Below are 57,671 nucleotides of genomic sequence, written 5' to 3'. Positions count from 1 at the left end.
CGTCGAGAGCGGCCCAGATGATCTTCAGCGGCAAGCCGCCGTAGTCACCGAAGTGCAGCGGCCGCGATACCTGCAACGCGGTGAGGTACCAGGCGAGCTCGGGCACGACCATCTTGCTGCTGTCCTGGGCGTCGACCAGGACCGGCTTGAACATGCGCGCGGTGAACGGCGTGCGGCCCTTGGTCCAGATCATCAGGTGCTGCGGGCTGCCGAACCGCGTCGTCGTCGGCAGGGTGATGGACGTCACCAGCCGGTCCGGGAATGCGGTGCGGACGGCGCCGACGGCGGCCTCGATCGACTTTGCTTCCGCCAGCGGCTTGCCCTGATAGGGCGCGAGCAGCGCCGGCATGGTCTTTGCGCGCCAGAGGTCGAACAGCGGCACCGCCAGCGTGTTGATGGTGCCGGTCAGACCGACCGCGAGCGCCCAGCTCACCGTGACGATGCCGAGCAGATTGTGCAGGTCGAGCCATTTCAGCCGCGCCGAGCGATCCCGCACCGTGCCGAACTGCAGGCGCCGCATGAAGGGCCAGTAGACGACGACGCCCGAGACGATGGACGCCGCGAACACCAGTCCCATCAGTCCGAGAAAGAGCTCGCCCGGCAGGCCGGTGAACATGTCGCGGTGGATGCGCAGGATCACGTCCATGACGTCCTGATGCGGCGCCTCCTCGCCGAGCACGACGCCGGTGCGCGCATCAACGGTGAGCCGATGAAACTGCCCGGGCACCGGAATGGCGGTCGGCGACATCGCAACCACGATCAGCGGCTCCGCCTGCTTCAGGCTCACGAACAGCGCATGCTGCTGCGGCAACTGCTGCTTGGCCGCCGCGATCAGGCGGTCGAGCGGCAGCAGCGGCGTGTCGGCCGGCATCGCCGGCGCGGCGATCTCGTCCTCGAACAGATGATCGATTTCCTCATGGAAGATCAGCGGAAGCCCGGTCAGGCACAGCATCAGCAGGAAGATCATGCTGATCAGCGACGTCCACGTATGAACCTGAACCCACAGCCGCATGCGCTCGAACCCACCCTTCGTCATCGACGTTGCACGTGTTGAGCCGAACGTCCGGCAAGAGAAGGGCCGCAGCAAACTGAATCGATCTAAAGCCGTTGGAATTTCTTTAAAGTAGCGCGCCTGTCTGCCGCAACCAGCGGGGCTACAACGTGAATTTCGATCGTACCTCGCACCATCGATGCCCGGCGGGGGCGCGTCTCACCGCCGCGACGTCGCGCGCCGACGTCGCTGCTGCCGATGTCTCGGACACAGTTCGAATCGTTTCCGCGCATGGCCGCGCGGAATGCAACCGGCTCCGGCTGCATCCAACGATGCGCCAGAGCCGGGCCACGGATGAGTTCCCGCCTCAGAATGGGTAGTGCCGCTCGCCGGTCTGCACCGTGATCCAGCGCAGCTCGGTGAACTCGTCGATCGCGGCCTTGCCGCCGAAGCGGCCATAGCCGGAGGCCTTGACGCCGCCGAACGGCATCTGCGGCTCGTCATGCACCGTCGGCGCGTTGACGTGGCAGATGCCGGATTCGATCCGCTTGGCGACAGCGATCGCGCGAGCGATGTCGCGGCCGAACACCGCCGACGACAGGCCATATTCGGTGTCGTTGGCGACGCGCACGGCCTCGTCGACGCCGCTGACGCGCACGACGGTGACGACGGGACCAAAACTCTCCTCGCCATAGATGCGCATCGCCGGCGTGACGTGATCGACGATGGTCGCGGGCATGATCGTGCCGCTGCCGCGGCCGCCGGCCGCCAGCACCGCGCCCTTGGCCACCGCGTCCTCGATCAGGCCGCCGACACGGTCGCAGGCGGCGGCGCTGACCAGCGAGCCCAGCACCACGTCGCCCTTGCGCGGATCTCCGTAAGGCAGGCTGTTGGCCTTGGCGGCGAACTTCGCGACGAATGCATCCGCCACCTTGTCGTCGACCACGATGCGCTCGGTCGACATGCAGATCTGGCCCTGGTTCATGAAGGCGCCGAACGCGGCGGCATTCACCGCGGCGTCGAGATCGGCGTCGTCGAGAATGACCAGCGGCGCCTTGCCGCCGAGCTCGAGCAGCGCGCGCTTCAATTGCCTGGCACAGGCCATGGCGATGAGACGGCCGACGCGGGTCGAGCCGGTGAAGTTGACGCGGCGGATCGCGGGATGGGCGATCAGCGCCTCGACCACGGCCTGCGCATCCTCGGGCGCGTTGGTCACGACGTTGACGACGCCGTCGCCGAGACCACCTTCGGCCAGGCACGCGCCGATCAGCCGATGCACGCCCGGGCTCATCTCCGAGGCCTTCAGCACCACGGTGTTGCCGCAGGCGAGCGGCATCGCCACCGAGCGGACACCGAGGATGACCGGCGCATTCCACGGCGCGATGCCGAGCACGACGCCGACCGGCTGGCGATGCGCCAGCGCGATGTTGTCGGGCACGTCGGTCGGAATCACCTCGCCCGCGATCTGCGTCGTCATCGCCGCGGCCTCGCGCAGCATGCCCTCGGCGAGATGCACGTTGAAGCCGGCCCAGCCCGCGGTGGCGCCGGTCTCGGCCATCATCAGCGCGACGAACTCCGGTGCATTGCGCGCCAGCGCATCGGCTGCCGCATTGAGCCGCTTGCGGCGTTCGCCAGGGCCGAGCCGGGACCACGCCGGAAACGCCGCCGCGGCGGCATCGGCGGCGCGCAGCGCGTCGTCGATCGACGCCGCCGCGACGATGGTTGCGATCTCGCCGCTGATCGGATTGAGGCGCTGGAAGGTGCGCTGATTGGTGGCGGACTGATCCTTGCCGCCAATCAGGAGATTGATCGCGTTCATGGAAGACTCCCGGATTCGCTGGAGGTTGCTGGAGATTTCGGCGCGCGCGACTGGCCGAGATAGGCGCGCTGGATGTCGGGATTGTTCTTCATCTCGGACGCCGCGCCTTCGCCGGCATTGCGCCCCTGCTCGATCAGGTAGACGCGGTCGGCGATGTCCAGGCTGGCGCGCGCGTTCTGCTCGACCATCAGGATGCCGACGCCGTCGCCGCGGATCGTCTTGAGCGCCCGGAACACCTCGCGGCTCAAGAGCGGCGACAGTCCGAGCGACGGCTCGTCGAGCAGCAGCAGCTCGGGCCGCGACATCAGCGCGCGGCCGATCGCGACCATCTGCTGCTCGCCGCCGCTCATGGTCCTCACGGCCTGGCTCATGCGCTCGGTAAGGCGCGGAAACAGTTGCAGCACGTGCGCGAGCCGCGCGGCCTCGCCGTCGCGGGCGCGCGCCGGATAGGCGCCGAGCTGGAGGTTCTCGGCGACGGTGAGATCGCCGAAGACGCCGCGGCCTTCCGGCACCAGCGCGATGCCGCGCTCGACGATCAGATGCGGCGCGAGCGAGGCGATGTCCGTCCCGCCGAGCCGGATCACGGCCCCGGGCGACGGCCGGATCAGTCCCGCGATCGCCTTCAGCAGGGTCGACTTGCCGGCGCCATTGGCGCCGAGGATGGCGACGATCTCGCCGCGCGCGACCTCGAGCGCGACGTCGGTGAGCGCCTGGTGCTTGCCATAGGCATGCGACAGCCGCGCGATCTCAAGCATCGGGCTCTCCGAGATAGGCCGTGATCACGGTGGGATCGGCGAGCACCTCGCCCGGCGTGCCGCGCGCGATCACGACGCCCGCGCTCATGACCACGCAGCGGTCGCACAGCGCGCGGATCGCATCCATCACGTGCTCGACCATCACGATGGTGATGCCGCGGTCGCGCAGGGAGGCGATCAGCCCGATGCCGGTCTCGAGCTCGGTCGGATTGAGCCCGGCCAGCCATTCGTCGAGCAGCACAACACGCGGATGCAACGCCAGCGCGCGGGCGAGCTCCAGCCGCTTCTGGTCGATGTAAGTGAGATCGCCCGCCAGCATCTCCGCCACGCCGCCGAGGCCGACCAGGGCGAGCAGCTCATGGATCGATTCCGCGGCCGCACCGGTCTGGCGCGTGCGGAACACCGCCGCCGCCGCGACATTCTCGGCGACCGTCAGGTCCGGCATCACCCGCACCAACTGGAAGGTGCGGGCAAGCCCGAGCCGCGCGATCCGGTGGGCGGCCATGCCGTTGATGACGGTGCCGTCGAAGCGGATGGTGCCGTCCGACGGCACCAGCGCGCCGGAGAGCATGTTGAGCAGCGTCGTCTTGCCGGAGCCGTTGGGACCGATGACGCCGAGGATCTCGCCGGCGCGGACGTCGAGACTGACCTTGTCGACGGCGCGCAGGCCGCCGAAGGATTTGCCGACGGTCTCGGCGATGAGCAGCGTTCCGCCCTGCTCCGGCTTGGCGCCGGCGACCTTGGGCTCGCGCCGCCAGACCCGATCGACCACCCCGATCACGCCCTTCGGCAGCGCCATCACGATGCCGATGAAGATGAGGCCGAGCACGATGCTGAAATGGTTCGGCAGCGCGGCTGTCAGCACCTCGAACAGCAGCACCAGCGGGATGACGCCGAGCACCGGGCCGATCAGCGAGCCGGCGCCGCCGAGCAGCGCCATGATCACGACCTGGAATGAGATCATCGGATTGAACGCGATCGCCGGATCGATATAGGTCCAGCGCGGCGCCATGATCGCGCCGGTCACCGACATGAACATCGCGCTGAGGATGAAGACCCCGAGCTTCACCGCCGTCGCATCGATGCCGGAATGGCGCGCGGCGGTCTCGTCGGCGCCGATCGCGCGCAGCGCGAGGCCATAGCGCGAGCGCGTCAGCAGAAAGCCCGTGAGGAAGACCAGCGCCGTCAGCGCGCAGAGCTGCCAGTACAGCATCTCCTGGGTGATGTCGCTGAACAAATAGCGGCCGACCGATTTGTGGATGTTGACCTCGTACCAGATCACGAGCTGGCGGATCAGCTCGGCCAGGCCGAACGAGAAGATGATGAAGTAGATGCCGGACAGCCGCAGCGTCGACAGGCCGGTGATGGCCGCGACGACGGCGCCGACACCCGCAGCGGTCATCAGTTGCAGCGGCCAGCTCAGCGTCTCGCCCGTCGCCGCCGCCGTATAGGCGCCGATGCCGAAGAACGCAGCCGTCGCCAGCGAGACGTAGCGGGTCGGTCCGGAGAACATTGCCCAGGCGGTTGCCAGCACGGTGAAATAGAGAATGCTGATGCCGAGCGCGAGATAGTAGCCGTTGGCATAGAGCGGCAGCGTGACCGCCGCGGCAACGCCGACGAGCCCGATGCACCAGGCGAGAATCTTGCCGGGGCTGATCACGACGCCGCCTTTCCGAACAGTCCGGTCGGCCGGATCAGCAGCACGGCGAGGAACATCGCGAACGTCGCGGCCAAGGTCAGCCCGGGATCGACCAGCCGCGCCACCGCGGTCTCGACGACGCCGAGCAGCAGCCCTGCGGCCAACGCGCCCATGACATTGCCGACGCCCCCCATGATCACGACCACCAGCGCCTTCATCGTGAAGACGACGCCCATCGAGGCGTTGAAGGTGAGGAACATGCTGACGAGCACCCCGCCGGCGGCGACCAGTCCACCACCGAACGCAAACGCCAGTCCTGCGAGCCAAGCGACATCGATGCCGACGAGCCGCGCGGCATTGGCATCGACCGCGACGGCACGCACGGCCGTACCGATCCTCGTCCGCGTCAGCGCGAGATAGACGCCGGTGCCGATCAGCGCGGCGAAACCGAGCGCCACCAGCCGGTTCACCGCGAGCGTCGAGCCGAGCACCGTCACGGGAATGGAGAGATAGCTGTAGCTGTAATACTGCCCGCCAAAAGCGACCAGCATGATGCCCTGGATCACGAACAGCACGCCGAAGGTGACGAGGATGCTGTCAACCTCCTGGGCACCGGCGTCCTTGCCGCGGCGGATCAGGCGCTGCAGCAACAGCCTGTAGAGCAGCCAGTTCAGCAGTCCCGCGGCGGGCATCGCGAGCAGCAGCGCCAGCAGCGGACTCAGTTGCAGGCCGGAATAGAGCGACAGCGTGCCGAACGCGGCCGCGACCAGCGACTCGCCATAGGACAGGTTCATGATGCGCGCCACGCCATATTGCAGCGTCAGGCCGAGCGCGATCAGGGCATACATGCCCCCCAGCACCAGACCGGGCAGCAGGATGTCGAACAGCAGCATGGGATGGTGCCTCTTGCGCGAGGCCCGCGGACGCGCGCATTGACGCGCGTCCGCAAGCTCACGACCTCGTTCCGGCTATTTCCACTCGGGCTTCGGCACGACCGCGGCGCGTGCGCCGGGCAGCGAGGCCGGCGCCAGGGCGTAGAACTCGCCGTTCTGCCACTGGCCGACGCTCCAGACCTCCTGCAGCAGGCCGTCCTTCAGCTTCACCTTGCCGATGATGGTGTCGAAAGAGCCCTCGCGGATCTCCTTGGCGACCGCGGTACGGTCGACCTTGCCGACCTTCTCGATCGCCTGCTGCAGCACCTGCAGGCTGGCATAGGTGATCGGGCTCGCCCAGCGATCCGGCTCCTGCCCGGTCGCCGCCTTGTGGCGGGCGAGATAGTCCTTGAGCGCGGGCGCGTCGGCATTCCAGCCGCCGATGCCCATCACGCCGTCGCTGCCCGCGCCGAACTTGCCCTTGAACAGCGGGAACGCCGTGCCGACGCCGACATAGAAGACCTTCGGATTGTACTTGAGCAGTTGCGCCTGCTCGGTCAGCCCGATCGTATCCGGCGGATAGCTGAAGGCGACGAAGGCATCGGCTTTGCTCGCGATCGCATCCTTGAGCAGCGGCTGCAGATCCTGCGAGCCCATCGGATAGGTCTTGTCGTAGGCGACGGTCAGTCCGGCCTTCTTGAAGGCCTCGCGCCCGGCGGCGGCCAGCTCGACGCCGAACTGATCGGCGACGCTGACCATCGCGACGGTGCCGCCGATCTTGCCCTCGCTCTTCAGCTTGCCGAGCAGCTCGGCGAGCCCGTTGGAGATCTGCGCCGACGTGCCGAGCCAGAAGGTGGCATTGGCCCAGCGCTTGGCGAGCTCTGGCGCCTTGTCGGTCACCGACGTCACCGCGAGATGCGGATAGCCGAGCCGGTTCAAGGTCGGACCGACCGCAAGGTTGAGACCGGTGCCCCAGGGCGGCAGGATGAAGTCGACCTTGTCCTGGTTGGCGAGGCGCTCGATCGCCTTCACCGCCTCTTCCGACGAGCTGCGGTCGTCATATTCGACGATCTCGACCGGCAGCCGCTTGTCGCCGAGCTTGATGCCGCCGGCCGCGTTCACGTCCTTCACCCAGAGCTGATAGTTCGGCAGCGTGGTGATGCCGGCGCCGCCGGCATAGGGGCCGGTCTTCGAGATCGCATAGCCGATGCGGATCTTGTCCTGTGTCTGGGCCTGCGCGGCCGATACGGCAAAGCCGGCTGCGATCGCCGCCGCTCCCGCGATCCGTAGCACCTGACGACGGTTGGTCGAAGTCATGTCCTTGTCCTCCTCCCATGTTCACGCGCGCGGACCGCGCGGGTGAATCGGTGACGTTCCTCTGCCCCGGCGTCGTCCGCGGTTTTTTGTTTGCGGTCGTCGGGACTTGACGAGGGAAACACCGCAGGCTTGGGTGGCGCAATGGACAGTTCCGGCAAAAGAGTGCACTTTTCTGGGGCGACGACTGCGCGTAATGCCGCGCCTCGGACGCTGCCGCCGGTGGCTCGCGGCACCCCGGCAGCGCTCGGCGCCGAAGCCATTCCCACGCATTTCGAGGCACGGCGCTGGGCCCTGCGGTCGGATGCCGCGCGGCCGTTCGTCCACCTGCTCTGCCTCTCCGCCGGGGCTGCCTCGGCGCGCTTCGCCGATGACGAAATCCAGACCTGGTCCGGTCCGGCGCTGGTCTGGCTGCCGGCGGGAGAGGCCGAGCATCTCGACGTCGCGGCCGGCTCGGCCGGCCATCTCCTGCGGCTGCGCTCCGGGCTCTGGCACCGCCACCTGCCCTCCTCCGCCGAGCCCGCCTATCTCGACCTCGCAGGCACCGAGGCCGTCCTGGCCTTCTCGGTCACGGCCGAGTTCGCCGCGGTCATCGCGCGCTCGATGGCGGCGATCGCAGCCGAGATCGAAAATCCGTCACGGCGCGGCGCGGCCTCGATCACGTCATCGGAGCTGACCCTGTGCGTGCTGCGCTTCTGGCGGCTGTTTGCCGACGACAGCGCCGGCGAGGCGCAGGGCTCCAGCGCCGAGATCCTGAGCCGCTTTCGCCGGCTCGTCGAGGAACGCTTTCATCAGCAACTGCGGGTCGCCGACTACGCTGCGTTGCTCGGCGTGACGCCGGATCGCCTGCACGCGCTGTGCACCCGGGTGCTGCAGCGGTCACCGAGCGCGCTGATTCAGCAACGCGTCATTCAGGAGGCGGCGACCCGGCTCGAAACCACCACCGCGACGATCAAGCAGATCGCCTTCGCGCTCGGCTTCAAGGACAGCGCCTATTTCAACCGCTTCTTCGTCAGGCACACCGGCCAATCACCGGGCGCGTGGCGCAAGGGCGTTTCGTCGCAGCGGACCAAAGGCCAGTCGCGGGCCATCCTCAACTTCGCCGACTGGCCGTGACGGAGCGGCGCAGCCAGGCGCCTCGGTCGTCCTCCTTGTCGGTCCAGGACGACGCGTCAGCGTCGGACCAGAAAATCCCGAGGTTCGGACGGGCGGCGCAATCGTTGGATGCTCGATGCGCCGAGAAACTGATTTCCGCTGCGCGATCAAGCTGATTTGGCCTGTCCAGTCCCCGCGCCAAAAATATTCCTCTTTCGTTTTTCCGAAAATCATGGTTCTATTCCTACATCCCGTCTCGAGCTGAGGGGCGTATCGCGGTCGTCACGACATGCGAGGCGGGGAGCGGTGGGCGTGGTGGATTGCAGCGCGGGTTGCTCGCGCCGACGAACAGTTCGCCACGCACGGTCAAGTCGCGCGGTCCTGATATCCCGATGCTGATATCAACTCACGTCGAGGCCCTGGCTTCGCGTGGGGATGGTGGCCAGAAAGCCCGGCGCACCAGGGAGAACGCGAAGCAGCCGTTCAACCATCGCGCAGGGAGGGCCGGGTTTCCGGCTGACCTGTGGTACCTGCCGCCTGCATTTTTTTCGCAGGCGGGCCACGGGCCTCAGTCGAGGTCCGGCCTTCCCTGCGCCCTCACGCTTTCCGAGGGCCTCACGACGCATCACCCGGACGGGCCATCCGCCGCGGGATCGCGCGATCATGCGCGCCTTTCCGCAAGCGAGGCGGCCTGATGCTTCCACATTGATGTCAAATCGTCGCAGGCTTGAACGGTCCCGCCGGCATCGAGGACACCCGAGGGAGCCGTCCGACATCGTTCCCCCCTCCCCGGAGCGACCGCGAGCAATCCGGCACCGTTGCTACTCTGCCACGAATGCGCTATGAGTTGAACATGATCAGCCGGTCCTGGTCGCACTCGAAATGCCAGTACCGCAAACCGATGCTTCGCGCTCGGCGCGCGACGTCGGTCGATACGGGCGCCGCGATCGCGCCCTCATCGCAAGCTCCGCGCTTCGCGCTCATTCGCATTCCGTAGTCGTGTCCGGGAGCCCGAACGCAGATGGATTGTGAAACCTGTGGTCGGCCCAATCCACCGGGCTCGGACGTCTGCGGCGGGTGTGGCGGGGCGTTGCGACAGCCGTCATCCGATACGACGACGAGCTCGCGCCTGCTCGGCATGCATCGCGCCGAGCGGCGGCAGGTCACGGCGCTGATCTGCGATCTCGTCGGCTCCGTCTCGCTCACGGTCAGGCTCGATCCGGAAGATATGACCAGCGTCATCGACGCCTTCCTGACGACCTGCGAAAACGTCATCGGCCACCATGGCGGCGCCATCACGCAATATGCCGGCGACGGCGTGCTCGCCTATTTCGGCTATCCGCGCGCGGGGGAAGACGATGCAGCCACCGCGATCCGCGCCGCCATCGCGCTGCGCGACGCCGTCGGCCGGCTCGAGGCCCCGCATGGACAGAAGCTGCGTCTGCGCATCGGCATCGCCACCGGCCTCGTCGTGGTCAGCGACCTCATGCCCCGCGCCGACGGCCGCCCGGTCGACATCGTCGGCGAGACGCCGAATCTGGCGGCGCGGCTGCAATCGATCGCCGCCCCCGACAGCATCGTCGTGGCCCGGACCACCGAGCGCATCGCGCGCGGCATGTTCGACTTCCGCGATCTCGGCACGTTCGCGCTGAAGGGATTCGCCGCACCGGTCGAGGCGTTCGAGGTGCTGGAGGAAGCCGCCGTCGCGAGCCGTTTCCACGCCCGCATTCGCGGCGAAAGCTCCCCTCTGGTCGGGCGCGACCAGGAGCTGGCGCGTCTATTCGATTGCTGGGCGGCGGCGCGGTTCGGCAGCGGACAGGTGGTGCTGCTCCATGGCGAGCCGGGCATCGGCAAGTCGCGGCTGGTCGAGGAGCTGCGTCGGCGCGTGGCCGACGTCTCCCAGCTCCAGATGATCTGGCACTGCAGCCCCACCCGTTGTGACAGCGTGCTGTATCCGATCTCGGAGCAGCTCGCGCTCATCGCCGGCTTCGACCGCTCCGACGGCGCAGCGACGCGTCGCGACAAGCTCGATCGCTTCATGAACGCGCACGGCGTCGGCGACGCCACGGCGCGCGCCGTGCTCGCCGATATCCTGGGCGTCGCTCCCGAGCCGGACAGTCCGTTGCAGACGATGACCGTCGAGAAGCGCTCGGAGGTCACGCGGGAGACGCTGCTCCGGCTGATCGACATGATGGTGCCGACCGGGCCCGCGCTGCTGGTGCTGGAAGACGCGCATTGGAGCGACACGACCACGCTCGAGCTGCTCGATCGGGCGATCCGGCGCGCCGCACAACGCCGCTGGCTGATCGTGGTCACGGCCCGGCTCGAATATGAGCCGCCCTGGGCCGGGAGCCCGCAGGTCACGCGGCTCCCGCTCGGGCGATTGAGTCACGGCGACGCCGAGCGGATCTGCACCCATGTGGCCGCTTCGGCCGCGCTGCCGGCAGCGACGCTGCGCCAGATCGTCAGCCGTGGCGAAGGCATTCCGCTATTCCTGGAAGAGCTGGCGAAGTACGTCGTCGAAGCCTCCGCGGCGCCCGCACGGGACGGCCATGCGAGCGTGGCCATTCCTGCCTCGCTGCAGGACTCCCTGGTTGCGCGGCTCGACCGATTGGGGCCGGCGCGCCGGATTGCCAATCTCGGCGCCGCCATCGGTCGCCGCTTCAGCTACGATCTGTTGTCGGCCATCGTGGCGGAGCCCGAAGCCAGGCTCGGCGAGAGCCTGGATCAGCTCGTCAAGTCCGGCCTCGTGGAGAGCAGCGGCGCGCCGCCCGACGGCCTCTACACGTTCAAGCACGCGTTGATCCGCGACGCCGCCTACGAGTCCCTGCTCCGGCGCGAACGCCAGACATTGCATGGCAGGATCGCCGCGGTGCTGCGCGATCGCTTTCCCGAGACGCGGGACACCGAGCCGGAGTTGCTGGCCTACCATTTCACCGAGAGCGGCGCGATCGCCGAAGCCATCCCGCTATGGGCGGCCGCGGGCCGGCGCGCCGCCTCGCGCGCCGCGCATGTCGAAGCGGCGCGACATCTGCAAACGGCGCTCGACCTGCTGCGTCATCAATCCGCCGACGGCGAGCGCGCCGACTTGGAGCTCGAGCTCCTGATCGGGCTTGCCGTCAGCCTCGCCGCCTCGCGCGGCTACACCGTGCCCGAGGTCGGCAAGGCGCTGTCCGAGGCACGGGCGATCTGCGACGCACTCGGCAACACCGCCGGCCTGTTCGCCGTGCTGCGCGGCATCTGCAGTTTCCTGATCATCGCGGGCGATCTCGACGGTGCCGAGGAGATGGCGCATCTGTGCCTGGGAATCGGCGAGCAGACCGGCCTTCCCGAGCACCGCATCGAGAGCGGCGTTGCGTTGGGCTACATTCTCTTCGCCAGAGGCGACCTCCCCGCCGCGCGCCGGCTGCTGGCCGCCGCGGTGCAGCTCTATCAGGCGTCGGACGGCGCGCGGCTGCCGCAACTGTCCTCGCAGGATCCGCTGGTCGCCGCCCAGGCCTCGCTGCTGCAGGTGCTGCATGCGATGGGCGACGACGCTGGTGCGGCCGCGGTCGCCAGCGATCTCATCGCGCATGCGCGCCGGCTCGGACGTCCGTTCGACCTCGCCTGGGCGCTGTCGTGGCTCGCCTTCTATCAGCTCGCACGCGGCGACTACGAGGATGTCCTCCTCGCCACCGAGGAAGCCCTGACCATCTGCCGCGACCATGGCTATCCGCTCTATCAGCTGGTGGCAGGCAGCCTGCAGGCGCACGCCCGCGGCCATCTCGGCAGGAATCCAGACGAGGCGCTGGCGGCGGCGTGCGAGGCGCTGCCGGCGTTCCAGACGCTCGGCATGATGCATTTCTCCTGCTTCTATCTCGGCGAGGTCGCCGGCCTGCAACTGATCGTCGGCAACACGGCCGAGGCGATGCAGACGATCGATGCGGCGATCGACGCCGCGCGGCGCTATGGCGACGGCTATTTCCTGTCGCCGCTGCATCGGCGGCGCGCCGAGATCCTGGCCGCCGTTCCGGATCATGCGCCGGGCCAGGTGACGGCCGCGCTGCGCGAGGCCGTCACGGTGGCCGAGGCGCAGGGCGCGGCGGCGTTCCTGCGCCGGGCGGCGGCGCGGCTCGCCGCCGTCGATGATGACGCGCCGAGGCGACAATCGGCGTGACGACCTGTTCAGGCCATGGGGGTGGCCGTCGCGACGGTGAAGTCGATCTCGGCCCAGATGCGCGTGGTCGCGGTCAGGACGAGCTTGCCGTCGACGGGCGTGCCGAGCCCGAGGTCGCGAATGAACGGCAGGCTGTCGAGCGCGCTCATCTCGATCGTCCAGTTGCCCGATTGCAGTTGCCAGCTGCGCAGCGCCGTCAGGTCAAGCGCGCCGTTCAACAGCGTCTTGTAGCTCGCCGCGGTGAGACTGTCCGCCGACCGCGCCTGCTTGAGATAGAACACGGGAATCGGCAGACCCCAGACGCCGCCCAGGAACGACGCCATGCCGGGCCCGGTCGTCACCTGCTTCAGCCGCTCGTCGTCGGCTCCGGCACAGAGCCGCCGGAACGCATCCGCCGGCGAGGCCACCGCGGTCGCGGTCGGGGGCGATCCGTCCGTGCCTTCGATTCGGATGATGCGCTGCTGGCAGGCATGGGCATCCGGCCCGTAGCAGGCAATCGCCAGCCCCGAGACGTCGAACGGGTCGTTCGATGGCGCGCTGGCCGGCTGGACGATGGTCGCGTGATATTTGGGAAAGCCCCAGACCTCCTGCCCCGCAACCACCGACCAGGCATTGTCGACGAACAGATAGGCAGGCACGAAGCCGATCGATTTCGGCAGCAGGGCACCCCGCTCATAGCTGCCGACCAGGAGCCACAGCCCGATATCGGTCTCGGACATCGTCCCCTGCTCCGCGAATGGCGGCGTCGCGGCCTGGCTCTTGCGCACCTGGATGACGTTGACGAACGCCATGTCCAGCATCACGCGGAACTGGTCGCGGCCCGCGACGCGGTTGAAGGAGCGGTCGAGAAACCGCTGGCAGGCGCTGAGGTCGGCCGGCACGGCGAAGCCGTAGAAGGTCGAGTCGTTGCAGAGATAGGGCGCCGGCGGAAGCGTGATCCATCCGGCGTAGTTGACATAGGCGTTGGTGATGTACGGCTCAGGGCTGGTGGAGACGATCGGAATGTAGACGCCCGACAGCGCCGACGCTGCGGCAAGGCCGGACATCGCCGCGACCTCCACGCATCCGGCGTTGATCTCAGGCACACGGGTCCAGTCGCCGGCGAGGAAGAGATTGTCGTAGCCGGACTTGCCGGGCTCCATCCGGTGCCGCAGCGTGCCCGGCAGGCTCAGCACATAGCGTTCGCTCGGATTGATGTTGGCGCGCCAGAACTGGAAATCGAGCCGCGCCGATCCGCTGATGTCGCTCGGCGCGTGCAGCAGATCCCAGCGGAACGTGCTGCCGCTGCCGATGTTCGTCCAGAGCGTATCGAGCCAGGATGTCATCCAGTCCTTCGATGCGCTCTTCACATAATCCGCCGCCAGCTCCTCATTGTCCGGCGCGCTCTTGTCGCTCATGACGGCGCAATAATAGGCGATCGAGCGCGGCCCCGGCGCCGGCCAGTCCTCGGCCGGCAGCAATTGCGACATGTCGGAATAGGTGTCCAGCGGCGGCTTGCAGGTGGTGACGATCGGCCCCATCGTCTCCAGCGACGGTCCAGGCGCCACATAGGGGCCGCCGAGATCCCCGACCGGGCAGTCGAGCCAGAGCTGCAGCGCCATGGTGCGCACGGTTGGGAGATTGCCGACCATGTCGGCCCAGGCCGGCTTCTGCTGCACCAAGGGCCGGCAGATCTCATCGAGTGCGCCGACCGCGATGCCCAGCACCACCTGGTCGAAATCCTGACCGAGTTGCAGGCTGAGCCGCGCCGCCGGAGGCGGCTGCGGCGGGTTGGGAGGACCATAGGCGTTCTCGAAATTATAGCCCTTCAGCGCGTAGTACTCGCCGTTCTCGATCTCCTTCCATTTGGGCTCGGACGGCCAGCACCAGTAGTTCTTCACCAGGACCAGCGGATCATATTTGCCATCGACGAACTCGACCTGCTTGTCGATGTTGATGATCGCGATGTTGCTACCGTCCTCGGTCGGCTCGAGGCTCGTGACCTTGTGGAAGAACTTGAAGTTCACGCCGCGCCGCGCCAGCAGCTGGTAGATCGGGGTGCAGATCGTATCCCCCATGCCGACGACGGACTTATAGAAGAACGCCCCCTTGTAGGTGAAGAACAGCCGCAGAAGTCCCTGAACGGCCGAGCAGGCCGACACCTGCTGCTCCGACGGCTCGCGGGAGCCGCTGCGAAAGGCGAAGATGTACTCATAGAGAGCGGTCACGATGGCGTTGTTGGCAGCCTCTTCATCCTGCTGCGCCAGAAAGCTGCGGAATTCGAACCTGTCGAGAACCTCCAGCCCATCCGTCAGGCAGTCGTTCTCGATGATGCCGAGCAGCATGCAGATGCCGAGATTGGCGAGGATCAACAGCCGGCGCAGGCCTTCCTCGAGGCCATCGACCTTCTGATACTCCTTGACGATGCCGCGGAACGCACGGAGAAGCGCCGCCATGTCGCCCTGGGCATCGCGGCGGATCGCTTCGACGTCACTGTGCAGATTCTCGCCGACGCGGTGAGCCAGAAGAAGCAGCGGATGGCCCTTGCCATTGGACGGGACGGCCGCCAGCCGGGCCCGTCGCTCGGCGGGCATGGCGGCGATCGCCTTCGCCAGCTCGGCATTCTGGTCGCCCGGCCAGTCCTCGAGATAGTAGTTCAGGTTGAAGATGATGCTGGCGATGGTCCGCAGCAGCAGGGTCGAAAGCGGTGGCACGATGTTGTCGGCGGGCGCCCACAGGCTATCCCGGCCGGGATAGACCGATTCGTCGACATCCGGCTGAAACCAGAATGGCCAGGGCAGCCATTGGCCGTCGGTATACTCGGCGTAGAAGATCTCGTTCTGCCGCTTGAAGGCATCATCGATCGTCCTGATCGGGTCGCTCGGCGGTGCATCCAGTGCCTTCAGCGCGGCACGCAGGATGGTGAAGGCGTTCTCGTAGAAGCCGGCCCAGATATGCAGCCCATGCTCCTCGATGCGCTGTCCCTGCTTGGCGTTGCGTCCGCTGGCGGTCTTGCCTCCGAGACGCCAGCCGAGCTGATACAAGGTGATCTCGTAGAGCTCGCCGCGCGGATCGATCTCGCTCAAGGCAAAGGCCGCACTCAACGCGCCGATGCCGCCGCCCAATATCGCCACGCGGGTCTTTCTTGCTGCCATGTCGATGATCCTGCCCTGACCTCGGACGTTCTCGCCCGGGCGAGCCGGAACGACGTCGTCCATCGGCGCACGAGTCCGCGGTCCGCGCGGCCCGTGCGGTTGAATGACATTCGGTACGATGGGTTTACAAAATCGGCGCCGCGCCCAGTTCAATCCGCGTGGCGATGCAATGAGGATGCATCGAATACCTATCACAATCTCCACGCGATCATCAAGCGGGCGCATCGTCGACGTCGCGTAAGGCGAAGACCAAGCCGCCGCGTCCTTCCCGCCCGCTACGTCGTTATCTCAACTTTTGCGGGAAGAACGGCGAATTGCCACCGCTTGAAGACAGCGCTCCGATCACCACGCTGCCATCGATCACGTCAGATCGGAATGCACATCGCCGGGCCCGTCGAGAAACAGCGGCAGCCGCACGACGATGCGGGCGCCGCGCGGCGCGTCAGTGATCTCGATGCTGCCACGATGCGCCTCCACCAGCGTCCGCACCACCGCCAGTCCGAGCCCGGCTCCTCCGGTGCCACGATTGCGCGACGTGTCCAGGCGCGTGAACGGCTCAAGCATGGCCTTGCGCTGGTCGCCGGGAATCCCGGGCCCTTCGTCATCGACCGTCAGCACGGCGTGCTCCGGCTGGCGTTGCAGCGAGACATGCGCAGCCTCGCCATATTTGAGCGCGTTGTCGATGATGTTGGCGACGATCCGGCGCAGCGCGACGCGGTCACCGAGCATCAGCAGCTCGCGTCCATCGCCCGCATGGTCGAGACGCACCCGCGCCCGGTGCGCACGGCGATCATCGACCTCGGCCCGCACCAGCTCGTCGAAGGCGATGAGCTCCTGCGGCAGCTCGCCGGCCCCCGCCCGGCTCGCGAGCAGCGCGTCGTCGAGCAGACGGATCATGTCGGAGATATCGACCACGGCGCGCTGCCGCTCGGCGTCGTCCGGGATCTGGTCGATACGCAGCCGCAGCCGCGTGGCGAAGGTGCGGACGTCGTGAGCAATGCCGCCGACCAGCGCCATGCGCGCCTGCATCAGATCGGCGAGCCGGTCCTGCAGCCGCCCGAACGCCGTGACCACGGCGCGCACCTCGGGCGCGTTGCGGCGGACGTCGGGCAGTGGCACCGCCGCTCCGCCGAGGTCAACCCGGTCGACGGCGGCGGCAAGGCGTGCCAGCGGCCGCGTCTCGCGCTGCATGATGAGAAGCGCGAACAGCGCGACCACCGTTCCGAACAGGCCCGCGCCGAGTCCGATCGGCAACCCCTGCTGGGTCAACACCAGCGACGAGCGCGAATCCACGACGAGAACGTCGCCGCCGTTCAGGCCGATGCGGAACTCCAGGGCATTCTGCGGCGCCCGCGAGAGCCGCGGAAACCACCGCCCCTCCGGCTCCGGCACGGAGGTGATGGCCAGCGGGCGCGCACCGAGCGCCTCGGCATAGGCCTCGCGCAATCCGGACCGGACCGGCGCGGGCTCCGTCCGCGGAAGCCGGACCGCCGCGTCGGCCCCGACCAGCCGGACCTCGAAGCGGTCGGAGGACACGGCATCGACGACCCGGCCCCGCTCCGTCCGGGGCGTTCGCTCGATCAGCTCGGCGAGCGCGGCCAGCCGCATCGGCAGCGGCGTCGCGCCTTCGAGCTCCGCGGTACGGGCGCGGTAGAACCGCGCCAGGGTGACGATCCAGATCGCCAACAGGCCGATGATGACGATGAGGCCGATACGCATCGCAAGCGTCAGCCGCATCATCACGCCACCGGCCTCACCGTCGCCGTGAACAGGTATCCGCCGTTGCGGACGGTGGTGATCAGGTTCGTTCCCGGGCTTGCGGCCTCGAGCTTGCGCCGCAACCGCGAGATCAGCATGTCGACGGTGCGGTCGAAAGGCTCGGCGGAGCGGCCGCGCGTCCAATCCAGGATCTGGTCGCGGCTCAGCACCCGCCGCGGCCGCTGCACGAAGCAGGCGAGCAGGTCGAACTCCGCCGAGGTCAGCTGGATCGGCGCGCCCTGCGCATCCGGGATCTCGATGCTGCGGGCATCAACGTCGAGCACGAAGCGGTCGAAACCGAAACGCCGGCTCGCGTCTCGCGGCGGGCTCGCCTGGGTACGCCGCAACAGCGCGCGCACGCGGGCCAGAAGCTCGCGTGGCCCGAAAGGCTTGACCATATAGTCATCGGCGCCGAGCTCCAGCCCGACCACGCGGTCGATCTCGTCGCTCTTGGCCGACAGCATCAGGATGGGAATGTCGTCGCTCGCCCGCAGCCGGCGGCAGATCGAAAGCCCGTCCTCTCCCGGCAGCATCAGGTCGAGAATGATGAGATCGGGGCGCAGCCGCCGCAGCACGGCATCCATCGCCGCCGCCGTGGCGGCGACCTCGATCTCGAACCCTTCCCGGCGCATGAAATCACTCACGAGCCGGCTGATCTCCGGGTCGTCCTCCACCAACAAAAGCGTGGCCGCAGGCATGCTCATCGCCAGGACTGATGCCCAAAACCCGCGGCTTGGCAATGGTCCGGCGACGGCCGTTACACACCGTTACGCGACGGCCAAAGACCGAGACCCAGGCGAGCGGGACGCCGGTATCCGGCTGGAGAAGCCCTTGCGGGCGCAAGGGCGCGCTCCACAACGGCGATATTTAATTCGAAAGGCCACTTGCTGAGCAAAACCTTATTTAATATAAATTAAATCGCGCGGCGGTCCCAGATCATTTAATGGTTCCGAATATATAAATTCTCGTTCTCGCAGGCAATCGGACGGCTCCGACGTCCGAAACGCAACTGATGAAGCTTCAAAACATGCTGCACAATCCCAACGCGAGCACGCCTGCCTACCCCCCTCAGCAGGAGCAGGGTTGGGACCGGAACGGACCCGGGCCGTTCGACATGGCGCTGGGATTCCTGCGCCGGCACTATCTGGTGATTGCGATCACCACGGTGCTTTCGCTACTGGCAAGCTTCGCCCTGCTGAAAATCCTCCCGCCGACCTACTCGGCGGACGTCAAGATCATGCTGGGCACCTCCAAGGCCGCGGTCGTGCAGCCGCAACCTGCGGTTCAGGACGAGCCCCCGCTCGACATGGAGTCGCAGATCGAGATCCTGAAATCCAAGTCGATCGCGACCAGCGTCATCAACCAGTTGAACCTGGCCGACGACCCCGACTTCAACGGTAAAGGCAGCCCGCTGCACGGTGCGGTCACCGCGGTCCGCAGGCTCGTCGGTTTGGCGCCGGAGCCAAACGCGCCGTCCATGGACGATCTCCTCGACGAATTCCAGCGCCGGATGAACGCCTTCAGGATCGGCACCAGCTCGGTCGTCGAGGTCGATTTCAGCGCCAGCGATCCCCATCGGGCGGCGATGATCGCCAATGCCATCGCCAAGGAGTATTTCGATCAGCAGCTGAAGGCGGAGGCCAACGAGCAGCGCACCATCACGGCCTGGCTCCACGACCGCCTGCAGGACCTCGGCAACGACGCGACGACGGCCGAGCGCGCCGTCAACGAGCTGAAGAGCCGGTACAATATCGTTTCGGCAGACGGCAAGCTCATCGACCAGCAGCAGGTCACAGAACTCACCAACCGTCTGGTGGCGGCGCGCACCCATACCGCCTCGCTGATGACCCGGCTCAATCGGTTCGACGACATGCTCGCGACGAGCAATGCCGATATGCCGGTCGACCGCATTGCCGCCGTCTCCGACTTCTCCCCGGCGGAACTCAGCGGCAATCTCAATCCGCCGGACGGCCTCTCCTTGAGCAATTCCAACAGCACGACGATCATCAACAGCCTGCGTCAGCAATATCTCGATAACGCCAAGCGCGAGTACGAATATGCTGCGAAATATGGCAACGATCACGTCGCCGTCGTCAATATCCGTGCGACGATGAAGAGCATCCGTCAGGCCATGCTCGACGAGGTGCGGCGCCTTGCCGACGTCGCCAAGCATGACTATGCGGAGGCCAAGCAGCAGCAGCAGGAGATCGAGAGGCAGCTGGCGCAAGCCGTTGGCAAGTCGCAGGACACCAGGGCCGCGGAGGTCAGCATCCGCGAGCTGGAGACGAGCGCCAAGAGCTATCGTGCCCTCTACGACACCTTCCTTCAGCGCTACATGGGCTCGGTCCAGCAGGGCTCCTTCCCGATCGCCAAGGCGCGTGTGATCTCCGCCGCCACACCACCGAAGAAGAAGATCAAGCCGAAGTCCATCGTGCTGATGGCGATCGGCCTGTTCGGCGGCCTGGCGCTCGGTGGCGGCTTTGGCCTGCTCGCAGAGGCCAAGGACCGCAGCTTTCGAACGACCGACCAGGTCGAGGATCGCCTGCGCCTGCCCTGCCTCTCGGTCGTCCCTCTGCTCAAACGAGGCGAAGTCGACAAGTTCACCAAGAAAGCGACGGCCAACGCCGTTGCCAAGGTCGAACCGGACTGCAGCCAGCGAATGGTCTCGAGAGGCCCCGGGACCTGCTGGGCCGCATCCGCGATGCCCACTTCGCGCTTCGCCGAATCCATCCGCTCGTTGAAAGTCGCCATCGACCAGGATCCGAACCGGACGTCGCGGAAGGTCTTCGGACTGACGTCCGCCCTGCCGAACGAGGGCAAGTCCATCATCGCCGCGTCGCTGGCGCAGTTGATCGCCAATTCAGGCAAGCGGGTGATCGTGGTCGACTGCGACCTCAGGAATCCGTCGCTGTCCGCCATGCTCGCCCCCGATGCCGGGACCGGGATCGCCGACATCGTCTCGGGAGGGCGTCAGCTCGCGGACGCCGTCTGGACCGACCCGGTGACGCGCCTGGATTTTCTGCCCGGAATGGGCGCCGCACAGCGCGACACCAGCGATATCCTCGGCAACGAGCAGATGCGCAAGCTGTTCGAGCAGCTCCGCGAAGCCTATGACTACGTCATCGTCGATCTTCCGCCGCTCGCTCCCGTCGTCGACGCGCGGGCCATCTCGGCGCTGCTCGACAGCTTCGTCCTTGTCGTGGAATGGGGACGGACGCCCGCCGAGGTGGTCGAGCATGCGCTGAACACGGCGCCCAACGTCTACGATGCCCTGTTCGGCGTCGTGCTCAACAAGACCGACATGAAGGCGCTGAAGCGCTACGCCCATCACTTCGGCGACTACTACAACCACAAATACTATGCCCGTTACGGGAGCGTGATGGCCGAGTAGGTCCATCGGCGCGCGCTGGCCGGTGCGCGCGCCATGGACGGCGACCGATGACGGAGATCAATCGGCCGTCAGCGCTGGTGCTCGGCGCGAATGGATGGCTGGGCGATTCCGGCACGCTCCAGAGCGCTGCGAACGTAGATCCCCGAGAGATAGCCGACCTGGACTGCAACCAGACCGGCGCCGGCATAGAGCGCGGCCGGCAGCCCGCTGACGATCGACGCGGCGATGCACTCCATGAAGACGATCGCGGCGAGCGCCAGCAGCGTGCGCACCGTGAACATGGTCCCGGCAACCACCCCGGCTGCAAAATGAAGCGCTATCACCCACATCAGTTCATGCCTCCTCGGGCGTCTCGAGAGGCTAGCGGCCAATGGTTAGCGATGAGCTAAGCCGCCCGGGAGGATTCGAACAAGCGCATCGGAGCAACACTTTCAGGCGAAAGACGCGGCTACGGCCCGCTGAGCGGGTGCAGCATTGTCGGGCGGTTCTGCCAATGCGCCCGGTAGAGCCAGAGCACCGCGGTCACCAGGACGACATCGAACAGGCCCATCACGGTCTGGCCGTAGACCTGCGGGTGGACGCCGCCCAGGAGGAGCGCGAGTTTTACCGACTGCCGCACCACCTCCGACCCGAGGAACGCAATCAGCGAGTTCTGGCCGACGTTGAGGATGAGCGCGACCGCCGGCGATCGCCGGGTGCGCGCGTACACCGCCCACAGCAGTGCCAACAGCAGCGGCAATGTCCAAAGCAGGTTGAGGAGCTTGTCGAACCGATAGGGGTATTTTTCGCCATTGCTGGGAAAGCCGAGGCTGTAATCGAGCAGCAGCCCGAAGGTGAAGATCGAGGCCAGCGCCGTGTAGAACACGGGTCCGATCAGGCGGTTGGACCGATGGAGATCTCCGAGCCAGATACCAAACACGAAGAACATCTGCGCCTGGAACGAGAACAGCAGCAGAATGGCGGCCGGATTCTCGAGCTCGGCCGCCGTGCTCGTATTGCTGAGCCACGTGCAGGCCACGAAGATCGCAGCCGACAACGCGAGCACCAGGAGCCTGCTTCGCTTGAAGATCGGCAGGATGACCGGCAGCAGCAGGAATATCAGCCCGTAGAATTTGAGGATGGTGATAGCGGTCGGCTCGGACTGGAACGTCAGCACGTCGAAAATCGCCTGCCCCACCGGCTCTCGCTTCTTCCCCAGAACGGCCATGCCGACCGCAACCGGTACCGAGACGACGAAATAGGCGGCGAGCACCTTCAAGCCGCGGGCGACGAGCTCTCCATGTCTCTCCTTGTGCAGATAGACGTAGCCGACCATGAATCCCGAGATCACGACGAAGAGCTCGGCGAAGGGATTGAATTTCGTGAACAGATCGACGGAGTCCGGAAAGACGTTGGCCGTGTGATGATAGAACACGAACAGCATCGCGCAGCTTCGATAGAAGTCGACCAGAAGCTCGCGCCTCTTCTGGCCTGCCGCACTCACCGCTCAATCTCCGAACACACGTCGCTCGATGGGCGACAGTCAGCCGGTGGGCGCCGGTCGGACTGACGGCTCAGGCAATTCTTCGCAACGCGGGCGAGCGTCGCGGCGGCGATCATCGAACCACCGACTGCTGAACCCGTGGTGCGACCGATGACAGGCCTCCCCCGCTCATTGCCGGTCCAGACCGCCGAAGCGGAAGATGCGGGCCATCAGCGGCGAAACGCCCACGAAGGTCGCGGTACAGCCCTGGGCCTCCAACTGCTTCCTCAGCATCAGCAGCAACCCAAGGAAGCGCGCATCGATGGCGCAGACGTTCGAGAAATCGACCGTGACCGGCTTTTGGGACGCCGTCGCGGCACGGAAAACCGGAATGGCCCGGTCCACGTGGCGCGAGTCGGCAGGCCCAGACAGGCTGAGCGTGACCGCGCGCGTCCCATAGTCCTGCGTGATGGTCAGCGCCTCACCCCGCTCACGCGTGCGGCGCATCCACCAGGTCCACACCACGAACGGCAACACGTGGGTGAGCATGAGGCCGAGCATCGCGGTCCCATCGTTCCAGTAGCGGCGCCAGAGATAGGGCTCCTCCTTGATGCGCCACAGCCACTCGAAGCCTGATCGGCGCAGGAACGCCGGTGCGCGCTTCACGGTCCCGGCCTGGAAGTTGAGCGCGGCGCCGAGGTGGGCGCGAACTGGAATCTCGAGGCGCTCATGGTTGCGCTGCAGCCATGATTGTCCCTTCACGCTGCTGAGCGAGGCAACCAGGAAGTCCGCCCCGCTGGAATTGATCTCGTCGATGATGTGATCCCGGCTCAGCTCCTCGGCCGACAAATAACCGGGGTTCGACCAGCCCACGCACTGCAATCCCGCCGACTGACCGTTCAGCGTCCGGGCGGCCCGTTCGGCGGCCCCCTCCGGGCCACCGAAAAGAAAGAGCTTCAGCGCGCTTGCCGGCGCGGCCTCCGACTTCAGCGCGTCGAAGATGTCCGCGCCGGCCGTCCGGCTCTTGATCGGAATCCCGAGCAGCCTGGCGATCCAGACCACCGGCATGCCGTCCACCGTGCAGAGATCGCTCAGGATCAGCGACTCCCTGAAACTCCTGTTCGACTGGCTGGCGACAAGGAAGTTGAGATTGGGGGTCGAAATGAGAAGCCGCGTTCTTTGTTGAGCAGCATCGCGGATGCGGCGCAGCACGCCGCGCATGTTGATGGCATCGACCGGTATTCCGAGGACGCAATAGACGTCGCGCGCGAGGTCGTCGGGAATTGCGGCGTCGGCCGGGGCGACAGCATCGACCTCCGGCCGATCGCGACCCGCCCCGGAGCGCCCCACGCGATAAAGGGAGGATCCCGGCTCCTGCAATTCATGCGTGGTCAGCATCAACCGCTCTCCCTCAATCTGCCCCGCCGCACGAGGATGCCGGGCCGCGGACCCCTGCCGCACCTCCCCGACCGAAAAACGTGCGACCTAAAAGCCACTATTTAATTTTAAATCACATGATTTATTTAATACGATTTATTTGTGAATGCCAGAGCAGATTTGCGGCGCGTCCGCAGCGATACCTTCCGAGCACGCGTCGAAGGTTCTTTTATTTAATTTCATCTCTGGATAATATCATGGACGGTATTCCCGGCGGCTGCCGGGGGCCGCCCCGTTCGAATATCCGAGTGAGATTGATGCCGAGAATTGCAGCGAGCACGTCGATGTCGGCCGGGCCGCAGGCCTCCGCGGGGACGTTCGACGTCTGCGCGCTGATTCCGGTCCTCGCCTTCGCCTACTCGTCGCTCATTCAGCCGCTGATCTATTTCAGCTTCCCGCCATCGCCCGGACTCCAGGGCTTGCTCGAGAGCAGGGTCGAGAACCGGGTCTTCTGGCCTGTTCTCGCGGCCGTCGCCATCATCGTTACGATGCAACGCCTCGCCCGCGGCGAGCGGTTTGCCGTTCCGCCCAACATCATCAGTCTCTGCGCCTATTTTGGATTGGCTGGCGCCAGCATTGCGTGGGCATTCAAACCCGAATTCGCCTTCGTCCGTTTCGTCCAGGAAGCGATGGTCCTCACCGCCATCGTGCTGCCCGCCCTGCTATCGAGGCCGAGCGCCGACATCCTGCGCGGCATGTTCCTCTGCTTTGCAGCGGGGGCGATCCTCAATGTGCTGCTGATCCCCGGCGGCTACGCGACCTACGCGCAGTACGGCAACGCGCTGGTCGACATCGGTTATCAGGGCTACTTCTCGGGCAAGAACCTGCTGGGCGAGTTTGCTGCCATCGCCTTCCTGCTGTCGGTTCACGAGCTGCTCTATCCCGGCACGCGCCGCGCGCTTGGGATCGTCGTCGCCGCCGCTGCCGTCGTCCTGATCTTCTTGTCCAGTTCGAAGACCGCGCTCGGCCTCGCTCTGGTCGCCCCGATCCTGGCCGTCCTGACGCTGGCGCTTGCGAGAACGCTGCGGGTTGCACCGCTTCTGATCCTGATGGCGATCATCCTCGGCTACTTCGTGGTCGGCGAGCTCGCGGGCTTCACGACCGGCCGCATCGCCTATCTGCTGACGGGTGATTCCAGCTTCACCGGCCGGACGACCATATGGGCCTTCTCGAATCTGGAGATCGCGAAGCGGCCGCTCCTGGGATGGGGCTATCAGAGCTTCTGGCTGGTCGGCGCCGACGCACCAAGCATCACCGATGCGCCCGGCTGGGTGAAGGCCATGCCGAACTCCCACAACGGCTACTACGATGCGATGCTGGAGCTGGGCTATGTGGGCTTTGCCTTTCTCCTCGTCTTTCTGGCGGCCACCGTTCACGTCATCGGCCGCGTGATGAAGCACGACTACAAGCGGGCGTGGATCCTGCTGTCCGTCGCGCTGTTCGTCATGCTCTACAACCTGCTCGAAACCCTGTGGCTGCGCGCCTTCGACGTGACCTGGGTGGTGTTCGTGCTCGTCACGGTCGAGGCCGCGCGATACTGGCGGAGGTCACAACAGAGCATGCCCGCCGCTCAGCCGGCGAACAGGCGGCCGGCTCGTTGGAGCCGTACACGGCCGGCTTGGCGCCCGCGGCTCGGCGTCCGCACCTGACGGAAACCCGTTGGACGTCTCACGCCGGCTCTATTGCGTTGATCCCGGCGCGGCCGCGAATGGCGCGCCCGCCTCGAATCTCGCCTTGGCCGGCAACGTATGCAGCTTGGTATCGCTGGTCGGGTCCACCCAGGGCCACGGATGATCGCCGAAAAAGCCGGGTTTGGCTCTGAGATACAGCGACGCCGGCAGCGGCTGCGCCGCGAGAGCGTCGGTCCAGACCACCTTGCCGGTGAGATAGTCGAAATTGCCGCCGCGGATCACCGTGGCCAGCGTCTTCGGATCGGGCGCCATGGTCCATCGCTCCGGGTCGTAGCCAAGCATCCAGACGTTGCCGACACCGCCCTGCCCCCAGGCGGCCGTGCCGGCCCGCATCGATGGATCGTCGTACACCCAACCGCTCATGCGTCCCGGCTGGCCCAGCACATTGCCGGCGAACGAATCCCACCACGAGCCGTAGGCGAGACCCACGGCCCGGATGCCCGAGCGATCGACGAAGCGCTGGCGCTGGCCGGTGAGATGGTTGCGGAAAAAAGTGAGATAGATCGCGTTGCCGTGCGTGTAGTCGCTGTCGGCATTGTGGGACAGATTGCCTTCGAACAGGACGTGATGCGCGCCGGCCATGTGCGAGGCGTTGATGCCGACCTCGACCCAGCCGGGATTGTCGAAATCGAACGAGTCGTCGGCATAATTATAGCCGACGACGCTGCCGGCGCCCGACGACCGAAACACCATGTTCTTGCAGACATCGACCAGGATGTTGTTCTCGATCAGGACCTCCGAGGAGCCCGCCGCCAAGCTGATCGCGTAGCCCGCCCCGCCCGGCTGCGGCCACGAGCCGGCGTGAATGTAGGAGTCGCGGAGCTCGATCCGGAACGAATTGTTGATCGCCACGCCCTCGCCGAGCCATTGTGTCACCTCGACGGATCTGGCCCAGGAATAAGCGGCGGCTTCGAACCGCAACGCGCCGTCCGCCCCGCCGATGATGCTCAGATCTTCGACACCCACCCTGGCAACGTGGATGTCGCGATTATTGGCGGCGTGGCGACCGCTGTTCGGGTCGGTGCTGTAGGGCGTGAGCTGCGCCTGGTGATCCCTGCGATAGCTGATCGTGAGCGGCGAGGTGAATGTCACCGTGCTGCCGGTGACCGAGGCGATCTCCTTGATCTCGGCGGTCGCCCGGTCGGTCCGGGCGAACCACGACATCGACTTCGGCAGCACACCGGGGGTCTGGTCATATGGACCTCCGGCATTCGCGCCGGCATTGTCGTCCCCCGGCTGAACCGGATCGTGCATGTTCCAGGCGACCCGATCGCCTTGCCAGACCTTCGCTCCCGCCGGAAAGCCTGCCGGTGTCGCCTGCCACGATGCGCCCGAGACCTCGTCGAGCAGAACGAAATCCCCCGGCTTCAGGTTCGCGGTGTTGGCAAGGGTCACAGTCGACGTTCCCTGAACGCCGTCGGCCAGCAGGTCCTGCGACGCGCTGCTGTCGGGGCCATTGTTCCAGCGCGAAGGTCCGACGATGATGATCGGCTTGGGATCATAGCTGTACGTGCTCGGATCGACCGGCGTCAGGATTCCCTTGGTGCCGGCAATCACGGCCGACGTTCGTGCCCGTGCACCGTTGGTTTTCACCAGCCTGGTCACACCCGCGCCCGCGCCGCGCAGCGTCACCGGCCGGCTGATCAGGAGCGGCTCGTTGACGATGAACGTCCCGGGGCCGAGCATCACCACCTGGCCGGCGGGCGCGGCGGTCAGGGCGGCCTGGATCGCGCCGCTGTCGTCTCTCCCGCTCGGAGACAGCGCGCGATAAATGATGGTGCGGTTCGGAATACCGCCGGCTGACATCAGCCCGGGATTCCAGGCTGCGAGACGCTCCACCGGCAGCAGATTGCCGGCCAGTGACGGCCCGGCGGACGCGGTCGGCTCGGCGGCTGCGGCAATGCCGCGGACAGACAGCAGGGCAAGCGCCGCCGTGAGCAGCGCCCGGATGCAGGCGGCGTCGATCCGGCGCGTCCCACGCGCGACCGGCCGGGCCGAAGCCTGGGTGCAGCCGGGGATCACGGGGCCGATGCCATCCATGTTAACCTCTCGCAGGACCGGTCACAGCGAACGAGGGCGCCGATTTAAAAACACCATGACTTTGACACGCGCCCTGACATAATATTAATTCACGATTTAATTTATTGAAAGGCGGCCGGCGACGCCCCTGCTCGGCAGAGATTCGTCGCAATCTTCCGCCTTCGGCAAGGGATTTGATACGTGACGCCATCGCGCCGCTACCTGCTCATCTCGCCCTGCCGGGACGAGGCCCAATACCTCCGCCGGACTCTCGACAGCGTCGCTGCGCAATCGGTGCCGCCGGCGCTGTGGATCGTGGTGGACGACGGATCGACCGATGACACCCCGGCCATTCTCGACGAGTACGCCCAGCGCCTGCCCTATCTGCGCGTGATCCGCCGCGCCGATCGTGGCGGACGCAAGGTCGGGCCCGGCGTGATCGAGGCGTTCTATGCCGGGCTGGAGAGCGTGCGGCTGGAGGATTTCGACTATCTCTGCAAGCTCGACATGGACCTCGATCTGCCCGCGCGCTACTTCGAGCTGCTGATGGAGCGGATGGAAAGCGATCCGCGGGTCGGGACCACCTCGGGCAAGCCGTGGTTCGTCCATCCCCAGACCGGCGCGCTCGAGCCGGAGGTCTGCGGCGACGAGATGTCGGTCGGGATGACCAAGTTCTACCGCGTCGCCTGCTTCCAGGAGATCGGCGGTTTCGTGCGCCAGGTGATGTGGGACGGCATCGACTGCCACCGCTGCCGCATGCTCGGCTGGATCGCCGAGAGCATCGACAGCGAAGCGCTGCGCTTCATCCATCTGCGGCCGCAGGGCGCCAGTCACAAGGGCATCTGGACCGGGCGGCTGCGCAAGGGTTTTGGCCAGTACTTCATGGGAACGTCGCCGCTGTATCAGTTCGCGGTGGCGGTCTATCACCTGCCGGCCTATCCCGCCCTGATCGGCAGCACCGCGATGCTGTGGGGCTATTTCCGGAGCTGGCTGACGGGCCTGCCGCGCTACGACGATCTCGAATTCCGCCGCTTCCTCCGCGCCTACCAGCACGCCTGCCTGCGCCTGGGCAAGCGCGCCGCCACCGCCCGGATCAACGCGGAGCGGGCCCAGCTCTGGCGCGCCAGCCACGCCGCGGCCGACACGCGATGACGCTCGGCGGCCGATCGCCGCGGCACTGACACGACGATTACGAAGCTACGTGTTTCTCCGACTCCGTCTGGACAGCATGGCCAAGATTCTCGAGCTCAGCCGCCTTCGTGCCGCTTCCGCCGCGCCGCCGATGACGGCTCCCGGCGGCGAGGGGACCGCGCCGGCAGCGTCCCGCAGCACGAACGCCCATGGCAGCGCATCCCCGATCATTCCATCACTCGACGGCATCCGCGCGCTCTCGGTGCTGATCGTGGTGCTGGGCCATTCCGGACTTCAGGCCATCGTCCCCGGCGGCTTCGGCGTCACCATCTTCTTCTTCCTCAGCGGTTTCCTGATCTCCACGCTCATGCTGGCCGAGCATGAGCGAATCGGCGCGCTCGACGTTCCCAGCTTCTATGCGCGGCGCGTGTTCCGGCTGATGCCGCCTCTGCTGCTGTCCCTGGCGATCGCCTACGGTCTCACCGCCGCCGGCCTGCTGGACGGCGGAATGACCGTCAAGGGCCTGGCGGCCCAGGTGTTGTATTTCGCCAACTATTACGGCCTGTTCTTCGATCCCGGCAACACGGTGCCCGACGGCACCGGCATTCTCTGGTCGCTCGCGGTCGAGGAGCACTTCTACATCGTCTATCCCCTGCTGATGACGCTGCTGCTCGGATCGGCGCTGCGGCCGCGCACCATCGGCGCGCTGCTCGGGCTCGTCTGTTTCGGCGTCCTCGCCTGGCGCTTCCATCTCGTGCATGCGCCTGGGTTCTTCTCCGACCGCACCTATTACGCCTCGGACACCCGCATCGACTCGATCGCCTATGGCTGCATTCTGGCGCTGGTCATGAACCCGGTGCGGCAGCGCTCTGCCTCGGGGCGGATGTCGGCGGCCCAATGGGCGCTGCTGGCCGGCGCCGTCGCGGCGCTGCTGGTCTCGCTGGTCTACCGTGATCCGGTGTTCCGGGAGACCGCGCGCTACAGCCTTCAGGGCCTGGCGCTGATGCCGTTGTTCTATTTCGCGGTGCGTTTCGCCGACGCGCCGCTGTTTCGTGATCTCAACCGCTCCTGGGTGATGACGCTCGGCACCTATTCCTATGCGATCTATCTGATCCACAACGTCGTGATCCGAACGATCGACAAGAACCTGCCCGCGATCGCCGCCAAGCCGTACCTCCTGTTTCCGCTCGCGCTCCTGATCTCCGTCATCTACGCGGCGGCGATCGAGCGCTTCATCGAGCCGTATTTCAGGCAGCTCCGGCACAAGTTCAGGCCTGCGCCTGCTGCCGGAGCGGTGCATGACGCGTCCGGCGCAGACTGGCCGCTCGGCAACCGTCTCGCCGAGAGTCCGACGCCGCGCGCATCCTGAGCGGATCGGCCCACGTCACCGCTCGATCGGCTGCGGCACAAATGCGTCAAATTGTGCAATTTAAATAATTAGTCCCGCATTTAATACTGCGACCCGGGCGAATGAATACTTTCGGGGACGGGTGGATGCGGATCGCGCGCGCGGTTGCACGACGAATTCGGCGAAACACGCTCGGTCCCCTGCCGGACGATCCGGCGCTGCGCCCGTTGAAGTCCCCGCTCCAGATCAATCTCTCGGGCAAGGTCGCGCTGGTCACCGGAGCGGCCGGAGAGCTCGGCCGGCCGATCGCCCGGACGCTCGCGGCCTGTGGTGCGAAGGTCGCGATCCATTATCTGACGGCGCGGGCTGCCGCCGAAAGACTGTGCGAGGAGCTGAACGAGCTTCAGCCGCAACATGCCTGCACGATCTCGGGCGACGTCGCCGAGCTCGAGGACGTGCAGGCCATGCGCCGCGCCACCGAGCGCGCGCTCGGTCCTGTCGATATCGTCGTGAACAATGCGGTGACATGGTACGACGAACGTCCCGTGGTCGAGCAGACACCCGACCAGTTCGACAAGGTGTTCCGCTCTTCGGTCCTGCAGGCCTGGGCGACCGCGCGGGTGTTTTCCGGACCGATGATCGAGCGGAAATGGGGACGCCTCATCTCTCTCGGCACGGAGATGACGAGCCTGGCCCTGCACAACCGCGCGCCATACACGGCGGCCAAATGCGCCATGGACGGCCTGCTCCGATCGCTGGCGCGGGAGCTCGGAGGGCATGGCATCACGGTGAATCAGGTCGCCCCGGGCTGGGTCATCTCCGACAGGGACCGCCGCGACCGCGACGAGGTGCAGCCGCTCTACGAGCGGTCAGTGCCGCTCGGGCGGCGTGGCTACGATCAGGACGTCGCCAACATGATCGCGTTTCTGGCCTCGGACCTCGCCGGCTTCGTGACCGGCGTTCGCGTGCCAGTGTGCGGCGGAATCGTCATGCCGGAAGCCTGACCACGCGCGCTTCGATGCAGCCAGCTCACCTGATGTCGATCGCGCCTCAGCGGAAGACGCGATGACGGTGGCACCAACGCACGAACACGTAGATCGACCAGACGCGCGACCAATAGATCCCCGGCGCGCCATCGAGGAAGGCGCGCCAGAGGCGCTCCACGGCCGCAGGCTCAAGCCCCACCGGCGCAATCGCCTGCGGGTCGCGCAGGGTCCGGTCCATCGCATCCTGCAGGCCGCGCCGTATCCAGCGATCGAGCGGCAACACGAAGCCGCTCTTCGGCCGGTCGAACAACGACGGATCGAGGCCACGCAGGCCGATCCGCCTGAGCATCGCCTTGCTTCGCAGCGGCGCGTAGCGCGTCGCATCGGGCAGCCGGTCGACGCTTTCGAACAGCACCTGATCGACCAGCGGCACCCGCTGCTCCAGCGAGGCCGCCATGCTCGCCACGTCATTGTCGCGCAACAGGCGCTCGCCGAGAAACAGGCGCTGCTCCATGACGCTGATCGCCGACAGCGGGGTGCGCGCGCGGGTCTCCGCGGTGATCTTCGCTCTCATCGCGGCGGGCAGCCCATCGTTCAGCGTGTCGACGAGATCAGGCGCGAGCAGCTCGCGCTGAAAGCCGGGGAGGAACAGCGCATAGGCCATTTGGTACAGCGCCAGGAGATCGTCGCCGCACCGGACCATCTCCGGCAGCTTGGCCCAGCGCGTCTGCGGCGCCACCGTCCCGCGCGACGGCGACAGCATCTGCGCGGCCAGCTTCGCCGCAGCGGCTTTGACGCCGGCCGGCACCCAGGCGGTGCGCTCCGACCATCGCTGCAGGATGGGCAGGTCGCGAAATGACGTGTAGCCGCCGAACAGCTCGTCGCCGCCGGTCCCCGACAGCGCCACCGTGAAGCCTGCGCCGCGGATGGCGTGCGACATGAAGTAGGAGTTCAAGCCGTCGAAGGTCGGCTGGTCGAGGCTGTCGAGCGCGGCATCGAGGTTGTCGACGAAGTGCTGCTCCGTCAGCACCACCTCATGATGCTCGGTGCCGATGGCGGCGGCGATCTGTCGCGCGATCGGCCCCTCGTTCAGCTCCTGCTCCTCGAACGCCAGCGTGAAGGTGTGGATCGGGCTCCTGGCCGCACGCTGCGCCAGATTGGCCATGACCGAGGAATCGATGCCGCCCGAGAGAAACACTGCGAGCGGCACGTCGCTGGCGAGGTGCAGCCTCAGCCCCTCCTCGAGGATCTCGGCAAGCTGGTCCTCATCCATCGTCGGATCCGGAGCCCGCTCCGGGATCGACCAGAAATCCTCATCGCGGACGGTGTTGCCGACGCCGTCGAATGCGGTGAGATGGCCGGGAGGCAGCAGCTCGACGCCCTTCACCGCGGTACCGGGGCCGACCACGAAACCGTTCCAGACGCCGCTGGCGACGGCCTGCGGATCGAGCTGGGCGCTGCCCAGAAGGCCCGACGCCAGGAGAGCACGCAGCTCGGATGCGAAGGCGACCGACCACCCCGCGTCTGGGTTCGAGGCGCGGGCGACGTACAGCGGCTTGATGCCGAGCGGATCGCGCGCCAGCAGCAGCCGGCGCTGCTTCGGATCCCAGCAGGCGAACGCGAACATGCCGCGCAGCCACGCCACCGCCTCCGGCCCGTGAAGGCCGAGCGCGCGCAGCATCACCGCGGTATCGCCCGTGGAGCTGAAATGCTGGCCGTCGGCGACCAGACGCTGCCGCAGGTCGGCGAAATTGTAGATCTCGCCGTTGAAGACGATGACGTGCCCGCTGACCGGGTCGATCATGGGCTGCACACCGGCCGGCGACAAATCGAGGATCGCGAGCCGGCGGTGCGCCAGCAGCGCGCCCCAGCCACGCTCGTCCGCGGGCGAGGTCCAAATTCCGCCGGCATCCGGACCGCGATGGAGCATGGCGTCGTTCATCCGCTGCAGCGCGGCGCGGTTGTCGTCGTCCACCCGTCCGATGATCCCAGCGATGCCACACATCAGAACAATCCGTTTGGGACGCGCGACGTCGAAATGACGGACGGCAGGGAAACGCCTCGCCCGCGAGATCGCGGACTAACAGAGCACGGGCACCGCGGGACCATCTTCGGCGCTCAAATGGAAGCAGCCGTTCCGGACGACCAGGACGCGGGCGCTGGCGCCGAAGCCGGCAGCGGACCGTAGGTCCGCGCCAGGCATTGTTCGTAGTCGAGCGGCGGCGTCCAGCCGAGCGTCTCCCTCAGCTTGCGATTGTCGAAGCGCAGCGGCTTGAGCATCGCATCGAATTTCTTGGGCGTCAGGATCGCCGGCACTTTCGTGGCCCGCCTGAACGCGGTCGCAAACGCCAGCCGCACGACGGCGCTGGCCAGCCAATGAGGAATGGGCAACCGCAGTCCGCGCTCGCCGGTGCCGCGCATGTAGTCCGACAGATAGCTCCAGACCCGCTCGCCGGGACCATCGACGACGTTCAGGGTCTGGCCGATCGCCCGCGGATCCCTGGCCGCCAGCGCGAAGACGTCGGCGCAGTTCTCGACATGGGTCATCGGGATGCGGGTCAGCGGCCCGATCACGACGTGGTGGCGTCCGATCTGCTGGCCGAGCGCGGCGAGATAGCCGTGGCCGCGACCCCAGATGAAACCAGGACGCAGCACGGTGAGGTCCCAGCCATGCGTCTCGACGTAGCGGCGCGTCACCCGCTCCTGCCACCATTTGGCGACGGTGTATCCGCCACGGGTGTAGACGTCAGGTGTCTGCTGCAGCGGCGCGCGTTCGTCGAGGACATCGCGCGTCGCCGTGTAGTCGTAGACCGAGAAGCTGCTGCACAGCACGAGCCGGCGGCAGGCACTGCCCGCCATCGCCTCGAGCAGCCGCTCGGTTCCGCCCACGGTGCCGGCGAATTGCGCGTCCTCGCCGCCGGAGACCACGGCCGCCAGATGGATCAGCACGTCCACATTCTCGAACGCGCCGACAAGGTCGCGCGAGGTGCGCAGGTCGGCCCTGACGACGTCGACCGACGACGGCCAGCCGAGCGCATCGACGCGCGTCGCCGGGCGGACCATGGCACGAACCTCGATACCGCGGGCGAGCAGCGCATCGACGACATGCCGGCCGAGAAAACCGTTGGCGCCCGTGACCAGGGCTCTCATATCGCCAGCTCCCTCATGTCCGCCTGCTCGGTCGGCTTCATTGCCTCGACCATCCGATTGACCGCGAGGACGTCCTCGATCGTGATCGGCAGGGCCGTTCCCGCGCCGAGCGCCTGATAGGTGCGCGCCAGACACTCCCACAGCCCCTCATAGGCGCCCGGGCCCTTGAACTTGCGCAGCAGGGTCGAGAGCGCCGCGCGGCGGATGTCGCGGCCCTCCTCCAATCCGCTGAAGAACGGGCGCAGCGGCTTCGGCACGTTGCGCGGGCCATCGAAGGTCAACCGCGTTTCGAACAGATTGGCGGTCGCCTGCATCCGCTCGCCATAGACCCGCAGCCAGAACGCGTCGGGCTGAGCGCTGGCGCTGAAGCCGAGCGTCGCCGTGCCGCGCTCGGCCTCGACCACACAGCGAAACTCGTCGTACGGCAGCGGTGACGGCTTGCGCTTGCTCCAGACCGTCTCCGCCTTGCGGTGCGGGCCGACGAACGCATGTGACAGCGAGGCGAGATGCGGCAGGAAGTCGGCGATCGCGCCACCCGCCAATTTGAGCGCCGGATGCGGCGAGTTCGGATCGGCAAAGCCGTCGGGGCCGAGGATGTCGAGGCAGATCAGCACGTCGACATGGGTCACGGCGCCGAACTCGCCGGTCTCGATCCGGCGCAGGATGTCCTGCGGCGCCCGGTTGAAGACGTAGTTGTAGTCCTCGACGACGTGGCGGCCGGTCTGCTTGGCGCGCAACGTCAGCGTCTGCAGCTCGTCGAAGGTCGAGGTCGCGGGCTTCTCGACGATCACATGCGCGCCGGCCTCCAGCGCGTCCATCGCGAGCCGGAAATGCGAGGTCGGCGGCGTCGTCACATGCACCACATCGGGCCGCACGGTCTGCAGCATCGCGCGATGATCGGTGAACCAGGACGGGATCGCGTAGCGCTCGGCCGCGGCCTCCGCGGTCGCCGGCGACAGGTCGCAGATGCCGGCCAGTTGAACGCCCGGCAAGGTGTTGAGGCAGGCAAGATGCTGGCGGGCGATCTGCCCTGCCCCGATGAGCACGGCCTTCATCACGAACTTGCCTCCAGTATCTCGCAATAAAAGTCTTCGAGCGCCTGCGCCGCCGCGCTCCAGGCATACTTCTCGACCGCGACCTGCCGCGCCGAGCCGCCGATCCGCGCCGCGAGATCGGGCTCGGCGAGCAGCCCGCTGACCGCATCTGCAAAGGCATCCGGCTCGTCTGCGATGAGGATGTCACGCCCGGGCATGGCCTCGATGCCCTCGGCACCCAGGCTGGTCGAGACGATCGCCTTGCCCATCGCCATGGCCTCGACGATCTTGAGCCGCGTGCCGCCACCGAGACGGAGCGGGACGATCACCGCCGCCGCGGCGGCGAGGTGCGGCCGCAGGTCCGGCACGAAACCGGTCAGCTCGATCCGCGGCCCGGCCAGTGCCGTCAACGCCTGCGGCGGCCGGCCGCCGATGATCTTGCAGCGCGCATCCGGGTGCCGCGCGGCGATGCGGGGCCAGATGTCCTGCACGAAATGCGTGACCGCATCGATGTTGGGCACCGTCGACAGCAGGCCGAAATAGACCAGCGTACGGCCGTCGGGCGCGGGATCGGTACCGCGCGGCTGATAGAAGTCGACATCGGCGGCATTGGGGATGACCGCCGTGCGGGCGTTCGGAATGTCGTCATGCAGACGCTTCTCATCGTCCGTGCTGCAGAGATAGACGCCGTCAGCTTGGCGATAGGCTGCGATCTCCTCGCGGCGCAGCTTGCGCCAGTTCGCGCCGGCATAGAGCCGGCGGCCCAGGCTCGCCCCCGTGGCCGCGAACTGCCGCGCCAGATCGTAGGCGATCTCATGCGAGTCCACGATCAGCCGCGGCGGCGTTGCGCCTGCCGGCGCCTGACGGAACAGGCAGTGACCGAGATAGGGAAATTCGAGATTGACGATGTCGAACCGCGTGGACCGCAGCACCCGATCCAGCACCCGCTGCAATTCCGGCAGGGCCACGCGCAACCGGTCGAAGCTCCGCACCGAGACCAGCGAGCGCAGCTGCAGCAGCCGCTTCGCGAGACCGTCGCGGCCGTAAGGGTTCGGCACCAGCACCACGTCGCGGCAATAGGACTGCATGGCCAGCCGGCACTCGTCGATGTCGAAGGCGTCATCGACCAGCATCACCGCCGTGAGGTCGTGGCGGCGCGCGAGCTGGGTCATCAGCCCGTGCATGCGCGCCTGTGCCCCGAACCGCGGCGGGCTCGCCGGCATATGCGAGACGCAGAGGATGCTGAGCCGCCGTCGGTCGGCGAAACCGGCCACCGACCATTCGGGATCGCGCTGCGCCGGCGGCGCAGGCTCGACCTCCATCACATCCAAGCCTTGGTGGTTGTCGCGGGCCATGACCATTTAAAGCATTTAAATCACGGTATATTTTATATGTGGCATTTAACGATTGCGATAGTTAATCGCGACGTGCGGTGCTGTCCGAGGCCCCCTTCGTTCCATCTCAGCGCCTGCCGGCGAAATCATGGATGATCGTACCTGCGATCCTGAGCGGCTCGCGGACCCGGAACATTCCGACCACGATCGCGAGATAGAGACAGCCGCAGAAGCAGCCGGACAGAACCATGCGCACTATCGCGGGATAGGCTCCGAGAAGCGTCGCTTGCATCCACCAGCCCGCAGCCGCAGTCGCAACGGCGCCGACGGTCTGCGGACCGACGGCCCGGATCACCAGTTCCGCACCGATCCCGATCGGACGTCCGGCATACATCACCGACGGCAACGCGATCAGCGAGTATCCGGCCACGACGCCCCAGGCGACGCCGACCGGCCCAAAGGGCAGCCCGGCCAGCACCGCAACGACCTGCGCAAAGAGAGAGATGATGCCCCAGGTCTGCCAGCGGTCCGCCCTCCCGAGCGACAGATGCAGCCAGCCCTGCGAGCCCTCGACGACGTGCGAAATGCCGCGCAGCGCAATGATGCTGAGCAGCCCTCCCGCAGCCTGCCACTTCTGCCCCAACAGCACGACGGTGAGGTCCTCCGCGGTGACGGAGAGGATCGCCGCCGCCGGCATCAGGAAGAACGCCAGCATCGAGAGTGCCACCTCGTACTTCTGCCGAAGCGCAGCCGGATTCGCCTGCAGCTTGCTCAGCGCCGAGCTTCCCACCGCATGCGTCTGATTGAGCGCCGCATAGATCGAGTTGTCGTACAGGTTCATCGCATTCTGGTAGTAGCCGACCTGATCGGGCCGGTAGAGCAGCCCGAGCGCGATCCGGTCCACCGCCCGCGACAAGGTATAGGCCACGGTGAAGCCGACCACGTGCAGCCCGAACCGGACCATCGACCTCACCTCAGCATCGAAAACGGGGACGCCGGGCCTCCAGCGACAGGCCGACCACGCGGCGACCACGACGCAAATCGATGTCACGACGGGACGAATGACCAGCGCCCAATAGCCGTAGCCCTCGAACGCCATGGCGACGGCGGCAACCGTCCCTGCCAGCGTGCCGAACAACTGGATCCGGCCGATGCGACCGAACTGCAGCGTGCGCCGGAGCAGCGCCATATGCTGGTTGGTCAGCCCGGACAGCACGAAGGTGATCGCGACGCAAAGCGCGATCGGCTCCAGTCGCGGATCACCGTAGACCCAGGCAATCAGCGGGCTGGATGCCGCGACGACGATCGCCACCGCAACGCCGATGCCGGTGCTGACCCAGAACAGGCCGCTGACCTGGGCCGGCGTGATCCTGCTGCGCTGAGCGGTGGCATCGAGCAGGCCGAAGTCGATCAGCAGCGGCGCGAAGCTCGTCAGCACGGTGACGATGGCGACGAGCCCGAAATCCTCCGGCGCGAGCAGCCGGGCCAGGACGATGGCCGCTCCGATCTGGAGCACGGCATTGCCGTACTGGATGACGATGGAAATCAGGCCGCCGCGCAACGCACGGCGTCCGAGATCGCTCGATTCCCGATGTTCCTCGAAGTAAGCGGCGACGGCTTCCGACATCTCCGTTCAATCGCTTTCAATCATCGTAACCAACCTTTCGATTCCCAGTCACGGCCAAACAGATCCGTCCAGGGCAATGAAAATCCGATCGTCGAAAATGCAGCCGGTATAAAATAGCTCGCGGAGGCCGCTGGAGCGATGACGCCACTTTGTGGCGGAGAAAAGGATTGAAACGTCACTGCGCCAACAATACCGGCTTGCGATTTAATTCCTGCTCGCGAGCCATCCCCGAGCCAGCCGCCATCTCCGCCAGCCTCTTCAGCCGATCCTTGCGGGCAGCGAGGCCCGGCATCGGCTGCAGACCCGTGGCCTCCAGGATCGTCTCCCACCGATACACCCAGTCGTGCCGCATCAAGGTCTGGGCCATGCCGGTTCGCCGCATCCGGTCCTGGCGGACCGGATCGCCGTCCAGCTCCCTGATGACCCGGTCGATGTCGGGCGATGTGTGCGGCACGTCGATCATCACCTCGGGCCAATCGAACAGCCGCGGAAACAGGTCATTGTCGGGACGCTCGCCGAGCATGATGGCGCCCGCCGCCGCGCCCTCGAAATACCGGTAGCCGAACTCGACTTGCCGCCCGGTCTCCTGCGGCTCGTCGAACTTGCCGGGATTGACCAGAAAATACCTGCTTCTCTTGGCGAGGTTTGCCATCTGCGTCCGGTGCTCCCGGAGGTCGATGGCCTGGCTGCCGCCGATCGTGTCGTGGAGATAGAACAGGCCGCTCTGCTGCGCCATCGCGAGCAGCGACTGGTGGGTGACACGGGAGCGACGCCCCATGCTGAAGACGTCGATGACCCTCTCGGGCGGATCGGGATAGGGACAAAAGCGGATCGCGTCGATGGCGAGCGGAAGATGCACGCAAGCCTTGCCGATCTCCTCGCCGAGCGGCTTCACCGTGCCGATCTGGAACGGCATCACGACATCGAACTTGGCGAGGATCTTCAGGAAATGCCGGTGCTTGGCGATCTCCTTGATCCAGAGCTCGTCCAGCAGACACACCGAGGTCCCGCACGCACCTCTCAGATCCTCGATCGCGTCGAACATGATCAGGTCCTGCGGGAACCCGCAGATCGCGAACAGAACGTCGTATTGCTGCTGCGGCTTGATCCGCGTGAGCCCGGGATTCAGCAGCACGGGCGCGTGGTAGCCCAGCCGGGTCGCGAAGCTCGCCCGTCGGCTCGACGGGTCGAGTTCGGGCGCGAACAGCTCGGCGGAATCGACCTCGCAGATGATGTCCTCGAACTCGACATGGGGACCGCGGTTGAGGGCTTTGCCGAAGATGTTTCGGAGTGAGAAGACGGCGATACGGGGCTTGCCCGGCTGCGAACTCATGACGCCTCACTCTGGTGTTGTTGGACCACTTGCACGGTGCTGTACGAAGGCGGCGACGTCACGATGATGAAACCGGTGTTCTGATGAGATCGGCGTCCAGCGCGATCCGCGCAGCGGCCTCGATGCGCGCGAACGGAACGTCGGCCCGGATTGCCATGTCGAGCAGGCTGTGCCTGCCATCCGCGAGGTTGAGGACCCATAGCAGGTCCATCTGCGTCGCCCCGCCCGCCTCGCGCTGGCCGGCAATCGCGCGATACAGGCCGCGCCGTCCCAGTTGCGGCTCCCCTCGCCCATCGACGCGCTCATAGATGCGGTCGCGATCGAGCAGATCCAGCACCTCCTCGATGACCGCGTAGGACTGCTCGAGACAGTCCGGCTTGACGAAATCCAGATTGTCCGCCGAGGTGTGATATTCGGGAAACGTGCCGTGCACGCCGCGCATCAGGCACCCGACCGGCAGATCGAATCCCGGCGAGCAGAACTGCCGCTCGTCATATCCATAGGGGCTGAATGGCAGAATCTCATGAGGATGGCCTGAGTGCTTCAGGACATGCGCGACGGCGCGATCGATGCTCGCCCCGCTCCGGCTCTGCTTGTAGTGAAATCCACTGGAATCGCCGAGACAGGTGAGGACGAGGCCGTGTTCGACACGTCCGAGATTCCGCTCGTTGCGGTCGAGCCACGCGAGCGCGCCGATGGTCGCCGGCAGGAACAGAAATCGGTATCCGAGTCGGCGCGGCTGCTGCGCCTGCCGCATCGCCAGCGCCGTCATGACGGCAATCCCTGAGAGATTGTCGTTGGCGAGACTCGGGTGACAGATATGGCAGGTGATCAGGACTTCCTTGTCCGTCTGCCCGGGGACGAAGAATTCGCCGTAGGTCAACGCCCCCTGCGAGAGCTCGCTGTCGATCTCGACGCGGTAGCTGTCGTCCGTCATCCCCCGCCACAGACGATCTTGCAGGCAGAAGCCCCAATCGTCGGCATAGTAGCCGGTCCGGTAGGGAATGAGATCAGGCTGATCCGGCAAGGTATGGACGTGCTTGGCAAGCTCGGCGCGGCTGAGCACCGCCTGGACCGGCTTGCTGTAGCCCATCACGTGCAGATTGTTGTCGGCGAAGTCGACGAGAACGCGGCCCGACAGGGTCGAGATCGTCGCGCGACGAATGTTCCACTCCGCCGGCACGTGCCAGTCCAGGACCGGCGTGCCGGACGGCACCTCGTGAATCGCAAGCCCGACATTCCGCGCGACGATGCCGAGCGTCTGACGGACACCCGCCCCGGTGAGGCTGCGGTTGATCGGAAACAGTTCGGCGACCAGATCGTGGAGATCGATCGCCGGCGTTCTCGGACCAGCCGGGGATTTGAGGATGTCCAGCATGACGCGTCAGCCCTACTTCATCGGTCAGGCCGACGCCTGCGCGGCATCGGCCGCGAGATCGCCGGCCGGCAGCGGCACGATCGTCGGCTGGTAGACCAGATGCTCCGCCGGAGCTTCCACCTGATCGTATGGCGTGACGATCTCCTCGGGCAGCCGCGCGAGATCGGCCACCCGCAGGAAGTCGCGCAGGTTCGTGCCGGTCGATTCCGAGTCGATGTTGACGGCGCCGCGCCGGCTGCTGACATCGGCAAAATGCACGGTACGGAAATCGATGCTGAAGCGCGTCACGCCCGAGGTGTTCGGGACGGACGAATGCAGATGCGCTCCGGAGAAGATCGTGACGCCGCCGCTCGGCGCGATCACCCGGATCTGCGGATCCAGTGCAATCTCCTGCTCCGGCTTCGGCTGCACCCGTGTATCCGTCTTGATGTGCTGCGCCGCCGACGCACGCGAGGTCCTGTTCCACTCGTAGTAGTTATAGGTCCTGGAGCCGTTCTTGATCGCTTCATCGAAATAGCGCGGATGAAATGCAAGGCCGTTGTCCGGCGCGATGTCATACACCGGCAGCCACCAATTGAGCTGGCACGGCGGCGCCGAGTACCAGGTGTCGCGATGAGGGTGGAATGCGAACGCGATCCCGGTGGTGAGATAGTCGTTGCTGGTTGCCGACCGCAGCCGCGGCACGTCGAAATAGGTCAACTCGGGATCGCAGCCGAACTCGCGGAGCGTGCCCTGCACCAGCTCCTTCGACCGGGCGTGATGGATGAAGAACGGCTTCAGCCTGGCGAGGATCTCGACGTAGCGCTCGACCGGGAGCTCGAATTGCGCCGTTCGGGGATCATAGGGATGAAACGCCTCCTCGATCAGCTCCCTGGCGAACGCGACCAGCGCATTGAGCGAGGGCGTCGGCGAATGCAGGAACAGCGCGCCCTGATACAGTTTCTGGCGCCGCTCGTCATCGGGCATCGTGGCATCAACGAAAATGTTCGTCATTCCGTGATCCTCCTCGACAAATCGTCAGAACGTTCGAGACGATCGGGCCGCTCCGTGGCCGCCAGATCCCTCCCCCAGGATACCGCGCTGTCGTCATGCTGCTTCACCAAAGACCCCGTTCGGCAAGCGAGGGCCAAGCGGCATCCTTGGCTGACAACACCGTCACCGGCTGCGGCCATCGGATGCCGATCATCGGATCGTCGTGCCGGAAGCCGTCCGAGAGCTGCTCGACATAGTCTTCGCCCATCAGATACTCGACCGTGACGTCGTCGGTCAGCGTCTGGAATCCATGGGCAAAACCGGCGGGAACGTAGAGCATCCGCGCCGTCGAGGGGCCGAGCTCGCAGGCATAGACCTCGCCGCGCGTCGGCGAGTTCGGCCTGATGTCGACGATGACGTCATGGATCAGCCCGGCGCTGCAGCGGACGATCTTGGCGTCAGGCTTCGGCGCACGCTGGAAATGCATGCCGCGGACGCTGCCGCGGAGACGCGTCACCGAGCTGTTGCCCTGCATCGGGACGAACGCGATGCCCTGCTCGGCAAAAGTCTTCGCGCACCAGGTCCGCGTGAAGCTGCCGCGCTCGTCGGAGCGAACGGTCAGCTCGATCAGCCGCGCATCCGACCGTCCAAGCGGGACAAACCTCATGGCTCAACACTCTTCGCGCATATGGTGCGGCAATGCCCTGCTCTACTCCTCGATCGTCGCCTTGGGGACCGGCACGATGAAGCGGCCGCCCCAGTCGCGGATCGCCGCCATCTGTGCCTCGATCTCGCTCTTGATGTTCCACGGCAGGATCAGGACGTAATCTGGCCTGGCTTCGAAGATCGCTTCCGGCGGCAGGATCGGTATGCGCACACCCGGCATGTAGCGGCCCTGCTTGGACGGGGCGCGATCGACCGTGAAGTCGAGAAAATCGGTGCGGATGCCGCAATAATTCAGCAGCGTCACACCCTTCGCCGGGGCACCGTAGCCGACGATCTTCTTGTTGTCGCGCTTGAGCGCCGTCAGCAATTCGAGCAGCGCACGCTTGGTCTCTTTGACCTGCTCGTTCCAGGCCATGTAGATGGCATCGTCATGCAGCCCATAGGCCCGCTCCCGCGCCAGGACATCGGCAACGTTCGGGCTCTCCGCATGAGCGGCCTCCGCGTGGCAGACGAAGAACCTGATCGAGCCGCCATGCGTCTCCGGAAGCTCGACGTCGAACACCCGCAGGCCCGCTTGGGCGAAGATGCGCAGGCCCGCGATCAGCGACAGATACGAGAAATGCTCGTGATAGATGGTGTCGAACTGATGCCGCTGCATCAAGGTCAGCAGGTGCTGGACCTCGAAGGTCGCGACGCCCTCCGGCGCCAGCAGGATTTTGACGCCGCCGACGAAGTCGTTGATGTCGGGAACGTGCGCGAGCACGTTGTTGGCCGTGAGGAGATCGGCCGACCAGCCCTCCTCCCGGAGACGGGTGGCATAGTCGCGGCCGAAGAATTCGACCCGGGTCTCGATGCCCTTGGCGCGCGCGGCCAGCGCAACGCTTTCGCAGGGTTCGACGCCGAGACAGTTGATGCCCTTCTGGAGCGAGTATTGCAGCAGATAGCCGTCATTCGACGCGATCTCGACATGCCGCGAGGCCGGGCCGAGCTTGAAGCGATCGGCCATGGCTTCGACATAGCGGCGCGCGTGCTCGAGCCATGAGGTCGAGTGCGAGGAGAAATAGGCATAGTCGGCGCGGAAGATCTCGGACGCGGCCAGGAGGTCGCGCGTCTGCGCCAGACGGCACTCGCGGCAGACGAAGGTCTCCAGCGGATAGAACGGCTCCGCCCGCATGTAGTTGGCCGGATCGATGTAGTCGTTCGCGACCGGCGAGGCGCCGAGATCGATCAGCTTGAGGGTCAGGTCGTCGCCGCAGTGCCGGCACTTGGGCGCGACGCCGACGGCGGTGGGAAGGGTCAGTTCCATGGTGTCTCCGTCACTGTCCTTGCCGGCTGAGGCGAGCATCTGCCCGGCGCGGCCGGCGCGATCACGTCCATTGCAGCCTGTCGTTGATCCGGGCCGTCTCCATGTGGTCCTGCAGGACCTTGAGACGGATCAGATCGGACGAGCGAAACTCGGCATCCTTGAACTGCATCCTCTTGAGACCATCGACAAGGTTCTGGATCGACTGGTCCAGGGTGACCTGCGGCTGATGATCGGGGGCCAGCGAGCGGTACAGGCCGAAATCGACCTTGTAGGAGCGGCTGTCCACCGGCGCGGAGGTGTTGATCGACACGCTGGTCCCCGGCACGCGCGCGGCCACCGCGTTGGCGAGATCCTTGACCTGGTAGTTGCGGTCGTCCGAGCCGGCATTGATGGTGAGGAAGCGGCCGCCCGTCGCCGCCGGCCGGTCGATCGCCCAGTCGATCGCCCGCGCCATGTCGGCCACGTCGATCAGGGGGCGCCACGGCGTGCCGTCGGAGAGCACGCTGATCTGGCGGCGGGTGAGCGCGCAGGCCACGAAATCGTTGAGGACGAGGTCGAGCCGCAGCCGATCCGACATGCCGCAGGCGGTCGCAAAGCGCAGACAGGTGATGGTCATGCCGGTGTCGATCGCGGCGAGCTCCTGCTCCGATCCGATCTTCGACTTGGCGTAGGCCGTGATGGGATTGAGCGGATCGCCCTCCTTGCGCGGCGGTCCGTCGGCGATGCCGTAGACGCTGCAGCTCGACGCGAACACGAAGTTCTTCACGCCGGCCGCCGCAGCCTTCCTGGCGAGCGACACGGTGGTGTTCTGGTTGATGTCGAGCGTCACGTCCTGGAAGCGATTGCCCATCGGATCGTTGGAGATCGCCGCCAGCTGAACCACGGCATCATAGCCGCGGAGGTCGAGCGACATGTCGCGGACGTCGCCATGGATCTGCTCGTCGAGATATCGCTCGGGAACGACAGGCGCTCCGGTCAGGCAGTGCGCGAAATAGGCGTTGTCGAAGCCGTGCAGCGTCGCATCCGGGCGCTGCGCCCGCAGATGCCGCGCGACGACCGGACCCACATAGCCCATGTTTCCGGTGATCAGGACCTTCAAAATCTCACCCTCTACGATACCGACCAAAACAAAATTTAAATCACCTGCAATCGATTATAATTTAATATTCCAGCCGGCGTCCAGTGAATCCGTCGGCAGCGGCGGTGCCGCCCGCCTTCTCCGGCGGGATACGCAAAACTCGGTAAAAATCCCTTCTACGCCATCTCGATCCGCCTGTTACCGTGCCCCATCCGGACGGCGCCGATCGATGCGGCATCAGGCAACCTCTCCCATTTAATTTATTCCACCAAATTAAATAATGCCACAATAGGAACAAATGTTGACCGCAAATCTCGGCAGCTTTAATTCGATCCATGGAAATGAGGACGTCCCGCGTGCGGGAACGCCCCGGCCTGATGACGCATTGATTGAAGCATTGAAAGACAGAGCATGACACTATCCGCCGGCGACTGGGTCGAAGTGCGCAGCAAGGAAGAGATCCTGGCGACGCTCGATGCCAACGGGCGCCTCGAAGGGTTGCCGTTCATGCCGCAGATGTTCAAATGGTGCGGCCAGCGCTTCCAAGTCTACAAGCGCGCCCACAAGACCTGCGACACGGTCACCGGATACAACACCGGCGAGTGGCTCGGACGGCGCCTCCCCAACGCCGTGCATCTCGAGCATCGCTGCGACGGCGAGGCCTATGGCGGCTGCCAGGCGGCCTGCCTGATCTTCTGGAAAGAGGCGTGGCTGACCCCGGTCGATCCGGCCAAGTCCGCCGCGGCCATCCCGGACCGCGCCGCTGCGCTTCAACCGCCCGGCGGATGCACGGTGCGCGCGGTGTGGGATGCGACCAAGTCGCCGGACCAGCAGCCGGGAAAAGGCCCCCGCTATGCCTGCCAGGCGACCGAGCTCCCGACCTACACCCAGCCGCTCAAATGGTGGGACGCCCGGCAGTACGCCGAGGACATCGCGTCCGGCAATGTCTCGCTCGCGAAGATGTTCAAGGGCCTCCTCTACTTCGCCTATGTCGGCGCCACCATGGCCCGCCGTCCGCGGCTCGGCCGGCCCGCGCGCTGGATCTACGACCGCATCCAGTCGCTGTGGGGCGGCGTACCGTTCCCGCGCAAGCGCGGCGTCCTCCTGACCGACAAGGACGCGCCGATCGCCGATCTCGGGCTGCAGCCCGGCGATCTCGTCCGCGTGCGCCCGCACCAGGAGATCCTGGCCACCATCGACAAGCAGACCAACAACCGCGGCATGGGCTTCGACGCCGAGATGGTGCCCTATTGCGGAAAGGTGTTCCGGGTACGGACGCGGGTCGAAAAGTTCATCGACGAGCGCACCGGCTACATCCGGCGGATGAAGACACCGGCCGTCATCCTCGACGGCGTCTATTGCCAGTCGCGCTACAGCGAGAACCGGTTGTTCTGCCCGCGCGGCATCTATGCATGGTGGCGCGAGGTCTGGCTGGAGAAGGTGCCGGCCACCGCGATCGAGCGTCCGCCGGCAGAGGAGATCGTCGAACTTCCGCGGCGGGCGGCCGGCTGACGGCAGGCCGCAGCCAGGCAGAACGGCCAAGCGCCGCTCTTCGTCTCGCCCGTTGGAGATGAATAGATCGTGCGCGAGGGCCTCGCGGCGAGGTGGCTTCGGCCGCCGTTCACCCCAATGACAGCTTGCGCGCGACGAAGCCCTCGGCGTAGCGCTCGGGGGCGCGGCACTCCATGCCCCGCAGCCGCGCCAGGCCCATGAACGTTTCCGGATCGAACCATTGCTTGGAGCGCTGGCTGCCGAAATGCGTCATCAGCAGCGCGACCTTCCGCTTCATGATCCGCTCGGAGAGGGGCATGTAGACGTTGGGCCGTCCGAGATCGCCGTCCCATTTCGGAATCTCGTATTCCAGGACGAGATGATCGCGGAATGTGTTCCAGACCAGGCGGTTGACCTGCCGATGGTCCTGATGGGCGTCGTCGCGGCGGTGCGCGAGAATGACGTCCGGGTTGATCCGGCCCTTGAGCTGCTCGAACCAGGCCTTGATCTCCTCGCCCTGCTCGGGGAAGAAGCCGTCGCGGAACTGCATGATCTCGAGATTGCGGCTGGCGACCTCGGCGAGGAAATCATCGGCCGACGCCCGCGCCTCGACGCCGCGCTCGCCATTGCCGCTGAGCACGCACCAATGAACATCCAGGCGGATGCCCTGGTCGAGCCATGACAGCAGCGTGCCTCCGGCCCCGATCTCGATGTCGTCGGAATGCGCGCCGAGACACAGGACCGACAGCCGGTCGCCGCGACCGGCGAGCTGCAACGCTCTCATCCGTTCACCACCGCCGGAAGACTGGAGCCGAGATGCCAGGGCGTGTCGCCGCGCTCGATCATCTCCTCGAGCACCTGGCGGTCGCGGAGCGTGTCCATGGCCCGCCAGAACCCTTCGTAGCGGTAGGCCATCAGCTCGCCGCGGTCGATCAGCCGCTTGAACGGCTGCACGACGAGCTCGTCCCCTTCCTCGATGTAGTCGAATATCTCCTTGCGGAAGATGAAGTAGCCGCCGTTGATCCAGATATCGGAATCGTTGCTCGCGGCCATGCGGCCCACGGTGCCGTCGGCGTCGAATTCGGCGAGGTGAAAGCTGATCGGCGGATGGATGGCGATGAAGCAGCCGATCTTGCCGCTGCGCTTGAAGCGATCGATCATCTCCGGCAGCGGCGCGTCCGTCAGGCCGTCGCTGTAGTTGGCGAGAAAGATCTCCTCGCCCTCGACCAGGTGCCGGACGGCCCGCAGTCGCTGGCCGATGTTGCGCCAGATGCCGGTGTCGACCAGCGACACCCGCCAGTCCGGCGGGCGGTCGCCCAATAGCTCGACCTTCTTGCCGAACTGCGAGATCGTGCAGTCGGTGGTCGCCGCCTGATTGTAGTTCAGGAAATAGTCCTTCACCACATTAGCCTTGTAGCCCAGGCACAGAACGAAATCCCGGTGCCCGTACTGGCTGTAATACTGCATGACGTGCCAGAGGATCGGCTGGTGGCCGATCGGAATCATCGGCTTCGGAATGCTCTCGGAATATTCCCGGATCCGCGTCCCGAGTCCTCCACAGAACAATACGACCTTCATGGCGCGACGTCCTTCGGGTTCTCAATCTCTAAAATGAGCAGCACTATCTTCAACCTCGCCGGCGGGCCTCGACGACAGCTCGCCGTGCCCTCGTGTCGCCCTTCCGTCCGCGCAGGGAAAAACTCCCTCCGCATCCGGTCGGCTACGGACGCCACCCGCGTCACGGGCGCCCGGCACCGGATTAATAATCCAATTATATCTCTTTTTAAATGCCATTCTTGGCGGCAAGCATCGAAATATCCGCCGCCTCAAATATTAATTTGACTACCTTAATTTTCCGGAGCCGCTTCCGTAGCGGGCACGGGCGGTATCTTTCGGCGCCTAAGCGCCACCGTCAGGCGTCACGCTGCCCGCGACGCAGGTATCGGGGGATAATCCGACCGCGCGAATAAATTCCAATGGCAATTTTTCATTGTTTAAATTAAATGCCAAAACATATAATAAATGGCTAATCGCTATTTAACCGAGTTTCGAACACCGACATCCCATGCATTACGTGGATCAGCCCGAGACTCTCGATCGAAACGGCATGCCGGCCGTCCTGGTGGAACGGCAGTTCCAGGGGCGCAAATGGCCCGTCCACTACGACTCGGTGGAGCCGTTCGCGATCGTGGCGGACATTGCGACGATCACCATGTCGAGCGTCCTGTCCGGGTTTCTGTATCACCTGCAGGATGCGGCGGGCGCCAACGACGTCAGCAAATCGCTCGGCCTGGCGATCCTCGTGTCGGCGCTGTTCGTCTCGCTGATGAAGATCCGCGGGATGTACCGGCCGGCCGAACTGCTGATCCTGCCGCGCCAGATCCGCGCGGCCTGCCTGACCTGGGTCACGGCGTTCCTCGTGCTGGCCGGCGCCCTGTTTGCCCTCAAGATCGGCAGCGAATTCTCGCGCGGCACGAGCATCGTCTTCGCGATGTTCGGGCTCGCGGCGCTGATCCTGCATCGCCGCACCACCGCATATCTGCTGGCAAAGGGCTTGGCGGAGAGACGGTTCTCGGGCCGAAACATCGTTCTGATCACCGATGAAGCAAGCAAGGACAACGCCGGGCTGACCCAGGTGCTCACCGACACCGGCTTTCGCGTCCAGCGGCACTTCATGCTTCCCGAGCCCGGTGCGGATCCGGATCAGCGGCAGCGGATCGTGTCCAGCGTGATCGACTATGTGCGCGGCTCCGACATCGAAGAGATCGTCGTCGGCGCCAATCCCGAACCCTTGTCCGACCTACGCACGCTCGGCGCCGAGCTGAGAGTCCTGCCGTTTCCAGTGAGCTTCGTGCCGGTCGGAGCGGCGTCGGACATCTTCAAGCGGCCGTGCCGCGAGCTCGGCAATGCCGTCTCCATCGAGCTGCAGCGCGGCCTGCTGAGCCCGCTCGAACACGCCACCAAGCGGCTCATGGATGTCATGCTGGCCGGCATCGCGCTGGCCTTGATGTCGCCGCTGCTGCTGCTGGTGGCGATCGCCATCAAGCTCGACTCGGCCGGACCGGTGCTGTTCCGGCAGCAGCGTTGCGGATTCAACGGCCGGGCGTTCCAGATCTACAAGTTTCGCACGATGTCCGTGCTCGAGGACGGGCCCTCCATCGTCCAGGCCCAGATCGGCGACAGCCGGTTCACCCGGCTCGGGACCTGGCTGCGCCGGACCAGCATTGATGAGCTGCCGCAGCTGTTCAACGTTCTGGACGGCAGCATGTCGCTGGTCGGCCCCCGCCCCCACGCCTTGGCGCACGACAACGAATTCGACAAGCTCGTGCGCAACTACGCATTCCGTCGCCGCGTCAAGCCCGGACTGACCGGCTGGGCGCAGGTGCATGGCTGCCGCGGCCCGACGCCCACGCGTGCGTCGATCGAACAGCGCGTCGAATTCGATCTCTGGTACATCGACAATTGGAGCCTGTCGCTCGACGTCGCGATCCTGCTGAGGACGCCGATCGAGCTGATCCGCGGCAACAATGCCTATTAGCGCATATTCGCAAGGGATGATGATCGCAAGCCTACCGGCGGAGCCGTGCGGGCGGATCGGACCGATCTCAGGCTCGAGACTGCGGATCGCGACGCGGGGGCGTCAGACCGCTCACATGTCGTTCGCTGATGTTGAGGGAGCGAATCAGGTGCAGAACCGACGCTGCGCGTCGCTCGGGCTATCGACGGGCTTGACTCAGTCGGCCCCGATTAGGCCCGCTGACGGCGACTTTTCGAACCGCCCGCCGCTCCATTGATCGCAAACTCCTCGATCCGATGCCCGGTCTTGATCGCCGCCACCAGCCAACGCGGCTGCTTGCCTCGGCCGGACCAGGTCTCGGAAGTCTGCGGGTTGCGATACTTCGGCAGAACCCGGGGATATTTGCGCCGCGCCTTGCCGCTGGTGGTGTAGGACTGCCCACCCTCACTGCCGGCACCTTCGATGGCGCCACGGCTGCGGTTGAGAACCGCCAGACGACGTTCGAGCTCGCGCTTCTCCGACGTGATCCTCACGGCGAGGATCTGACTGATCTGCTCGTGGAGAGACCAGAGGTCATCGAAAGACATCGCCTCGAAATCGATCTTCTTGGTGGACATACAGCGACCTTTGTCTGTGATCTCTATCCTGCCGGATTAACGTCATATAATTCGGTATTTCGTTCCGCAAGTGGCTCGCGGTCGGAAAAACTGAATATTTGAGTTATACCAACCCGGCCAAGCCATATGGTTGTAACTCAAATAAAACTCAACCCGCAACCCCATTTCCGAAACGATGTCGCGCCGCCTTCGAGATTGCGGCAGCATTCGTTTGCACGCCGGAAGAAGCCGCCGAATCAACACGATCTGCAACGGATTCGTCGCATACTACGGCAAGACCGCGTCAAAGTGACGTAGTTTCGATGATCGAACTTGCGCGTATTTGATAGCTGACATTCTCACCACGACATGGTTTTCAAAGCTGCCGCGACGGACTTACAACCTTTTCGAGCGAGCACCCTGAAGACCCGGATCGAGATATTTTTGCATGCGCACAAAATGCCGCCACCGGGTTTAATTGAGCACGCCACCGTGAATATGCCGCAAAGCAGCCGACATCGTTCCGGCGAATCAAACGCCTTCCCTAAATATTGGATCCTTCAGGTGCGCTCACGCAGATCAGACTTGCGCACGTCGCGCCGACAGCGGGGCGCGCGGCGTCAGACAGGCACACACCGGCAGCGGAACTAACTGCCGCTGCGATCGGCCGTGAGGTTGAGGACGGCTGCGGACACCCGGCGGCCGATCCCGAAAACCCGTTGTCCAAAGTCATCGTCCGTGGAGGCGACATCAGCGGCCTGTGCGCCAGGTGAAGCGGCCGCATCGCATGGCTCGCCGCGATATGGTTTCGGGCCCGTCTTGGAGCGCCGTCCTTGCCCGACACGACGGCTGAAGGACGTCCAGATGACGTCCGGCCGTCGAGCGGCCGCCGACAGCAGCACGGGGCGACCTGACGCGTCATCAGGGTCAATGCCGAGCGGCTGTCGTCTCGCGCCGGCAAGCGGCGCGGCCATGACGGCCGGCCGCCGCAGCGATCAAATTCCGATGCGATTATTTCTGCTGCCTGGTTCGACCCGGCACCGCCGGCCGGGGCGGAATCACGTGCGCCGTCCCGCGGCCGTGCCGCGTGGCCATCGGGCGACGCCTGGGTGCCGCGGACTTCTTCGCGCGTTTGCCGAGGCTGGTGCTGATGGATTGGATCTCATCGAGCAGGACATCACAAAGCTCGATCTGCGACCGCAGCACGGATTGCTGCGAACGGCCCGACCTTGGCCGGCCGAAACGTAATTTGGCAAGGCGTATTTTATTCAGCGATTTCAGGACGGCATTCAAAGCGCGACCGGCGCCATCCATCTCAATATCCTCAATCAACGCGGCACCAAGCTCGTCACACAAGGACGGACCCCACTCGTTGGCGAGTTTTGAGGGCATCTTCCCCGAATGCCGAACCGTCATCGCGATGATGCACGGATTCGATTTTCGGCATTAAATTAACCACTCGCGACAAGTTAATTTACCATCTGACAGCAAGACATTAAATACTTCTGGCACTCGCTACGGTTTGCCGTAAAATGCTACCGCGTTGCCAGAAAGACCTTTTTAAGCACCTTTCGTCCGGTACAATTGAAGCTTTAGTTTGTTCAGTCTACCCTTTTATGTCTCCGACCGTGCAGAATCGTCTCTACACAATTAATTTAATTCTAGATTACGTAAGAATACGGTGTGGAACTTGCCCATTTAATCGTCTGAGCGACGATCGACGTTGCCAAACGCGGCCGGACCGGCCGAGCACGGCCCTCATCAGTCCTCGCCGCCAAGCTTGACCATGACTCGGCCGAGCGGAGCGTCCAGCTCCTTCGGAGACGACGAGGAAGGGGTCGGGTTACCACACCATGGGCCGCTCCGGCGCCCCGCACACCACCGCGCGGCGGTACAGCACGCCCTGGGGCGTCTCGACGGCGACACGCCGAATGCACCCGGGATGAATCGCAAGATTGTAATGAAACGGAGTGGCCTCGAATGTCCCGTGCAGCCGGCAGAGTCTGCTGAGATCCGGCCCGCACTCCGTCAGCGGATAGAGGCCGCGCGCCGACGCGGGATCGGATAGGCCCGTGAAGGCGATCGCGAAAGCGGCTGCGGCGATCCTGATCACGTTCGACAATTGCGTGCTCCGTTGCAAAAAGAGCCTCAAGGGCTGGCGCAGCAGCATAGACTTGATCGGCGGCCTTGGACAACCGGCCGCCCGCTTGCAGTCCCGACGCCCGCACGGCCTTCGAATCTCGCCAGCTACAGCCGCCTTGGCGGCGCCGGTCCCGCCTCCCTCGGCTGTCCGGCTGCCTCGGCTCACCGACGCGCGGCGCGGGCTGCGATGTCGTCGCCCCCTGCGCGAGCAAGCGACTCGGGCTAACCGTTGCGCAACGGCTTTGTGCTTAAAATTGTTCGGACCCTGTTAGGTCGAATGGATCATCCCTTCACCGTGGGACCTCCGGCGGCGCCGACAGCTTGGGGCGGTAATATGGTGATGTCAGACTGTGACCTAATTGGCACGGCCGGGCAAAAGCGGACCAATCCGAACGGCCGTACGCTTTCGTCCAGTATGGCCGCCGGGTAGGTTGAAACACGTGGGACGTTCTCCCTTCTTGGTGGAGGGAGCAGCGTGGGGAAATGTATTTTTGCTGTATTCGGGGACGCGTTTGAAGGCCTTGATCAATCCGCCCGGGCCGACCGGCGGCGGGGGGTCTCCTGTGCGCAGCAGTACAGTGGACCCGCGCAGCTTTCATGGCCTTTGCCGCCGCTCGCGCGCGCTCCTCACCCTGGCGATCTTGGCGCTTCTGCCCGCCTGTTCCTTGCTCCCCGGGACAGGACCGACCAGCGACGCCGTGAGCGACAATGCCACGGCCAGTGTGCGGTCGAACACGGCGCTTCCCTATGCGCTGGTCGACGTCAGCTCCGAGACGATCGGCTTCCTGTCGCAGCCCAATCTGATCACGTTCCAGGGCGTATTCCCGGACAAGCGGCCGAAGCCGGTGCAGGTCGCGGGCGTTGGTGACGTGCTGAACGTTTCCATCTTCGAAGCGGCGCCCGGCGGACTGTTCACGCCGCCCACGGCCGCCGGCGCCCGCCCGGGCAACTTCGTGGATCTGCCGGCGCAGGCGGTGGACCAGCAAGGCAATATCCGCGTGCCCTATGCGGGCGAGATCGCCGCCGCCGGCCGGACGCTGCCGCAGATCGAGCAGGAGATCGTCTTCCGGCTGCAGAAGCGCGCGCTCGAGCCGCAGGTCGTGGTCAGCCTGAACCAGCAGCATTCCAGCGTGGTCAGCGTGCTCGGCGACGTCAATACGCCGGGCGTGCTTGCCCTCAACAGCGTGGGCGAACGCCTGCTGGCCGTGATCGCACGTGCGGGCGGCCCGAAGCACGAGGCCATCGAAAGCTATGTGACCCTGCAGCGGGACGGCAAGCGCGTGCGCGTGCTGCTCAGCCGCGTCGTGCAGGATCCGCGCGAGAACATCTTCATCCGTCCGAACGACGTCGTCTACATCACGCGGGAATCCCCGACTTTCACGGCCCTCGGTGCCCTCAATCAGAACGTCTTCGGCTTCAATTCCGAGATTTCGTTCGATACCGAGACCCTCACGCTGGCGCAGGCGATCGGCAAGGCGGGCGGCCTGAACGATCAGCAATCTGATCCGGCCGAGGTCTTCCTGTATCGCTACGAGGAGCGCCCGCTGCTGCAGAAGCTCGGCGTCGATACCAGCCGCTTCATCTACGACCGCATCCCGACGATCTATCACATCAACCTGCGCGATCCCTCCGGCATGCTGCTGGCTTCGGGCTTCCAGATGCGCAGCAAGGACGTGATGTACGTCGCCAATGCCAAGGTCGTCGACTACTACAAGCTTCTGACCCTGATCAACACCACGGCGACGACGACGTCCAACACGGCGACTTCGGTGATCAACGTCAACACGGCGACGAAGACCCGGTGGTGAAGCGCAACGGCGGGCCGGTAGCGGCCTGAAGGGCGCCGGAGCGTCGGGGGCGGCGGACCGGAGTCCGCCCCGCGCGATGTCGTGGCATCGGACGGCCGTCGTGTGACAAGCCGTTACAATCCAGCCAATCACCGCGACCAAACGACACCGGCGGTGCATCAAGCCGCGACATCGAACGCGCAGTATCCCTCTGCAGGCGACGCGATCGCCCGCGCGAACGAATTGGGAGACTGACGTGAAGACATCCATCGCGACATTTCTGCTCGTGGCAGTGCTTTCGGCGGCAGCAGCGGTCGACGCGAATGCCTGGACCCGCAGCGGCTCGGTCACCGGACCGCGCGGCACCACCTCATTTGGCGGCTCCGGCAGCTGCTCCGGCGGCGCCTGCGCCTGGCAGGGTGGCGGCACAGGTCCCGCCGGCCGCAGCTGGTCGCGCTCCGGCTCCGCGAGCTGCAGCGACGGCAGCTGCACCCGGCAGGGCCAGGGCACGGGACCGCGCGGCAATTCCTACAGCTACAGCCGCACCGTCACGCGCTGAGCGGACGCCGCGGCGCCGCTGGCCGCGGCCCTCCGGAAGCATTGACATCGCCGGTCCGCCTGCTGTTCCGGAGCGGGCCGGCGCGCCGTCTCCATCCGATGACGCCGGACACGCGCCATGCCCATCCTCTCTTCCCTGCCCCCGTCGACGCGCATGATCGTGCTGCTGACGGCGATCGGCTTCATGACGCTGGAATATGGGCTCAGCCGGCTCGCCGGCCGCGAGACTCACGACCTGCGTGAGACCGCAGCCTCGTTCGCCGTCGCGGTCGGACAGCACCTGATCCGCGCAATGGTCGCGCTCGTCGCGGCCGTTCCCTTCATCATCGCCTATCGCCACAGGATCTTCGATTTCGATCCGAGCCGGCCGCTGGCCCTGCTCGCATTGTTTCTCGCCAGCGAGTTCGTCTATTACTGGCACCATCGCGCCTCGCATCGGGTTCGCTGGCTGTGGGCCACGCATGCCGTGCATCACTCTTCCACGCGTCTGAACCTGACCGCAGCGATTCGTCTCGGCTGGACGAGCGAGATCTCCGGTCATTTCCTGTTCTATCTGCCGCTGGCGCTGCTCGGCTTCCATCCGCTCGCCATCATCGCCATGCTCGGCGTCAATCTGCTCTACCAGTTCTTCATCCATACCGAGCTCGCGCCGCATCTCGGTCCGCTCGAATCTGTGCTGAACACGCCGCGGCATCACCGCGTCCACCACGCGGCCAACGCGTCCTGTCTCGATCGCAACTATGGCGGCGTGCTCATCATTTTCGACCGGCTGTTCGGCAGTTTCGCCGAGGCCCCGGCCGGCGAGACGCTGCGCTATGGCCTCGTCGGCGTTGAACCGAGCTTCAATCCGTTGCGGATCGCATTTGGCGAATGGATTGCGATCGCCCGCGACCTTGCGGCGGCGCGGAGCTGGGCCACGCGGCTGCGCGTGCTGACCGCGGCCCCCGGAGACAAGCGCCACCGCCGGGAGTCATCCGACAACCGAGAAGGATGCTCATGACGTCACATCTCCGATCGTCCATGGCCGCTATGGCGGCCGTTCTGCTCGTCTCGACCACGGCCGTCGCCGCGGAGCGCGGCATCACCATCGACACAAGCGACGGTCCGCGCCATGCGCTGGTGATGACCGCGGGCAGGACGCCGCAGCCGACCGTGATCGTGCTCCATGGCGCGCTCGGCAGCGGCGCCGGCACCGCCCGCACGACGGGCTTTGCCGAAGCTGCGGCGACCCATGGCTTCGCCGCGGTCTTTCCCGATGGCATCAACCGGCAATGGAATGACGGCCGCGACGGCCGCTCCGGCGGTCCCGATGATATCGGTTTCATCCGTGCCCTGGTGCGACAGCTCGTCGCTGACGGCACAGCCGATTCCCGGCGCATCTATCTCGCCGGCATTTCGAATGGCGGCATGATGAGCTTCACCCTGGCCTGCAAGGCGCCGGAGCTGTTTGCCGGCATCGGCACGGTGATCGCCAACATGCCTGAAGGCATCGAGCCCTGCGCCGCGCGGCCGCTGCCGGTGGTGATGATCAACGGCACGGCTGATCCGATGGTGCCCTATCGCGGCGGCGAGGTCGGGCTGCGCGGCGGGCGCGGCCGGGTGTGGAGCGCTGACAGGACGGCGGAGTTCTTTGCACGGCGCGACGGTTGCGGCGCGCGCCAGGCCGTCGCGCTGCCGCATCGGGATCTCGCCAGCGACACCTCCGTCACGCAACTCAGCTGGCGCGATTGCCAGGTGATCGGCGGCGTGTCGCTGTATCGCGTCGAAGGTGGCGGACATGCCCTGCCCGGCCGCCGCCCGCTGGCGCCGCGCCTGCTCGGCCCGAGCAATTTCGACATCGATGCCGCCGAGGTCATTCTCCGCGCGTTCGATCTCGCGCGCACGCTGTAGTCCGGCAAGTCCGCCCAGGCTCCGAGCGTGACGAGACGGAGCGGTCACCCGTGGGCACGCGAGCTCAGGCGGCGATCGTCGGCGTGGTGTTCGGCTCACGCGCCAGCTCTGCCTCGCCGTGCGAAGGAAGATTCTCACTGCGGATGCCGAGCGGCGATCCGATCCACAACGCATGCGCGGTGTGATCGGCCAACGGCTCGGTCGTGTTCGGATGCACGAGCACGCTGAGGCGACCATGATTGAGCATCAGCCATGGCACCAGCACTGGAAACACGTCGACCGCGAAGGCGACTTGATACATCGGCCGCTCGTGAGGCCCGACCAGCGCGTCATGCCAACGCCCGAGCGTCACGAGGAAGCGGTCGGCCATCCACTGCCGTAGCCGTGCGGCTTCGGTTCGAGTGGCATCATCGAAATAGATGTGGGCATGAAAGCTGGCAATTGCGCTCAGGCGATGCGGCTGCGCCGCCGAGGTCGTTTCCATCCGCGCCTCTCGATCATTTCAATCGCGTTGGCCGCGCAGGCGAACCGATGCAGCATGGTCATCCTGGCATCGCTAGCCTGCCCTCGGCTGCGCCGCGAGTCATCGCCGGCGGACGCTGGCCTCGAGATCTCGGCGGGGCTCGAGCTTCGACCCAGACAGCATGTCGCCGCGCGAACGACCGCACCGAGACAAACGACACCGAGACAAACGACAACGCCGCGCTGAGGTTTCAGCGCGGCGTTGTTGTTTTGGGGTGTGAAGAGGGGATGTCCTTTGCAGGCCTGGCAGCGACCTACTCTCCCAGGGCTTGAGCCATAGTACCATTGGCGC

General features: G+C 65.8%; 43 protein-coding genes (1 of these 43 running past the window's edge). 13 read left to right on the top strand and 30 right to left on the bottom strand.

Annotation, left to right across the window (positions count from 1 at the left end; genetic code table 11):
• The 6 genes from ACQR1X_RS14185 to ACQR1X_RS14160 form a co-directional block, all read right to left on the bottom strand.
• Positions 1–1,012, bottom strand: partial view of a PepSY-associated TM helix domain-containing protein gene (locus ACQR1X_RS14185; protein WP_316180733.1) — the 5' portion only. 119 nt of this gene lie to the left of the window's left edge; the window shows 1,012 of its 1,131 coding nt (coding positions 1–1,012); the start codon lies at positions 1,010–1,012; its stop codon lies beyond the left edge, outside the window.
• 346 nt (positions 1,013–1,358) lie between these two features.
• On the bottom strand, positions 1,359–2,810 hold the full coding sequence (locus tag ACQR1X_RS14180; RefSeq protein WP_316237920.1) for an aldehyde dehydrogenase: 1,452 nt from the start codon (positions 2,808–2,810) through the stop codon (positions 1,359–1,361).
• Positions 2,807–3,565, bottom strand: a complete 759-nt coding sequence (locus ACQR1X_RS14175; protein ID WP_316216154.1) for an ABC transporter ATP-binding protein — start codon at positions 3,563–3,565, stop codon at positions 2,807–2,809. Before ACQR1X_RS14175 ends, ACQR1X_RS14180 begins: the two co-directional genes overlap by 4 nt.
• Positions 3,558–5,225, bottom strand: coding sequence for a branched-chain amino acid ABC transporter ATP-binding protein/permease (locus tag ACQR1X_RS14170; protein WP_434899049.1), 1,668 nt, complete (start codon positions 5,223–5,225; stop codon positions 3,558–3,560). The genes ACQR1X_RS14175 and ACQR1X_RS14170 overlap by 8 nt, the downstream gene beginning before the upstream one ends.
• A complete protein-coding gene (locus ACQR1X_RS14165; protein ID WP_315752511.1) occupies positions 5,222–6,097 on the bottom strand; it encodes a branched-chain amino acid ABC transporter permease in 876 nt (291 codons plus the stop codon). The genes ACQR1X_RS14170 and ACQR1X_RS14165 overlap by 4 nt, the downstream gene beginning before the upstream one ends.
• A gap of 75 nt (positions 6,098–6,172) precedes the next feature.
• Positions 6,173–7,393 carry an amino acid ABC transporter substrate-binding protein gene (locus tag ACQR1X_RS14160; RefSeq protein WP_434899048.1) on the bottom strand — a complete coding sequence of 407 codons (1,221 nt, stop codon included), beginning with the start codon at positions 7,391–7,393 and terminating at the stop codon, positions 6,173–6,175.
• Positions 7,394–7,612: 219 nt separating this feature from the next.
• Between ACQR1X_RS14160 and ACQR1X_RS14155 the strand changes: the two genes are divergently transcribed.
• Together ACQR1X_RS14155 and ACQR1X_RS14150 are read left to right on the top strand one after the other, a co-directional pair.
• Complete coding sequence (locus ACQR1X_RS14155) at positions 7,613–8,506, top strand: helix-turn-helix domain-containing protein (RefSeq protein WP_316180529.1); 894 nt, start codon at positions 7,613–7,615, stop codon at positions 8,504–8,506.
• Between the two features lie 1,069 nt (positions 8,507–9,575).
• Entirely contained in the window at positions 9,576–12,641 is a 3,066-nt protein-coding gene (locus ACQR1X_RS14150) for an ATP-binding protein (protein WP_434887603.1), read from the top strand.
• An 8-nt stretch (positions 12,642–12,649) separates the two neighbouring features.
• Here ACQR1X_RS14150 and ACQR1X_RS14145 read toward each other — a convergent pair whose 3' ends face one another.
• The 3 genes from ACQR1X_RS14145 to ACQR1X_RS14135 all read right to left on the bottom strand — a co-directional run bounded on the left by ACQR1X_RS14145 (position 12,650) and on the right by ACQR1X_RS14135 (position 18,237).
• Entirely contained in the window at positions 12,650–15,775 is a 3,126-nt protein-coding gene (locus tag ACQR1X_RS14145; protein ID WP_434899047.1) for an NAD(P)-binding protein, read from the bottom strand.
• 360 nt (positions 15,776–16,135) lie between these two features.
• On the bottom strand, positions 16,136–17,515 hold the full coding sequence (locus ACQR1X_RS14140) for an ATP-binding protein (protein ID WP_434899180.1): 1,380 nt from the start codon (positions 17,513–17,515) through the stop codon (positions 16,136–16,138).
• Positions 17,515–18,237 (bottom strand): response regulator, encoded by a 723-nt coding sequence (locus ACQR1X_RS14135; RefSeq protein ID WP_434899046.1) that lies wholly within the window; start codon positions 18,235–18,237, stop codon positions 17,515–17,517. Before ACQR1X_RS14135 ends, ACQR1X_RS14140 begins: the two co-directional genes overlap by 1 nt.
• Before the next feature lie 323 nt (positions 18,238–18,560).
• Here ACQR1X_RS14135 and ACQR1X_RS14130 point away from each other — a divergent pair, with 323 nt between their 5' ends.
• The gene (locus ACQR1X_RS14130; RefSeq protein WP_434899179.1) at positions 18,561–20,924 is read left to right on the top strand and encodes a polysaccharide biosynthesis tyrosine autokinase; all 2,364 of its coding nucleotides are present in this window, start codon (positions 18,561–18,563) and stop codon (positions 20,922–20,924) included.
• A 68-nt stretch (positions 20,925–20,992) separates the two neighbouring features.
• Here the strand turns inward: ACQR1X_RS14130 and ACQR1X_RS14125 are convergent, their stop codons facing one another.
• The 3 genes from ACQR1X_RS14125 to ACQR1X_RS14115 all read right to left on the bottom strand — a co-directional run bounded on the left by ACQR1X_RS14125 (position 20,993) and on the right by ACQR1X_RS14115 (position 23,784).
• Positions 20,993–21,253 (bottom strand): hypothetical protein, encoded by a 261-nt coding sequence (locus ACQR1X_RS14125; RefSeq protein WP_434838911.1) that lies wholly within the window; start codon positions 21,251–21,253, stop codon positions 20,993–20,995.
• Positions 21,254–21,372: 119 nt separating this feature from the next.
• On the bottom strand, positions 21,373–22,407 hold the full coding sequence (gene opgC, locus ACQR1X_RS14120) for an OpgC domain-containing protein (protein WP_434899045.1): 1,035 nt from the start codon (positions 22,405–22,407) through the stop codon (positions 21,373–21,375).
• A gap of 168 nt (positions 22,408–22,575) precedes the next feature.
• Positions 22,576–23,784 (bottom strand): WecB/TagA/CpsF family glycosyltransferase, encoded by a 1,209-nt coding sequence (locus ACQR1X_RS14115; protein WP_434899044.1) that lies wholly within the window; start codon positions 23,782–23,784, stop codon positions 22,576–22,578.
• A gap of 296 nt (positions 23,785–24,080) precedes the next feature.
• On the opposite strand from ACQR1X_RS14115, the gene ACQR1X_RS14110 reads away from it, so the two are divergent.
• Positions 24,081–25,472: an O-antigen ligase family protein gene (locus tag ACQR1X_RS14110; RefSeq protein WP_316180513.1), complete on the top strand. Its 1,392-nt coding sequence runs from the start codon at positions 24,081–24,083 to the stop codon at positions 25,470–25,472.
• Positions 25,473–25,502: 30 nt separating this feature from the next.
• On the opposite strand, the gene ACQR1X_RS14105 is transcribed toward ACQR1X_RS14110, so the two are convergent.
• Entirely contained in the window at positions 25,503–27,554 is a 2,052-nt protein-coding gene (locus ACQR1X_RS14105) for a glycosyl hydrolase family 28-related protein (protein ID WP_316216146.1), read from the bottom strand.
• A gap of 180 nt (positions 27,555–27,734) precedes the next feature.
• Here ACQR1X_RS14105 and ACQR1X_RS14100 point away from each other — a divergent pair, with 180 nt between their 5' ends.
• The 3 genes from ACQR1X_RS14100 to ACQR1X_RS14090 all read left to right on the top strand — a co-directional run bounded on the left by ACQR1X_RS14100 (position 27,735) and on the right by ACQR1X_RS14090 (position 31,016).
• Positions 27,735–28,685, top strand: a complete 951-nt coding sequence (locus ACQR1X_RS14100; protein ID WP_315802920.1) for a glycosyltransferase — start codon at positions 27,735–27,737, stop codon at positions 28,683–28,685.
• A 76-nt stretch (positions 28,686–28,761) separates the two neighbouring features.
• Entirely contained in the window at positions 28,762–30,033 is a 1,272-nt protein-coding gene (locus ACQR1X_RS14095; RefSeq protein ID WP_434899043.1) for an acyltransferase family protein, read from the top strand.
• Between the two features lie 206 nt (positions 30,034–30,239).
• Positions 30,240–31,016, top strand: coding sequence for an SDR family NAD(P)-dependent oxidoreductase (locus ACQR1X_RS14090; protein WP_434899042.1), 777 nt, complete (start codon positions 30,240–30,242; stop codon positions 31,014–31,016).
• A 46-nt stretch (positions 31,017–31,062) separates the two neighbouring features.
• Here ACQR1X_RS14090 and asnB read toward each other — a convergent pair whose 3' ends face one another.
• The 11 genes from asnB to ACQR1X_RS14035 all read right to left on the bottom strand — a co-directional run bounded on the left by asnB (position 31,063) and on the right by ACQR1X_RS14035 (position 44,897).
• The gene (gene asnB, locus ACQR1X_RS14085; protein ID WP_434881112.1) at positions 31,063–33,003 is read right to left on the bottom strand and encodes an asparagine synthase (glutamine-hydrolyzing); all 1,941 of its coding nucleotides are present in this window, start codon (positions 33,001–33,003) and stop codon (positions 31,063–31,065) included.
• Between the two features lie 113 nt (positions 33,004–33,116).
• Positions 33,117–34,148: an NAD-dependent epimerase/dehydratase family protein gene (locus tag ACQR1X_RS14080; RefSeq protein WP_434899041.1), complete on the bottom strand. Its 1,032-nt coding sequence runs from the start codon at positions 34,146–34,148 to the stop codon at positions 33,117–33,119.
• Positions 34,145–35,203 (bottom strand): Gfo/Idh/MocA family protein, encoded by a 1,059-nt coding sequence (locus ACQR1X_RS14075; protein WP_434838908.1) that lies wholly within the window; start codon positions 35,201–35,203, stop codon positions 34,145–34,147. Before ACQR1X_RS14075 ends, ACQR1X_RS14080 begins: the two co-directional genes overlap by 4 nt.
• Complete coding sequence (locus ACQR1X_RS14070; RefSeq protein ID WP_316216141.1) at positions 35,203–36,504, bottom strand: glycosyltransferase family 4 protein; 1,302 nt, start codon at positions 36,502–36,504, stop codon at positions 35,203–35,205. Before ACQR1X_RS14070 ends, ACQR1X_RS14075 begins: the two co-directional genes overlap by 1 nt.
• Before the next feature lie 139 nt (positions 36,505–36,643).
• Positions 36,644–38,143, bottom strand: coding sequence for a lipopolysaccharide biosynthesis protein (locus ACQR1X_RS14065; RefSeq protein ID WP_434899040.1), 1,500 nt, complete (start codon positions 38,141–38,143; stop codon positions 36,644–36,646).
• A gap of 175 nt (positions 38,144–38,318) precedes the next feature.
• Positions 38,319–39,476 carry a glycosyltransferase gene (locus ACQR1X_RS14060; protein WP_315802912.1) on the bottom strand — a complete coding sequence of 386 codons (1,158 nt, stop codon included), beginning with the start codon at positions 39,474–39,476 and terminating at the stop codon, positions 38,319–38,321.
• A 58-nt stretch (positions 39,477–39,534) separates the two neighbouring features.
• Complete coding sequence (locus tag ACQR1X_RS14055; protein WP_434838904.1) at positions 39,535–40,854, bottom strand: DUF4910 domain-containing protein; 1,320 nt, start codon at positions 40,852–40,854, stop codon at positions 39,535–39,537.
• 24 nt (positions 40,855–40,878) lie between these two features.
• A complete protein-coding gene (locus tag ACQR1X_RS14050) occupies positions 40,879–41,847 on the bottom strand; it encodes a phytanoyl-CoA dioxygenase family protein (RefSeq protein ID WP_316180496.1) in 969 nt (322 codons plus the stop codon).
• 103 nt (positions 41,848–41,950) lie between these two features.
• Positions 41,951–42,493, bottom strand: coding sequence for a dTDP-4-dehydrorhamnose 3,5-epimerase family protein (locus tag ACQR1X_RS14045; protein WP_316180494.1), 543 nt, complete (start codon positions 42,491–42,493; stop codon positions 41,951–41,953).
• A 42-nt stretch (positions 42,494–42,535) separates the two neighbouring features.
• Positions 42,536–43,798, bottom strand: coding sequence for a methyltransferase domain-containing protein (locus tag ACQR1X_RS14040; RefSeq protein WP_434899039.1), 1,263 nt, complete (start codon positions 43,796–43,798; stop codon positions 42,536–42,538).
• A gap of 61 nt (positions 43,799–43,859) precedes the next feature.
• Complete coding sequence (locus ACQR1X_RS14035) at positions 43,860–44,897, bottom strand: NAD-dependent epimerase/dehydratase family protein (protein WP_315802907.1); 1,038 nt, start codon at positions 44,895–44,897, stop codon at positions 43,860–43,862.
• 390 nt (positions 44,898–45,287) lie between these two features.
• Between ACQR1X_RS14035 and ACQR1X_RS14030 the strand changes: the two genes are divergently transcribed.
• Positions 45,288–46,388 carry a hypothetical protein gene (locus tag ACQR1X_RS14030; protein ID WP_434899038.1) on the top strand — a complete coding sequence of 367 codons (1,101 nt, stop codon included), beginning with the start codon at positions 45,288–45,290 and terminating at the stop codon, positions 46,386–46,388.
• Positions 46,389–46,497: 109 nt separating this feature from the next.
• On the opposite strand, the gene ACQR1X_RS14025 is transcribed toward ACQR1X_RS14030, so the two are convergent.
• Positions 46,498–47,151 (bottom strand): PIG-L deacetylase family protein, encoded by a 654-nt coding sequence (locus ACQR1X_RS14025; protein ID WP_434846682.1) that lies wholly within the window; start codon positions 47,149–47,151, stop codon positions 46,498–46,500.
• Complete coding sequence (locus ACQR1X_RS14020) at positions 47,148–47,945, bottom strand: glucose-1-phosphate cytidylyltransferase (protein WP_315802904.1); 798 nt, start codon at positions 47,943–47,945, stop codon at positions 47,148–47,150. The genes ACQR1X_RS14025 and ACQR1X_RS14020 overlap by 4 nt, the downstream gene beginning before the upstream one ends.
• Positions 47,946–48,432: 487 nt before the next feature.
• On the opposite strand from ACQR1X_RS14020, the gene ACQR1X_RS14015 reads away from it, so the two are divergent.
• A complete protein-coding gene (locus ACQR1X_RS14015; protein WP_316216134.1) occupies positions 48,433–49,905 on the top strand; it encodes an undecaprenyl-phosphate glucose phosphotransferase in 1,473 nt (490 codons plus the stop codon).
• A 209-nt stretch (positions 49,906–50,114) separates the two neighbouring features.
• Here the strand turns inward: ACQR1X_RS14015 and ACQR1X_RS14010 are convergent, their stop codons facing one another.
• The 3 genes from ACQR1X_RS14010 to ACQR1X_RS14000 form a co-directional block, all read right to left on the bottom strand.
• The gene (locus ACQR1X_RS14010; protein WP_315802902.1) at positions 50,115–50,501 is read right to left on the bottom strand and encodes an H-NS histone family protein; all 387 of its coding nucleotides are present in this window, start codon (positions 50,499–50,501) and stop codon (positions 50,115–50,117) included.
• 990 nt (positions 50,502–51,491) lie between these two features.
• The gene (locus ACQR1X_RS14005; protein ID WP_434899037.1) at positions 51,492–51,896 is read right to left on the bottom strand and encodes a hypothetical protein; all 405 of its coding nucleotides are present in this window, start codon (positions 51,894–51,896) and stop codon (positions 51,492–51,494) included.
• A gap of 427 nt (positions 51,897–52,323) precedes the next feature.
• The gene (locus ACQR1X_RS14000) at positions 52,324–52,650 is read right to left on the bottom strand and encodes a hypothetical protein (RefSeq protein WP_316180484.1); all 327 of its coding nucleotides are present in this window, start codon (positions 52,648–52,650) and stop codon (positions 52,324–52,326) included.
• A gap of 670 nt (positions 52,651–53,320) precedes the next feature.
• Here ACQR1X_RS14000 and ACQR1X_RS13995 point away from each other — a divergent pair.
• The 4 genes from ACQR1X_RS13995 (at position 53,321) to ACQR1X_RS13980 (ending at position 56,857) form a co-directional block, all read left to right on the top strand.
• Positions 53,321–54,430, top strand: a complete 1,110-nt coding sequence (locus tag ACQR1X_RS13995; protein WP_315802900.1) for a polysaccharide biosynthesis/export family protein — start codon at positions 53,321–53,323, stop codon at positions 54,428–54,430.
• A gap of 235 nt (positions 54,431–54,665) precedes the next feature.
• Positions 54,666–54,968 carry a hypothetical protein gene (locus ACQR1X_RS13990; RefSeq protein WP_315717381.1) on the top strand — a complete coding sequence of 101 codons (303 nt, stop codon included), beginning with the start codon at positions 54,666–54,668 and terminating at the stop codon, positions 54,966–54,968.
• Between the two features lie 117 nt (positions 54,969–55,085).
• Entirely contained in the window at positions 55,086–55,967 is an 882-nt protein-coding gene (locus ACQR1X_RS13985) for a sterol desaturase family protein (RefSeq protein ID WP_316180480.1), read from the top strand.
• 20 nt (positions 55,968–55,987) lie between these two features.
• Positions 55,988–56,857 (top strand): alpha/beta hydrolase family esterase, encoded by an 870-nt coding sequence (locus ACQR1X_RS13980; protein WP_434899036.1) that lies wholly within the window; start codon positions 55,988–55,990, stop codon positions 56,855–56,857.
• A gap of 64 nt (positions 56,858–56,921) precedes the next feature.
• Here ACQR1X_RS13980 and ACQR1X_RS13975 read toward each other — a convergent pair whose 3' ends face one another.
• Positions 56,922–57,341, bottom strand: a complete 420-nt coding sequence (locus ACQR1X_RS13975; RefSeq protein ID WP_315802897.1) for a DOPA 4,5-dioxygenase family protein — start codon at positions 57,339–57,341, stop codon at positions 56,922–56,924.
• Positions 57,342–57,671: the final 330 nt, after the last annotated feature.

The organism is Bradyrhizobium sp. HKCCYLRH3073 (assembly GCF_051167995.1).
Lineage (GTDB): Bacteria > Pseudomonadota > Alphaproteobacteria > Rhizobiales > Xanthobacteraceae > Bradyrhizobium.
The sequence above is the reverse complement of the archived record's forward strand: the minus strand, read 5'-3'. Positions and strand labels throughout refer to the sequence as shown.

Bases quoted from the DNA above. Each gene is read 5' to 3' on its own strand.
- ACQR1X_RS14075 (WP_434838908.1), bottom strand. From the start codon at position 35,203: ATGAAGGCCGTGCTCATCGGGGCAGGGCAGATCGCCCGCCAGCATCTT.
- ACQR1X_RS14145 (WP_434899047.1), bottom strand. From the start codon at position 15,775: ATGGCAGCAAGAAAGACCCGCGTGGCGATATTGGGCGGCGGCATCGGC.
- ACQR1X_RS14135 (WP_434899046.1), bottom strand. From the start codon at position 18,237: ATGAGCATGCCTGCGGCCACGCTTTTGTTGGTGGAGGACGACCCGGAG.
- ACQR1X_RS13980 (WP_434899036.1), top strand. From the start codon at position 55,988: ATGGCCGCTATGGCGGCCGTTCTGCTCGTCTCGACCACGGCCGTCGCC.
- ACQR1X_RS14045 (WP_316180494.1), bottom strand. From the start codon at position 42,493: ATGAGGTTTGTCCCGCTTGGACGGTCGGATGCGCGGCTGATCGAGCTG.
- ACQR1X_RS14010 (WP_315802902.1), bottom strand. From the start codon at position 50,501: ATGTCCACCAAGAAGATCGATTTCGAGGCGATGTCTTTCGATGACCTC.
- ACQR1X_RS14130 (WP_434899179.1), top strand. From the start codon at position 18,561: ATGCTGCACAATCCCAACGCGAGCACGCCTGCCTACCCCCCTCAGCAG.
- ACQR1X_RS14020 (WP_315802904.1), bottom strand. From the start codon at position 47,945: ATGAAGGTCGTATTGTTCTGTGGAGGACTCGGGACGCGGATCCGGGAA.
- ACQR1X_RS14140 (WP_434899180.1), bottom strand. From the start codon at position 17,515: ATGATGCGGCTGACGCTTGCGATGCGTATCGGCCTCATCGTCATCATC.
- ACQR1X_RS14175 (WP_316216154.1), bottom strand. From the start codon at position 3,565: ATGCTTGAGATCGCGCGGCTGTCGCATGCCTATGGCAAGCACCAGGCG.
- ACQR1X_RS13975 (WP_315802897.1), bottom strand. From the start codon at position 57,341: ATGGAAACGACCTCGGCGGCGCAGCCGCATCGCCTGAGCGCAATTGCC.
- ACQR1X_RS14165 (WP_315752511.1), bottom strand. From the start codon at position 6,097: ATGCTGCTGTTCGACATCCTGCTGCCCGGTCTGGTGCTGGGGGGCATG.
- ACQR1X_RS14005 (WP_434899037.1), bottom strand. From the start codon at position 51,896: ATGACGGTTCGGCATTCGGGGAAGATGCCCTCAAAACTCGCCAACGAG.
- ACQR1X_RS14080 (WP_434899041.1), bottom strand. From the start codon at position 34,148: ATGAGAGCCCTGGTCACGGGCGCCAACGGTTTTCTCGGCCGGCATGTC.
- ACQR1X_RS14025 (WP_434846682.1), bottom strand. From the start codon at position 47,151: ATGAGAGCGTTGCAGCTCGCCGGTCGCGGCGACCGGCTGTCGGTCCTG.
- ACQR1X_RS14115 (WP_434899044.1), bottom strand. From the start codon at position 23,784: ATGCTGACCACGCATGAATTGCAGGAGCCGGGATCCTCCCTTTATCGC.
- ACQR1X_RS14180 (WP_316237920.1), bottom strand. From the start codon at position 2,810: ATGAACGCGATCAATCTCCTGATTGGCGGCAAGGATCAGTCCGCCACC.
- ACQR1X_RS14060 (WP_315802912.1), bottom strand. From the start codon at position 39,476: ATGAGTTCGCAGCCGGGCAAGCCCCGTATCGCCGTCTTCTCACTCCGA.
- ACQR1X_RS14070 (WP_316216141.1), bottom strand. From the start codon at position 36,504: ATGGAGGTCGAGCCTGCGCCGCCGGCGCAGCGCGATCCCGAATGGTCG.
- ACQR1X_RS14015 (WP_316216134.1), top strand. From the start codon at position 48,433: ATGCATTACGTGGATCAGCCCGAGACTCTCGATCGAAACGGCATGCCG.
- ACQR1X_RS14125 (WP_434838911.1), bottom strand. From the start codon at position 21,253: ATGTGGGTGATAGCGCTTCATTTTGCAGCCGGGGTGGTTGCCGGGACC.
- ACQR1X_RS14030 (WP_434899038.1), top strand. From the start codon at position 45,288: ATGACACTATCCGCCGGCGACTGGGTCGAAGTGCGCAGCAAGGAAGAG.
- asnB (WP_434881112.1), bottom strand. From the start codon at position 33,003: ATGTGTGGCATCGCTGGGATCATCGGACGGGTGGACGACGACAACCGC.
- ACQR1X_RS14105 (WP_316216146.1), bottom strand. From the start codon at position 27,554: ATGGATGGCATCGGCCCCGTGATCCCCGGCTGCACCCAGGCTTCGGCC.
- ACQR1X_RS14000 (WP_316180484.1), bottom strand. From the start codon at position 52,650: ATGCTGCTGCGCCAGCCCTTGAGGCTCTTTTTGCAACGGAGCACGCAA.
- ACQR1X_RS14040 (WP_434899039.1), bottom strand. From the start codon at position 43,798: ATGGAACTGACCCTTCCCACCGCCGTCGGCGTCGCGCCCAAGTGCCGG.
- ACQR1X_RS14050 (WP_316180496.1), bottom strand. From the start codon at position 41,847: ATGACGAACATTTTCGTTGATGCCACGATGCCCGATGACGAGCGGCGC.
- ACQR1X_RS13985 (WP_316180480.1), top strand. From the start codon at position 55,086: ATGCCCATCCTCTCTTCCCTGCCCCCGTCGACGCGCATGATCGTGCTG.
- ACQR1X_RS14110 (WP_316180513.1), top strand. From the start codon at position 24,081: ATGCCGAGAATTGCAGCGAGCACGTCGATGTCGGCCGGGCCGCAGGCC.
- ACQR1X_RS14065 (WP_434899040.1), bottom strand. From the start codon at position 38,143: ATGTCGGAAGCCGTCGCCGCTTACTTCGAGGAACATCGGGAATCGAGC.
- ACQR1X_RS14095 (WP_434899043.1), top strand. From the start codon at position 28,762: ATGGCCAAGATTCTCGAGCTCAGCCGCCTTCGTGCCGCTTCCGCCGCG.
- ACQR1X_RS14055 (WP_434838904.1), bottom strand. From the start codon at position 40,854: ATGCTGGACATCCTCAAATCCCCGGCTGGTCCGAGAACGCCGGCGATC.
- ACQR1X_RS14160 (WP_434899048.1), bottom strand. From the start codon at position 7,393: ATGACTTCGACCAACCGTCGTCAGGTGCTACGGATCGCGGGAGCGGCG.